This window comes from Pseudomonas sp. lyk4-TYG-107, from assembly GCF_030209055.1.
GTDB lineage: Bacteria > Pseudomonadota > Gammaproteobacteria > Pseudomonadales > Pseudomonadaceae > Aquipseudomonas > Aquipseudomonas putida_A.
The window spans coordinates 1-56,775 of sequence record NZ_JARVST010000015.1 but is presented as its reverse complement, the minus strand read 5'-3'; the positions used below and the strand labels follow the sequence as shown (position 1 = coordinate 56,775).

Annotated in this window: 51 protein-coding genes (1 of these 51 only partly in view); 33 read left to right on the top strand and 18 right to left on the bottom strand. The window is 61.1% G+C overall.

The window, feature by feature from the left end; translation table 11 throughout:
• The 5 genes from QRN61_RS14090 to QRN61_RS14070 form a co-directional block, all read left to right on the top strand.
• On the top strand, positions 1 to 7,268 hold part of the coding region annotated (locus QRN61_RS14090; protein WP_502942610.1) for a non-ribosomal peptide synthetase (this coding region is incomplete at its 5' end). Its footprint begins 5,415 nt before the window's first position; 7,268 of 12,683 annotated nt are visible.
• 66 nt (positions 7,269 to 7,334) lie between these two features.
• The gene (gene macA / locus QRN61_RS14085; protein WP_027613123.1) at positions 7,335 to 8,483 is read left to right on the top strand and encodes a macrolide transporter subunit MacA; all 1,149 of its coding nucleotides are present in this window, start codon (positions 7,335 to 7,337) and stop codon (positions 8,481 to 8,483) included.
• A gap of 2 nt (positions 8,484 to 8,485) precedes the next feature.
• Entirely contained in the window at positions 8,486 to 10,441 is a 1,956-nt protein-coding gene (locus tag QRN61_RS14080) for a MacB family efflux pump subunit (protein ID WP_285374045.1), read from the top strand.
• A gap of 744 nt (positions 10,442 to 11,185) precedes the next feature.
• On the top strand, positions 11,186 to 11,557 hold the full coding sequence (locus tag QRN61_RS14075; protein WP_183785163.1) for a DUF6124 family protein: 372 nt from the start codon (positions 11,186 to 11,188) through the stop codon (positions 11,555 to 11,557).
• 140 nt (positions 11,558 to 11,697) lie between these two features.
• Entirely contained in the window at positions 11,698 to 12,057 is a 360-nt protein-coding gene (locus QRN61_RS14070; RefSeq protein WP_285374044.1) for a DUF6124 family protein, read from the top strand.
• 60 nt (positions 12,058 to 12,117) lie between these two features.
• Here QRN61_RS14070 and QRN61_RS14065 read toward each other — a convergent pair whose 3' ends face one another.
• Positions 12,118 to 12,876, bottom strand: coding sequence for a helix-turn-helix transcriptional regulator (locus QRN61_RS14065; protein WP_285374043.1), 759 nt, complete (start codon positions 12,874 to 12,876; stop codon positions 12,118 to 12,120).
• Between the two features lie 614 nt (positions 12,877 to 13,490).
• Here QRN61_RS14065 and ycaC point away from each other — a divergent pair.
• The 12 genes from ycaC to QRN61_RS14005 all read left to right on the top strand — a co-directional run bounded on the left by ycaC (position 13,491) and on the right by QRN61_RS14005 (position 27,452).
• The gene (gene ycaC / locus QRN61_RS14060) at positions 13,491 to 14,123 is read left to right on the top strand and encodes an isochorismate family cysteine hydrolase YcaC (RefSeq protein WP_007966399.1); all 633 of its coding nucleotides are present in this window, start codon (positions 13,491 to 13,493) and stop codon (positions 14,121 to 14,123) included.
• 201 nt (positions 14,124 to 14,324) lie between these two features.
• The gene (locus QRN61_RS14055) at positions 14,325 to 15,260 is read left to right on the top strand and encodes a Gfo/Idh/MocA family protein (protein WP_285374042.1); all 936 of its coding nucleotides are present in this window, start codon (positions 14,325 to 14,327) and stop codon (positions 15,258 to 15,260) included.
• A gap of 215 nt (positions 15,261 to 15,475) precedes the next feature.
• The gene (locus QRN61_RS14050; protein ID WP_225138724.1) at positions 15,476 to 16,528 is read left to right on the top strand and encodes an isopenicillin N synthase family dioxygenase; all 1,053 of its coding nucleotides are present in this window, start codon (positions 15,476 to 15,478) and stop codon (positions 16,526 to 16,528) included.
• Between the two features lie 27 nt (positions 16,529 to 16,555).
• Positions 16,556 to 17,365: a MetQ/NlpA family ABC transporter substrate-binding protein gene (locus QRN61_RS14045; RefSeq protein WP_097087879.1), complete on the top strand. Its 810-nt coding sequence runs from the start codon at positions 16,556 to 16,558 to the stop codon at positions 17,363 to 17,365.
• Entirely contained in the window at positions 17,362 to 18,162 is an 801-nt protein-coding gene (locus tag QRN61_RS14040; RefSeq protein WP_285374041.1) for a methionine ABC transporter ATP-binding protein, read from the top strand. Before QRN61_RS14045 ends, QRN61_RS14040 begins: the two co-directional genes overlap by 4 nt.
• Positions 18,159 to 18,830, top strand: coding sequence for a methionine ABC transporter permease (locus QRN61_RS14035; RefSeq protein WP_350310352.1), 672 nt, complete (start codon positions 18,159 to 18,161; stop codon positions 18,828 to 18,830). The genes QRN61_RS14040 and QRN61_RS14035 overlap by 4 nt, the downstream gene beginning before the upstream one ends.
• A gap of 8 nt (positions 18,831 to 18,838) precedes the next feature.
• Positions 18,839 to 20,389 carry a sugar ABC transporter ATP-binding protein gene (locus tag QRN61_RS14030; RefSeq protein ID WP_285374040.1) on the top strand — a complete coding sequence of 517 codons (1,551 nt, stop codon included), beginning with the start codon at positions 18,839 to 18,841 and terminating at the stop codon, positions 20,387 to 20,389.
• Positions 20,382 to 21,407, top strand: a complete 1,026-nt coding sequence (locus QRN61_RS14025; protein WP_285374039.1) for an ABC transporter permease — start codon at positions 20,382 to 20,384, stop codon at positions 21,405 to 21,407. Before QRN61_RS14030 ends, QRN61_RS14025 begins: the two co-directional genes overlap by 8 nt.
• A gap of 31 nt (positions 21,408 to 21,438) precedes the next feature.
• Complete coding sequence (locus QRN61_RS14020; RefSeq protein WP_007966380.1) at positions 21,439 to 22,494, top strand: substrate-binding domain-containing protein; 1,056 nt, start codon at positions 21,439 to 21,441, stop codon at positions 22,492 to 22,494.
• A 68-nt stretch (positions 22,495 to 22,562) separates the two neighbouring features.
• Positions 22,563 to 23,228: a molybdopterin-dependent oxidoreductase gene (locus tag QRN61_RS14015; protein WP_285374038.1), complete on the top strand. Its 666-nt coding sequence runs from the start codon at positions 22,563 to 22,565 to the stop codon at positions 23,226 to 23,228.
• Between the two features lie 430 nt (positions 23,229 to 23,658).
• Entirely contained in the window at positions 23,659 to 26,046 is a 2,388-nt protein-coding gene (locus QRN61_RS14010; protein WP_285374037.1) for a TonB-dependent receptor plug domain-containing protein, read from the top strand.
• Positions 26,047 to 26,087: 41 nt separating this feature from the next.
• Complete coding sequence (locus tag QRN61_RS14005; protein WP_285374036.1) at positions 26,088 to 27,452, top strand: APC family permease; 1,365 nt, start codon at positions 26,088 to 26,090, stop codon at positions 27,450 to 27,452.
• Here QRN61_RS14005 and QRN61_RS14000 read toward each other — a convergent pair.
• Both QRN61_RS14000 and QRN61_RS13995 read right to left on the bottom strand, forming a co-directional pair.
• Entirely contained in the window at positions 27,449 to 27,910 is a 462-nt protein-coding gene (locus QRN61_RS14000; RefSeq protein WP_285374035.1) for a DUF3574 domain-containing protein, read from the bottom strand. The two genes, QRN61_RS14005 and QRN61_RS14000, sit on opposite strands and share 4 nt — an antisense overlap.
• A gap of 748 nt (positions 27,911 to 28,658) precedes the next feature.
• Positions 28,659 to 29,570, bottom strand: a complete 912-nt coding sequence (locus QRN61_RS13995) for an AraC family transcriptional regulator (RefSeq protein WP_115990043.1) — start codon at positions 29,568 to 29,570, stop codon at positions 28,659 to 28,661.
• 103 nt (positions 29,571 to 29,673) lie between these two features.
• Between QRN61_RS13995 and QRN61_RS13990 the strand changes: the two genes are divergently transcribed.
• The 5 genes from QRN61_RS13990 (at position 29,674) to QRN61_RS13970 (ending at position 34,122) form a co-directional block, all read left to right on the top strand.
• Positions 29,674 to 30,219 (top strand): carboxymuconolactone decarboxylase family protein, encoded by a 546-nt coding sequence (locus tag QRN61_RS13990; protein WP_285374034.1) that lies wholly within the window; start codon positions 29,674 to 29,676, stop codon positions 30,217 to 30,219.
• A gap of 64 nt (positions 30,220 to 30,283) precedes the next feature.
• Positions 30,284 to 31,354 carry an acyl-CoA dehydrogenase family protein gene (locus QRN61_RS13985; RefSeq protein ID WP_285374033.1) on the top strand — a complete coding sequence of 357 codons (1,071 nt, stop codon included), beginning with the start codon at positions 30,284 to 30,286 and terminating at the stop codon, positions 31,352 to 31,354.
• Positions 31,351 to 32,193 (top strand): ABC transporter ATP-binding protein, encoded by an 843-nt coding sequence (locus tag QRN61_RS13980; protein WP_285374032.1) that lies wholly within the window; start codon positions 31,351 to 31,353, stop codon positions 32,191 to 32,193. Before QRN61_RS13985 ends, QRN61_RS13980 begins: the two co-directional genes overlap by 4 nt.
• Complete coding sequence (locus QRN61_RS13975; RefSeq protein WP_285374031.1) at positions 32,159 to 33,358, top strand: ABC transporter substrate-binding protein; 1,200 nt, start codon at positions 32,159 to 32,161, stop codon at positions 33,356 to 33,358. The genes QRN61_RS13980 and QRN61_RS13975 overlap by 35 nt, the downstream gene beginning before the upstream one ends.
• Positions 33,358 to 34,122, top strand: coding sequence for an ABC transporter permease (locus tag QRN61_RS13970; RefSeq protein WP_285374030.1), 765 nt, complete (start codon positions 33,358 to 33,360; stop codon positions 34,120 to 34,122). The genes QRN61_RS13975 and QRN61_RS13970 overlap by 1 nt, the downstream gene beginning before the upstream one ends.
• Before the next feature lie 340 nt (positions 34,123 to 34,462).
• Here QRN61_RS13970 and QRN61_RS13965 read toward each other — a convergent pair whose 3' ends face one another.
• Positions 34,463 to 36,844 carry a DUF3772 domain-containing protein gene (locus tag QRN61_RS13965; protein ID WP_285374029.1) on the bottom strand — a complete coding sequence of 794 codons (2,382 nt, stop codon included), beginning with the start codon at positions 36,842 to 36,844 and terminating at the stop codon, positions 34,463 to 34,465.
• Positions 36,845 to 37,006: 162 nt separating this feature from the next.
• Here QRN61_RS13965 and QRN61_RS13960 point away from each other — a divergent pair, with 162 nt between their 5' ends.
• Positions 37,007 to 38,368 carry a hypothetical protein gene (locus QRN61_RS13960; protein ID WP_285374028.1) on the top strand — a complete coding sequence of 454 codons (1,362 nt, stop codon included), beginning with the start codon at positions 37,007 to 37,009 and terminating at the stop codon, positions 38,366 to 38,368.
• A 79-nt stretch (positions 38,369 to 38,447) separates the two neighbouring features.
• Here the strand turns inward: QRN61_RS13960 and QRN61_RS13955 are convergent, their stop codons facing one another.
• From QRN61_RS13955 to QRN61_RS13945, 3 genes are all read right to left on the bottom strand, one after another.
• Positions 38,448 to 38,897, bottom strand: a complete 450-nt coding sequence (locus tag QRN61_RS13955; protein WP_285374027.1) for a GNAT family N-acetyltransferase — start codon at positions 38,895 to 38,897, stop codon at positions 38,448 to 38,450.
• Positions 38,898 to 39,004: 107 nt separating this feature from the next.
• On the bottom strand, positions 39,005 to 39,730 hold the full coding sequence (locus QRN61_RS13950) for an alpha/beta fold hydrolase (protein WP_285374026.1): 726 nt from the start codon (positions 39,728 to 39,730) through the stop codon (positions 39,005 to 39,007).
• Between the two features lie 100 nt (positions 39,731 to 39,830).
• On the bottom strand, positions 39,831 to 40,754 hold the full coding sequence (locus QRN61_RS13945) for a LysR family transcriptional regulator (RefSeq protein WP_285374025.1): 924 nt from the start codon (positions 40,752 to 40,754) through the stop codon (positions 39,831 to 39,833).
• Positions 40,755 to 41,025: 271 nt separating this feature from the next.
• On the opposite strand from QRN61_RS13945, the gene QRN61_RS13940 reads away from it, so the two are divergent.
• Entirely contained in the window at positions 41,026 to 41,622 is a 597-nt protein-coding gene (locus tag QRN61_RS13940) for a DJ-1/PfpI family protein (RefSeq protein WP_096797689.1), read from the top strand.
• A 31-nt stretch (positions 41,623 to 41,653) separates the two neighbouring features.
• On the opposite strand, the gene QRN61_RS13935 is transcribed toward QRN61_RS13940, so the two are convergent.
• Positions 41,654 to 41,812: a DUF2986 domain-containing protein gene (locus tag QRN61_RS13935; protein ID WP_081730283.1), complete on the bottom strand. Its 159-nt coding sequence runs from the start codon at positions 41,810 to 41,812 to the stop codon at positions 41,654 to 41,656.
• A 48-nt stretch (positions 41,813 to 41,860) separates the two neighbouring features.
• Positions 41,861 to 42,193 carry a low molecular weight protein tyrosine phosphatase family protein gene (locus QRN61_RS13930; protein ID WP_096797690.1) on the bottom strand — a complete coding sequence of 111 codons (333 nt, stop codon included), beginning with the start codon at positions 42,191 to 42,193 and terminating at the stop codon, positions 41,861 to 41,863.
• Between the two features lie 279 nt (positions 42,194 to 42,472).
• Between QRN61_RS13930 and QRN61_RS13925 the strand changes: the two genes are divergently transcribed.
• Both QRN61_RS13925 and QRN61_RS13920 read left to right on the top strand, forming a co-directional pair.
• On the top strand, positions 42,473 to 43,168 hold the full coding sequence (locus QRN61_RS13925) for a tRNA (adenine(22)-N(1))-methyltransferase (protein ID WP_285374024.1): 696 nt from the start codon (positions 42,473 to 42,475) through the stop codon (positions 43,166 to 43,168).
• Between the two features lie 72 nt (positions 43,169 to 43,240).
• A complete protein-coding gene (locus QRN61_RS13920; RefSeq protein WP_285374023.1) occupies positions 43,241 to 43,720 on the top strand; it encodes a MerR family transcriptional regulator in 480 nt (159 codons plus the stop codon).
• Positions 43,721 to 43,735: 15 nt separating this feature from the next.
• Here QRN61_RS13920 and QRN61_RS13915 read toward each other — a convergent pair whose 3' ends face one another.
• Together QRN61_RS13915 and QRN61_RS13910 are read right to left on the bottom strand one after the other, a co-directional pair.
• Positions 43,736 to 44,740 (bottom strand): acetoacetate decarboxylase (ADC), encoded by a 1,005-nt coding sequence (locus tag QRN61_RS13915; protein ID WP_285374022.1) that lies wholly within the window; start codon positions 44,738 to 44,740, stop codon positions 43,736 to 43,738.
• 37 nt (positions 44,741 to 44,777) lie between these two features.
• A complete protein-coding gene (locus QRN61_RS13910; RefSeq protein ID WP_115990601.1) occupies positions 44,778 to 45,515 on the bottom strand; it encodes a type 1 glutamine amidotransferase domain-containing protein in 738 nt (245 codons plus the stop codon).
• A gap of 248 nt (positions 45,516 to 45,763) precedes the next feature.
• On the opposite strand from QRN61_RS13910, the gene QRN61_RS13905 reads away from it, so the two are divergent.
• Together QRN61_RS13905 and QRN61_RS13900 are read left to right on the top strand one after the other, a co-directional pair.
• Positions 45,764 to 46,843 carry a saccharopine dehydrogenase family protein gene (locus QRN61_RS13905; protein ID WP_049827952.1) on the top strand — a complete coding sequence of 360 codons (1,080 nt, stop codon included), beginning with the start codon at positions 45,764 to 45,766 and terminating at the stop codon, positions 46,841 to 46,843.
• A gap of 73 nt (positions 46,844 to 46,916) precedes the next feature.
• Complete coding sequence (locus tag QRN61_RS13900) at positions 46,917 to 48,149, top strand: NADH:flavin oxidoreductase/NADH oxidase family protein (protein WP_285374021.1); 1,233 nt, start codon at positions 46,917 to 46,919, stop codon at positions 48,147 to 48,149.
• 65 nt (positions 48,150 to 48,214) lie between these two features.
• Here QRN61_RS13900 and QRN61_RS13895 read toward each other — a convergent pair whose 3' ends face one another.
• Together QRN61_RS13895 and QRN61_RS13890 are read right to left on the bottom strand one after the other, a co-directional pair.
• Positions 48,215 to 48,775: a fasciclin domain-containing protein gene (locus QRN61_RS13895; RefSeq protein WP_285374020.1), complete on the bottom strand. Its 561-nt coding sequence runs from the start codon at positions 48,773 to 48,775 to the stop codon at positions 48,215 to 48,217.
• Positions 48,776 to 48,894: 119 nt separating this feature from the next.
• The gene (locus QRN61_RS13890) at positions 48,895 to 49,317 is read right to left on the bottom strand and encodes an SgcJ/EcaC family oxidoreductase (RefSeq protein WP_097087835.1); all 423 of its coding nucleotides are present in this window, start codon (positions 49,315 to 49,317) and stop codon (positions 48,895 to 48,897) included.
• Positions 49,318 to 49,370: 53 nt separating this feature from the next.
• Here QRN61_RS13890 and QRN61_RS13885 point away from each other — a divergent pair, with 53 nt between their 5' ends.
• Both QRN61_RS13885 and QRN61_RS13880 read left to right on the top strand, forming a co-directional pair.
• Entirely contained in the window at positions 49,371 to 49,664 is a 294-nt protein-coding gene (locus tag QRN61_RS13885; RefSeq protein ID WP_097087833.1) for a hypothetical protein, read from the top strand.
• Positions 49,665 to 49,830: 166 nt separating this feature from the next.
• Positions 49,831 to 50,265, top strand: a complete 435-nt coding sequence (locus QRN61_RS13880; RefSeq protein ID WP_285374019.1) for a GFA family protein — start codon at positions 49,831 to 49,833, stop codon at positions 50,263 to 50,265.
• Positions 50,266 to 50,284: 19 nt separating this feature from the next.
• Here the strand turns inward: QRN61_RS13880 and QRN61_RS13875 are convergent, their stop codons facing one another.
• Positions 50,285 to 50,422, bottom strand: coding sequence for a DUF1993 family protein (locus QRN61_RS13875; protein ID WP_276615404.1), 138 nt, complete (start codon positions 50,420 to 50,422; stop codon positions 50,285 to 50,287).
• Positions 50,415 to 50,807, bottom strand: a complete 393-nt coding sequence (locus QRN61_RS13870; RefSeq protein ID WP_041074696.1) for a MerR family transcriptional regulator — start codon at positions 50,805 to 50,807, stop codon at positions 50,415 to 50,417. The genes QRN61_RS13875 and QRN61_RS13870 overlap by 8 nt, the downstream gene beginning before the upstream one ends.
• A gap of 74 nt (positions 50,808 to 50,881) precedes the next feature.
• Between QRN61_RS13870 and QRN61_RS13865 the strand changes: the two genes are divergently transcribed.
• Positions 50,882 to 51,961, top strand: a complete 1,080-nt coding sequence (locus QRN61_RS13865; RefSeq protein WP_285374018.1) for an SDR family oxidoreductase — start codon at positions 50,882 to 50,884, stop codon at positions 51,959 to 51,961.
• Positions 51,962 to 52,106: 145 nt separating this feature from the next.
• Here the strand turns inward: QRN61_RS13865 and QRN61_RS13860 are convergent, their stop codons facing one another.
• Positions 52,107 to 53,228, bottom strand: a complete 1,122-nt coding sequence (locus tag QRN61_RS13860) for an SMP-30/gluconolactonase/LRE family protein (RefSeq protein ID WP_285374017.1) — start codon at positions 53,226 to 53,228, stop codon at positions 52,107 to 52,109.
• A 115-nt stretch (positions 53,229 to 53,343) separates the two neighbouring features.
• On the bottom strand, positions 53,344 to 54,378 hold the full coding sequence (locus tag QRN61_RS13855; protein WP_285374016.1) for an NAD(P)/FAD-dependent oxidoreductase: 1,035 nt from the start codon (positions 54,376 to 54,378) through the stop codon (positions 53,344 to 53,346).
• 136 nt (positions 54,379 to 54,514) lie between these two features.
• On the opposite strand from QRN61_RS13855, the gene QRN61_RS13850 reads away from it, so the two are divergent.
• A complete protein-coding gene (locus tag QRN61_RS13850; RefSeq protein ID WP_285374015.1) occupies positions 54,515 to 55,630 on the top strand; it encodes a saccharopine dehydrogenase family protein in 1,116 nt (371 codons plus the stop codon).
• 2 nt (positions 55,631 to 55,632) lie between these two features.
• Complete coding sequence (locus QRN61_RS13845; RefSeq protein ID WP_247843113.1) at positions 55,633 to 56,121, top strand: DUF2269 family protein; 489 nt, start codon at positions 55,633 to 55,635, stop codon at positions 56,119 to 56,121.
• A gap of 8 nt (positions 56,122 to 56,129) precedes the next feature.
• On the opposite strand, the gene QRN61_RS13840 is transcribed toward QRN61_RS13845, so the two are convergent.
• Positions 56,130 to 56,582, bottom strand: coding sequence for a thiol-disulfide oxidoreductase DCC family protein (locus QRN61_RS13840; RefSeq protein WP_247843112.1), 453 nt, complete (start codon positions 56,580 to 56,582; stop codon positions 56,130 to 56,132).
• Positions 56,583 to 56,775: the final 193 nt, after the last annotated feature.

The following is a 56,775-nucleotide window of genomic DNA, read 5'->3' as shown; positions in this document are numbered from 1 at the left end:
GCGTGACTCTGTTCATGACCCTGATGAGTGCCTGGTCGCTGTTGCTGAGTCGTCTGTCCGGGCAGTCCGACGTGGTGATCGGCTCGCCGGTGGCCAACCGCACCCGGGCCGAGATCGAAGGCCTGATCGGCATGTTCGTCAACACCCTGGCCCTGCGCATCGACACCTCGGGCGAACCGAACGTGGCCACGCTGCTGGCACGGGTCAAGGCGCGCACGCTGGAGGCGCAGGCGCATCAGGATCTGCCGTTCGAGCAAGTGGTGGAAATCACCCGGCCGGCGCGCAGTCTGGCGCACAGCCCGTTGTTCCAGAGCACGCTGAGCTGGGACAGCAACGTCGGGCCGAACCTGGCGTTGGGCGATCTGCGCCTCGAAGGTGTGGCCGCGCCGGGCCAGGTGGCCAAGTTCGACCTGACCCTGACCCTGGGTGAGGTCAACGGGGTGATTCGCGGATCGCTGGAGTACGCCACGGCGTTGTTCGATCAAGCGACCGTCGAGCGTTATGTCGGCTACCTGCAGCGCCTGCTGGCGGCGATGGTCAGCGATGAGCAGACGGTGTTGGAGCGGGTGGCGTTACTCACCGAGCCAGAGCGTCAGCGCTTGCTCTACGAGTTCAACGCCACCGCACGCGAATACCCGCAGACGTTGACCGTGCACGGGATTTTCCAGCAGCAGGCAGCGGCGCATCCCAAGGCGGTGGCGGCGGTGCATGGCGAGCATTCGCTGAGCTACTTTGAACTGAACGCCCAGGCCAACCGTCTGGCGCATCACTTGATCAGCCAGGGCGTGCAGCCGGGCGATCACGTGGCGATCCTGTTGCCGCGTTCGCTGGAGCTGCTGGTGGCGCAACTGGCGATTGCCAAGTGCGCGGCGGCCTATGTGCCGCTGGATATCAATGCGCCGAGCGAGCGGCAGGCGTTCATGGTCGAAGACTGTCACGCGGCGGCGTTGCTGACCCTCAGCAGTGAAGTCATCGACTACGCTGCGCCACGCATCGACCTCGACCGCTTGACCCTCAGCGGCCAACCGACGCACAACCCGAATCTGGCGCAGTCCTCGGAGTCGCTGGCGTACATCATGTACACCTCCGGCTCCACCGGCACGCCGAAAGGCGTGATGGTGCCGCACCGCGCCATCGGCCGCCTGGTGCTGAACAACGGCTACGCCGATTTCAATGCGCAGGACCGCGTGGTGTTCGCCTCCAACCCGGCGTTCGACGCCAGCACCATGGACATCTGGGGACCGCTGCTCAACGGCGGGCGTGTGGTGGTGATCGATCACCAGACCCTGCTTGATCCGAACGCGTTCGGCCATGAATTGAGCGCCTCCGGGGCGACTGTGCTGTTCGTCACCACTGCGCTGTTCAACCAGTACGTGCAGTTGATTCCGCAGGCGCTGAAAGGCCTGCGCATTCTGCTGTGTGGCGGTGAACGGGGCGATCCGGCAGCGTTCCGTCGACTGCTGGCCGAGGCGCCAGAGTTGCGCATCGTGCATTGCTACGGCCCGACCGAAACCACCACTTACGCCACGACGTTTGAAGTGCGTGAAGTGGCGGAAAACGCCGAGAGCGTGCCGATTGGCGCGCCGATCTCCAACACTCAGGTGTACGTGCTCGACGCGCATCAGCAACCGGTGCCGATGGGCGTGACCGGCGAGTTGTACATCGGCGGGCAGGGCGTGGCGCTGGGTTATCTGAATCGCCCGGATCTGACCGCCGAGAAGTTTCTGTGTGATCCGTTCAGCGAGCAGCCGGGCGCGCTGCTGTATCGCACGGGCGACCTCGCGCGCTGGCTGGCCCCGGGGCAGCTCGATTGCATCGGGCGCAATGACGATCAGGTGAAAATTCGCGGTTTCCGTATCGAACTGGGCGAAATCGAAAACCGCCTGCTCAACTGCCAGGGGATCAAGGAAGCGGTGGTGCTGGCGCGCCGCGATGGTCAGGACATCTCCCGTCTGGTGGCGTACTACACCGCCCACGCCGGGCGCCTGGACAGCGCCGATCTGCACGCGCAGTTGCTGGCGCGACTGCCGGAATACATGGTGCCGAGCGCGTGGGTACAACTGGATGTACTGCCGTTGAACAACAACGGCAAGGTTGACCGCAAGGCGCTGCCGGCGCCGACCCAGGCAGCGATGCTCAGTCGGGTGTATGTCGCGCCGATCTCGGCGCTGGAACAACATTTGGCGCGGATCTGGGCTGGCTTGTTGCAGCTCGAACAGGTCGGTCGTCACGACAACTTCTTCGAACTGGGCGGGCATTCGTTGCTGGCGATGCGCATGCTGTCGCAGGTGCGCCAGCAGTTGGGCGTCGAGCTGACACTGGCCGAGTTGTTCGCCAACCCCGAGCTGGCTGCTGTCGCCGAGGTGCTGAGCCGGGCGGGGCGCAGCACCTTGCCGGAGATTTTGCCGGCACCCCGTGATCAGCTATTACCGCTGTCTTTCGCTCAGCAACGCCTGTGGTTCCTGGCGCAGATGGATGGCGGCAACAGCGCCTACAACATCCCGGTCGGTCTGCGCCTGCGTGGTCGGCTGGATGAAGACGCGCTGCAACGGGCACTGGCACGCATCGTCGCGCGTCACGAAACCCTGCGCAGCCGCTTCAGCCAGATCGACGATCAGCCGCAGGTGTTGATCCTGCCGGCCGAGATCGGTCTGTTGCTGGCGGTAGAAGACTTGCGTCAGCACCCACAGGCTGACAACGCCTTGCGTGGCCTGATCGAGGAACAGGCCTGCGCCTCCTTCAATCTGCAGCACGATGCGCTGCTGCGCGGACGTCTGGTGCGTCTGGCCGACGACCATCATGTGCTGTTGCTGACGCTGCACCACATCATCGCCGATGGCTGGTCGATGGGCGTGCTGACCCGTGAGCTGGCCGCGTTGTATCAAGCGTTCAGCCGTGGCGAAGACGATCCGCTGCCGCCGCTGGCGCTGCAATACACCGACTACGCAGTGTGGCAACGGCGCTGGCTCAGCGGCGAGGTGCTGCAGCGCCAGAGCGATTACTGGCAGCAGACCCTGACCGGCGCGCCGGCCTTGCTGACCCTGCCCACCGACCGTCCGCGTCCGCCACAGCAGGACTATTCCGGCAGCCGCGTCGACATGCTGCTTGATCAACACTTGAGCGCCGGTTTGAAAGCCTTGTGTCAGCGTCGCGCGGTGACGCCGTACATGGTGATCATGAGCGCCTGGGCGATGTTGCTCAGTCGTTTGTCCGGGCAGAACGACGTGGTGATTGGCTCGCCAGTGGCCAACCGCACCCGCGCCGAGATCGAAGGCCTGATCGGCATGTTCGTCAACACCCTGGCGCTGCGCATCGACACCTCGGGCGAACCGAGCGGCGAGGCGCTGCTGGCGCGGGTCAAGGCGCGGACTCTGGACGCTCAGGCGCATCAGGATCTGCCGTTCGAGCAAGTGGTGGACATCAGCAAACCGGTCCGCAGCCTGTCGCACAGCGCGTTGTTCCAGACCATGCTCAGTTGGGACAACAACGACGATCCGAGCCTGACCCTCGGCGACCTGACCCTGGAAGGGGTGGCCGGCGACAGCCATTTTGTGAAATTCGATCTGTCGCTGAGTCTTGGCGATTCGCACGACGGCATTCGCGGTTCGTTGCGCTACGCCACGGCGTTGTTCGATGAGTCGACGGTGCAGCGTTTCGTCGGCTACTTCCAGCGGCTGCTGGCGGCGTTGGTCAACGACGATCAGGCCGTGCTTGCGCGAGTGCCGTTGCTCGCACCGCAGGAGCAGCAGCGTTTGCTGGTCGATTTCAATGCCAGCGCCGTTGATTGTCCGCTGGAGCAGCCGTTGCATGGCTTGTTCGAAGCGCAGGTGCGGCGCAAACCGGACGCCATCGCGCTGCAATCCGCGCAGGGAACCCTGACTTACCGCGAGCTCAATCAGCGTGCTAACCGTTTGGCCCAGCATCTGCGCGAACTCGGTGTGCAGCCGGATGCGCGGGTGGCGATCTGCGTCGAGCGCGGGCTGGATTTGGTGGTCGGTCTGCTCGGCATCCTCAAGGCTGGCGGCGCCTATGTGCCGCTGGATCCGGGGTATCCGGCGGAGCGTCTGGCCTACATGCTCAAGGACAGCACGCCTGTGGCGGTGCTGGTGCAAACGGCGACTCGCGGGTTGTTCGATGAAGGTGCCGCGGCGTTGATCGACCTGGATCACGACAGTTGGCAACATTTGCCGGATCACGATTCGCCAGTGCCGGGCCTCAGTGCCTCGAATCTTGCGTACATGATCTACACCTCGGGCTCTACCGGGTTGCCGAAAGGCGTGATGATCGAACACCGCAGCGCCTGCAATATGGTGCATTGGGGGTCGCAGATTTCGCCCCCGACCGAACACGGTGCGTTGCTGCAAAAAGCGCCGTTCAGCTTCGACAGTTCGGTGTGGGAGATTTTCTGGCCGCTGTGTTCGGGGATGCGTCTGGTACTGGCGCGACCGGACGGCAATCGCGATTCGGCGTATGTGGTGCAGACCATTCGTGAGCAGCAGGTGACGGTGGTCAAGTTCGTCCCGGCGCTGTTGCAGCAGTTCATCGAACAGGATGGCGTCGAACAGTGCACCAGCCTGACCGATGTGCTCAACGGCGGTGGTGAACTCAGTGCAGCGCTGGCGCGCCAAGTGCGCGATCGCCTGCCGTGGGTGCGGTTGCACAACGTTTACGGCCCGACTGAAACCACGGTGGACAGCACGGGCTGGACGCTGGAACCGCACATGCCAGTGCCGGAAAACGTGGTGCCGATCGGCAAGGCTCTGAGTAACACGCGTTTGTACGTGCTCGATGCGTACGGTCAACCGGTGCCGCAAGGCGTCAGCGGCGAGTTGCACATTGGCGGCGTCGGCGTGGCGCGTGGTTATCACGGACTGCCGGAGATGCAGGCCGAGCGCTTCATCGACAGCCCGTTTGTTGCGGGTGATCGCCTGTACCGTACGGGGGATCTGGCGCGCTACAACAATCATGGGGAACTGGAATTCCTCGGCCGCAATGACTTCCAGATCAAGCTGCGTGGCTTGCGACTGGAGCCGGGGGAAATCGAGGCGCGGCTGATCGAACATCCGGCGGTTCGCCAAGCGGTGGTGATGGTGCGCGATGAGCGTCTGGTGGCCTGGTACAGCTTGCGCGCCGGCATCGACGCGCCATCGCTGGAAACCTTGCGCGGCCATGTGCTGGAGCGTTTGCCCGAGTACATGGTGCCGGGCGCGTTCGTATTGCTCGACGCTTTGCCGCTGACACCGAACGACAAGATCGACCGCAAGGCCCTGCCGGAACCGGGTGCAGACGCGGTGATCAACCGCCCATACGTGGCGCCACAGGGTGAAGTCGAAACCGCGCTGGCGCAGATCTGGAGCGAGGTGCTTGGCGTCGAACAGGTCGGTCGTCACGACAACTTCTTTGAACTGGGCGGGCATTCGTTGCTGGCGGTGAAGCTGGTCAATCTGCTGCAACGGGCCGGGCTGCAACTGTCGCTGGCCGAGCTGTTCCAGCATCCGAGCATCGAGTCTGCCGCCGCGCTGCTCAGTCAGGGCGAGGCGCCCGGTCAGCCTGACGGGCTGGTCGTGGTGCGTGCCGGGGCGCACGGTACGCCGCTGTTTCTGATGCATGAATTCAGCGGCAGGGACGTATATTTCCCGACGCTGGCCCAGCACATCGGTGGCGAGTTCCCGATTTACGGCCTGCCCGGTGTGCCGCTGGGGCAAGCGCAATTGCGCACGCTTGAGTGCATGGCGCAGCGCATGGTCCGGATCATCCGCGCGGTACAGCCTCACGGGCCGTATCGGCTGGCGGGCTGGTCGTTCGGCGGGGTGCTGGCGCATGAGGTCGCCCAGCAATTGCTCGGTCTCGATGAACCGGTGGAATTCATCGGCATGCTCGACAGCTATGCGCCAAACCCGCTCGCCCAGGACAAGGCAATGTGGAGCGGCGAGGGCCTCGACAAGCGCCAGTTACTTGGCCATTGCCGAGGGCGTTCGCTGATGCTGGGTGCCGAAAGCGAGGCGGCGCTGGCGGCGGTGCAAGTGCTGGAAGCACAAGTCGAACAACTGGATTTCCCCGAGCTGTTCAAGCGCTGTCAGGCGCAGCAACTGACCGATCCGGAACTGGCCACGGTCAGCGCGGCGGACGCCTGGCATTACTTTGATCGCGAAGCGGCGCATCGTCTGGCGCTGGCGCATTACCGGGTCAGCCCCGCGAGCCAGCCGATCCACTTGTTCCGTGCCCAAGAGTTGATGGACGGCCAGTCGATGCCGAGCCCGGCGCGCGGCTGGGAAGAGCGCTTCGACATTGGCTTGCTGCGTTGCATCGACATCCCCGGCGATCACCGGACCATGATGAAGCACCCGCACATCCAAGCGCTTGGCCAGGCCATTACCCAGGCGCTGGAAACCCTGGTGACGCCGGAACCGGCGCTGTATCAACCGCTGCTGACGATTCAGACCGGGCAGCCGGGGTATGCGCCGATTTTCTGCATGCCGGGGGCGGGTGACAGCGTCACCGGGTTCATTCACCTGACCGAGGCGATAGGCCCGGAATGGCCGATCATCGGTCTGCAACCGCGCGGGCTGGACGGCGTCAGTGTGCCGCACAGCGCGGTCGAAGCCGCTGCCGCGTTCTACCTGCAAGCCATCGAGCAGATCCACCCGCAAGGGTCGCTGCACCTGATCGGCCATTCGTTCGGCGGCTGGGTCGCGCATGCCATGGCCGCGCAGTTGCAGGCCGCCGGGCGCGAGGTGGCTTCGCTGACGTTGATCGACAGCGAGGCACCGGGCGGTGACGGCACGGCGGGCAAACCGTACACGGCCACTGCCGCGCTGCAACGGCTGATTGACACCCTGCAATTGTCCTGTGGCAAGTCGCTGGGCATCGATCCTGCGACCTTCGCCAACGCCGACGACACCACGCAACTGCGTCTGCTGCACGCAGGCATGGTGCGCGCCGGGGTGTTGTCGGAGCGCGCGGCGCCGGATGCGATGCACGGCCCGGTACGCACCTTCGCCAGCGCCTTGCGCACGGTCTATCAACCATGTCTGGCCTACAGCGGGCCGGTGCGGCTGGTGCTGGTTGATGACCCGACGCTGGACGAGTGGGGCAATCAGCGCGAACAGGCGGCGGTGCTTGCAGGCTGGCAGCGACAGGTCAGCGATCTGGCGGTGTGGTACGGGCCGGGCAACCACTTCACGATTCTCAAGGCGCCCAACGTCTTCAGTTTCGCCGCATGGTGGCATGACGGTCTGTCGCTGGCGGTCGGCGAAGTGCTGTCCTGAGTATGGTTGTTCTATCAAGACCCGGCCGCCGGCCGGGTTCATCCCTGAACGGACTTGTGGTTATTTATGGAAAAGTCGAAGTTGCGCAAAGTCGGTATGGGGTTGGCATTGGCGGCGGTGGCCGGGTTGGTGCTGTACACGGTGCAGGCACCGGCCGAAGCGCCGAAATACCAGACCGCCCCGGTCGAACGCTCGGATATCGAAAACACCGTGCTCGCCACCGGTTTGCTGGAAGGCGTCAAGCAAGTGGATGTCGGCGCTCAGGTGTCGGGGCAGTTGAAGTCGCTCAAGGTCAAGGTTGGCGACAAGGTGAAGAAGGGCCAATGGCTGGCCGAGATCGATCCGCTGGTGCTGCAGAACACCCTGCGTCAGGCGCAGGTCGATGAGGAAAACCTGCAGGCGCAAAAGCGCGCCACGCAGGCCCAGCTCAAACAGACCAAAGCGATTTACCAGCGCTATCAGAACCTGCAGGAAGACGCGTCGATCTCGCGTCAGGATTTCGAAACCGCGCAATCGGACTACGAGGTGCAGCAGGCCAATCTGCTGTCGCTGGACGCGCAGATCAAAAGTGCGCACATCCAGATCGACACCGCCAAGGTCAATCTCGCGTACACGCGGATCGTCGCGCCGATCGATGGCGACGTGGTCGGCATCGTCACCCAGGAAGGCCAGACCGTGATCGCCAACCAGTTGGCGCCGATCCTGCTGAAACTGGCGGATCTGGACACCATGACCATCAAGGCCCAGGTGTCGGAGGCCGACGTGATTCATATCGCGCCGGGGCAGCAGGTGTATTTCACTATTCTCGGCGAGGACAAACGCTATTACGGCAAGCTGCGCGGCACTGAGCCGGCGCCGCAGAACTTCCTCGAAACGCCGCCGGCCGGCACCCCGAAACAGAACACTGCAGTGTTTTACAACGCGTTGTTCGAGGTGCCCAATCCCGACCATCGCTTGCGCATCTCGATGACCGCGCAGGTGCGTATCGTCCTCGATACCGCGCAATCGGTGCTGACCGTACCGGTGGCCGCGCTCGGGCCACGCAACGCCGATGGCAGCTTTCCGGTGCGGGTGCTCGATTCCAAGGGCCAAGCGCAGTCGCGCAACGTCCAGACCGGGATCAACAACAACGTCAAAGTGCAGATCAATCAGGGCCTCAGCGAAGGCGAGCGGGTGGTGATCGGTGATCCGTTGCCCGCCGTGGCGGGGGCTTGAGCATGACGCAGCCGTTACTGCAACTGACCGGCATCACCCGCAGTTTTACCGCCGGCGACCGTGAATTTCTCGCACTGAAGAACATCAACCTGACGATCAGTGCCGGGGAAATGGTGGCGATCATCGGCGCCTCCGGCTCCGGCAAATCAACCCTGATGAACATCCTCGGCTGCCTCGATTACGCCACCGCCGGCAGCTACAAGATCAACGGCCAAGAGACCCGCGACCTTGACGATCAGGCGCTGGCCGAACTGCGCCGCGATTACTTCGGTTTCATCTTCCAGCGCTATCACTTGCTGCCGCACCTGAGCGCGATGCACAACGTCGAGATGCCAGCGATCTACGCCGGCATCCCCGCGCCGCAACGCCACGCCCGCGCCCGCGAGTTGTTGGCGCGACTGGGTCTCGACGGGCACCTGACCCACCGGCCGAGCCAGCTCTCCGGTGGTCAGCAGCAACGGGTGAGTATCGCCCGGGCCTTGATGAATGGCGGGGAAGTGATTCTCGCCGACGAACCCACCGGCGCCCTCGACACCGCCAGCGGCAAGGAAGTGATGCGCATCCTGCTGGAGCTGCACGCGGCCGGGCACACGGTGATTCTGGTGACCCACGACCCGAAAGTCGCGGCCAATGCCGAGCGCATCATCGAAGTCAGCGACGGAGAAATCCTCAGCGACCGGCGCAACCAGCGCGACACCGGGCAACTGTCGGACGAAGACGTGCCACCAAAACCCCCGGCGACCCGCCGCCTGGTGGCCAGCCTCGGGCTGTTCAAGGAAGCCTTCAACATGGCCTGGGTGGCGCTGATTTCGCACCGCATGCGCACCTTGCTGACCATGCTCGGGATTGTCATCGGCATCACCTCGGTGGTGTCGATTTCGGCGATCGGTGAGGGCGCGAAAAATTACGTGCTCAAGGACATTTCGGCGATTGGCAGCAATACCATCGATATCTATTCCGGCAGCAGTTTCGGCGACAAGCGCGCCGCCTCGATCGAGACACTGGTGCCGGCGGATGTCACCGCGCTGAATCAACTGTATTACGTCGACAGCGCCACCCCGGTGGTCGGTCGCAGCATGCTTCTGCGTTATCGCAACATCGACCTCGACGCGCAGATCAATGGCGTCAGTGATCAGTATTTCCAGGTTCGCGGAATCAAACTGGAGGCGGGCATCACCTTCAGCGAGAGCGATGCGCGGCGCCAGGCGCAGGTGGTGGTGATCGACTACAACACCCGGCATCGGTTGTTCGGCGAGGGTGTCGATCCGCTGGGCCAGGTGATCCTGATCGGCAACCTGCCGTGCACCGTGATCGGCGTGGCCGCCGAGAACAAGAACCTGTTTGCCTCGGGCAAAACCCTCAACGTCTGGGTGCCCTACGAAACCGCCGCCGGGCGTATCCTGGGCCAACGCTTTCTCGACAGCATCAGCGTACGGATCAAGGACGGCCAGTCGAGCAAAGTCGTGGAAAATCACGTCACCCAATTGATGCTGCAACGCCACGGCATCAAGGACTTCTACACCAACAACCTCGACAGCGTGATGCAGACCGTGCAGAAAACCAGCCGTTCGCTGGCCTTGCTGCTGTCGCTGATCGCGGTGATTTCGCTGGTGGTCGGCGGCATCGGCGTGATGAACATAATGCTGGTGTCGGTCACCGAGCGTACGCGCGAGATCGGCATTCGCATGGCGGTCGGCGCACGCCAGTCGGACATTCGTCAGCAGTTTCTGGTGGAGGCGGTGATGGTCTGCCTGCTCGGCGGGGCCATCGGCATTTCCCTGTCGTATGCCATCGGCCATCTGTTTTCGCTGTTCATCAAGGAATGGGAGATGGTGTTCTCCATGGCCTCGGTGCTGACGGCGGTGATCTGCTCGACGTTGATTGGCATCGTCTTCGGCTTCGTCCCCGCGCGTAATGCATCGCGCCTGGACCCGATCGAGGCGCTGGCGCGGGACTGATTGCCGAAGCTGATTGGCCGGGCTCGTGCACTGAAGTGCACAAATCGAAAGGGACGGGTCATGAACCCGTCCCTGTTTTTCGCTTTCCAACTGTGGGAGCGGGCTTGCCAGCGATGACGGCCTACCCGCCGACCAACCTCCCACCTGAATGCACGCACTCCAACTGTGGGAGCGAGCCTGCTCGCGAAAGCGGCCTCACAGTCGACCAGTCCCTGACTGAATGCACTCGGTCAAATGGTGGGAGCTGGCTTGCCAGCGATGGCGGCCTACCCGCCAACCAACCTCCCACCTGAATGCACGCATTCCAACTGTGGGAGCGAGCCCGCTCGCGAAAGCGGCATAACAGACAAAATCAAAACAACAGAGCAAACCCCGCAAATAAACATAACCCCGCAACCGCGTTTAAAGTACACGAACCGTTACGCCATAACGGCTACAACGCCTTGCGCCGTTACCTACGCGTACGCCAGAATCCGCCGGCTTACACGGCTATGGGGCGGGCTATATCGTTTCCCTGTCACTGAAAATCAGTGATCGGGTTTGGTAGCCCGTTTCTAAGTGTGATGGCGACACCGTGTGCAGTCCCTTTTCAGGGGCTCGATTTTATGGTGGCCATGCGTGGGGCTCCTTCGGGAGCGCCGGGTTTTCCTGCTTAGACCGGTCTACCAACCCGCGTATGGCCGCCACCCTCGTTTGGTAGCGAGAGTGATGGCTCCTTACTTTTGCTAAGCAGGAGCTTCATCCATGTTCAAAGCCACACCCAACCCCCCGGACACCTCAATCCCGTACGACCCAGCCCTCGACCCGCAGAAGATAAAAGCGGCCACCGACCGCGCCATCAACTTCTACCTCAACCCCGGCGCACTGAAGATCTCGATCCCTTTAACACCCTCAAGCAAATCCAACAGAATCTTCCTCATCGACCCCACCGTGGACGAGGAAACCTTGCTCGTCGAAGCCTGCGAATCTTTAGCCGCCGCCAGTGACATGGCCCGAGATATCGGCGACACCGTCGACAACTCGCAGCGCCGGGCGATGCTGATGCTGCATCAGGTAATCATGCTCAGTGAACTGATGGTCAACCGGATACTCGATGGCCGCCGCGTGCCGAACTAACTGCCCGGTCCCCGTGTAGGAGCTGCCGCAGGCTGCGATCTTTTGATTTTGTTTTTAAGATCAAGATCAAAAGATCGCAGCCTGCGGCAGCTCCTACAGTGAGTAATCCTTTCAAAGTGCCCCGATCGGAGTTCCAACTGATGCCCGAACCCAAGCCCAACCCGCCGGCCACAGAGTCGGTATCACCCTACGAATCCCTCAACTCCAGAAAGCTCCACGAAGCCGCCGAACGCGCCCTCGACCATTACCTCGCGCCCGCGAACATCATGGCAACGCCGTACACCCCCAGCAGCATGTTCCTGGTCAACCCACAAACCGACACCGAATCCCTGCTGGCCAACGCCTGCGAATCCCTGGCCTCGGCCACCGTCATGCTTGGTGATTTCGCCGGAACGCTGGAAGGGCCGGGTCGCAATACGGTGTTGGGCATTGCGCAAGTGGTGATGCTGGGGGAGTTGGCGGTGAATCAAGCGCTGGATAGAGTTGTGCCGAAGGATTAGGCCCCCAATGTAAAAAACCGCCGCCCGGGGAGGGCGGCGGTTTTTTGTTCGGTTGCGGACTCAGGCTGCGCTGGTGGCGTGGCTGGTGTCCTCTGGCGAATACATCCAGCGCATCAACGAATGCCGGCCGCTGATCCCCAGTTTGATCGCCGCGCGCTTGAGATAGCTTTCCACCGTGTTGACCTTCAGTTGCAACTGTTCGGCCAGCTCCGGCGCGGTACGTCCGGCGAGCAACCCGATGCACACTTCGGTTTCGCGATTGGACAGGCTCAGGCCCAGTTGCTGTAAACGCTCGTTGAAGCGCTGCCGCAGGTTTTCCAGGCCCTGTTGCGCGCCGTCCGCGCCGGGCGACGGGTCTTCTGTGTTGGCCTGCTGGGGTTGCAGGGCGTGAATGTGTTTTTCCAGCATCGGCAACAGCACCGGAGAAATGTCCTGCAACAAACTCTGCTCCTGAGCCGAGAACCGTTGCGACTGGTCGTTGCGATACACCGAAATCACGTAGCGGTAGCCGTCCTTGCGCCGGGTCAGGTGCAATTGTGAGGCGTCGGCGCTGGCCCCGGCTGGCGGCTCCATTGGCTCGCTCGAGCGTGCGGCAATCTGTTCGCAGAATACCGTTTCAGCCTGCTGGGCCGAGTCTTTGCCGGTTTCCAGTGGGTGGCGATGGGCGGGGCGGCCCACCGGCTCGACGCGCATCTGGCGAATGTGTGTGGCGTCCACCGCCAGTTGAGTCTGGATCAGGTCATGCAGCATCCGCGGAAAGTGCCGGCTGCCGGTGCTCGCAATGACTTTACCGATGTGGGGAAACAGGTGTGAATTCATAAACATCATCCATGAGTTGCAGGTGAAACAGTCCCATTCCTGAGCTGCGTCGAGCATGTTCCCTGGTCGGCGCAAATGTCAGGATGTGGATCCTATCCTAGTACAACGTTTGAAAGACGGTTTAATGAAGGTGTTATTAGCTCATAACTTCATCCACAGGGTTATGCGGTGAACCCAGGGTTGTCGGCTTGTCGAGATCATTGTGGGAGCGGTGAACTCAGGAATGACGGCCTGCCGAGATCCAGTGTGGGAGCGGGCTTGCTCGCGAAAGCGGTGTGTCAGCCATTTGAGATGTTGCCTGGAATGAACCCTTCGCGGGCAAGCCCGCTCCCACAGAGTTATGGGGCACCGCCTACCCGCAAGGCCTCAACTTGATTGGCGCAACGGTGGAGAGGGTCCTGAACCGGGCACCGTACAGTTTGATGATCGCCAAACCAATTCCCGAGGCGGATTGAGTTGGAGGCTGGCAAGCCTGTGTTGTGTCGCCAGGATTGTCCGTTATGAGTTGACAGTGAAACGCTTTTCAACCGATTTATCCGTTCAGGCGGTATCCGTAATCTGTGCCCATGTTCAACGCAACGCCCACTACCTCAACCAAGAAAAGGGATTCAAACATGAGCACTGCAACCTACAACCGCCTGAACAAAGACGACGCCGTAGTCCTGCTGGTCGACCACCAGACCGGTCTGATTTCTCTGGTTCAGGACTTCTCGCCGAACGAGTTCAAGAACAACGTCCTGGCGCTTGCCGACCTAGCGAAATTCTTCAACCTGCCGACCATTCTCACCACCAGTTTCGAACAAGGCCCCAACGGCCCGCTGGTCCCGGAACTGAAAGAAATGTTCCCGGACGCGCCGTACATCGCCCGCCCAGGCCAGATCAACGCCTGGGACAACGAAGACTTCGTCAAGGCGATTAAGGCCACCGGCCGCAAACAGATCATCATCGCCGGTGTCGTGACCGACGTCTGCGTCGCATTCCCGACCCTGTCGGCACTGGCCGAAGGCTTTGACGTATTCGTCGTCACCGACGCCTCCGGCACCTTCAACACCACCGTCCAGCAAGCCGCGTGGAGCCGCATGACCCAGGCCGGCGCACAAATGATGAACTGGTTCTCGGTCGCCTGTGAGCTGCACCGCGACTGGCGCAACGACATCGAAGGGCTGGGCAATCTGCTGTCGCAGCGGATTCCGAACTACCGGAACCTGATGAACAGTTACTCGGCGTTGACCGCGCAGCAGAAGTGATTGCAGCGTTGTGAACGTGAAAGCCTGCCCTGAAAAGCAGGCTTTCTTTGTTTGCGCCGCGGCATCAACGTTACTACCCGGCGCGATGAACCGAGCGCTGGCTTCTGCGGTTTTTTGATCAGACTCAGCTGGGTTTTCCGTGACGTTTACGGCTAATCTGCGCACTCGCTGACGACAACAAGACAAAAACAGGAGTCACTGATGCAACCGATCCGTCTCGGTCTGGTGGGCTACGGCAAGATTGCCCAGGATCAACATGTGCCGGCGATCAACGCCAATCCCGGATTTCGTCTGGTGGCGGTCGCCACGCAAGGTAAACCCTGTGCCGGGGTGGAGAACTTTAACTCGTTGAGCGAGTTGCTGGAGAACGGCCCCGAGGTGGATGCGATTGCGTTTTGTACGCCGCCGCAAGGTCGGTTCGCACTGGTGCAGCAGGCGCTGGCCGCCGGCAAACATGTGTTGGTGGAAAAACCGCCGTGCGCCACGCTGGGTGAGGCGCTGGCCCTGGTCAGTCAAGCGCAGCAACAGGGTGTCAGTGCGTTGTTCGCCTGGCATTCGCGCTACGCCCCAGGTATCGAAGCCGCCCGCGACTGGCTCGCCGGCCGCACGCTGCAAAGCGTGCAGATCGACTGGAAGGAAGACGTGCGCAAGTGGCATCCCGGTCAGACGTGGATCTGGCAACCCGGTGGTCTGGGCGTTTTCGATCCGGGCATCAATGCCTTGTCGATTGTCACCCGTTTGCTGGCGCAGCCATTGTTTGTCGAAGCCGCCGAACTGCGTGTACCGGACAACTGCCAGTCGCCGATTGCCGCGTCGATCAAGATGTCCGACGCGAACCGACTCGACGTGCAGGCCGAGTTCGATTTCGACCACGGTCACGACGAACTCTGGAGCATCGAGATTCGCTGTGCCGAAGGAGTGCTGCGCCTGGACAACGGCGGGGCGTTGCTGAGCATCGACGGCGTGCGCCAAGTGGTGTCGGAAGAGGGCGAGTACACCGCGGTGTATCGACACTTCCGGCAACTGATTGGCGATCGGGCCAGCGACGTCGATCTGCAGCCGCTGCGGCTGGTGGCTGACAGTTTCTTTATCGGCAGCCGGGTGGCAGTCGAACCGTTTTATGACCCGGCACGTTGATCAGTTGAAGCGGGAGAGCTGTCGCGTGATGACAGCGAACTTGAGCGTCAGGCCTAAGCTAATGCAAAAAGGGTATTTGTTCGTGGTTTTTAAGATCGTTTAGTTTTGTCTCACGACGAATCAAACGCATCAAACCGATAGACCCCCGATTGCCATGACGGCACACGCTGAATCGATCAAAGGCTCTTCAGGTTTGGTTCACACGGGAGTGAATCATGCCGCATACCCTCGATATCACCACGCTGCCGACGCTGGACCTTTCGTTGTTCGAAGGCACCGCGCAACAGCGTTATGAATTTCTTGAAAACCTGCGTCACGCCGCGCGTGACGTCGGCTTTTTCTATCTCACCGGCCATGGCATCGACAGCGACCTGCTCAAGCAGGTGCAGGATCATGCCCGGCAGTTCTTCGCCTTGTCCGAGCACGAAAAGACCGCCGTCGGCATGATCAATTCGCCGCATTTTCGCGGTTACAACCGTGCCGCTTCCGAGATCACTCGTGGTCAACCCGATTGGCGTGAACAGTTCGATCTCGGCGCCGAGCGCGAAGCGTTGCCGCTGGACGCGGACAGTCCGTTGTGGGCTCGGTTGCAGGGCCCCAACCAATGGCCGGCGGCGCTGCCAGAACTAAAACCGCTGCTGCTCGAATGGCAACAGGCGATGACGCGCATGGCGTTGCGTCTGCTGCGTGCCTTTGCCCAGGCGCTGTCGCTGCGGGCGGACGCGTTCGATCAGTTGTACGGCGACAAGCCCAACGAACACATCAAGTTGATGCGCTATCCAGGCCAGGCCGCCAGCGCGAGCCAGCAGGGCGTCGGCGCGCACAAGGATTCCGGGTTCCTCAGCTTTCTCCTGCAAGATCAGCAGGCCGGTCTGCAAGTGGAGGTCGAGGAAGGGCGCTGGATCGATGCGCTGCCCCGCGACAACACGCTGGTGGTGAACATCGGCGAACTGCTGGAGCTGGCCACCAACGGTTATCTTCGCGCCACGGTACACCGCGTGGTTTCGCCGCCCGCAGGCAGCGAACGCTTGTCCATCGCCTTCTTCCTCGGCGCGCAACTCGATGCCGTGGTGCCGCTGTATCCGTTGCCCACCGCGCTGCTGCGCGAAGCGCGTGGCCCGGCGAGTGATCCGCTCAATCCGTTGTTTCGCGATGTCGGCTGGAACTACCTCAAGGGTCGGTTGCGTTCGCACCCCGACGTCGCCCGGCGCTTCTATGCCGACGCGCTGATGCCCGCCGCACCGGCTCGTAAAACCGCCAACGCCTGATTCATCACTCGCTCAAGGACTACGCACATGTTGAAAAAAGCAGGTTTGACCCTGGCCGTGCTCGGCGCGCTGGTGACTTCGTTCGGCGCGCAGGCACTGGAGCCGTTGCGCGTGGCTGCCGACCCGGTGCCCCACGCGCAGATTCTCGCGTACATCCAGACAATCGATCCGCAACTCAAGCTCAAGGTCATCGAGATTCCCAACGGCGTGAACTCCAACGAGCTGTTGGTGCATGGCGATGTCGATGCCAATTACTTCCAGCATCTGCCGTATCTGAAATCCCAGGAGCAAGCGCTGGGGCAAAAACTCGCGGTGGCCGCCACGGTGCATATCGAGCCGCTGGGCATCTATTCGCGCCGGCACAAAAGCTTCGCCGAGGTGCCGGAAAAAGGCACCGTCGCCGTGCCCAACAACGTCACCAACCTGAGCCGTGCGCTGTACCTGTTGCAGGACAACGGCCTGATCAAACTCAAGCCCGGCTTCAAGGATCCGGCGGCCGATCAGGCCACGCCCAAGGACATTGCCGAGAACCCGAAACAGCTGAAGATCCTCGAAATCGAATCGCCGCAAATTCCTCGGGCCCTGGACGACGTCGACCTTGCGGTGATCAACGGCAACTACGCGCTGGAAGCCGGACTGGTGCCGGCCCAGGATGCGCTGGGGCTGGAAAAGGCCGAGCACAATCCGTACGCCAACATTCTGGTGACCACGCCGACACTGCAGAACGATCCGCGCATTGCGCAACTGGCCAAAGACCTGACCTCGCCGCAAGTGGCGAAATACATCACCGATAACTTCAAGGGTTCGGTGATTCCGGTGGAGGATGGCAAGCCATGATCGTCGTCGAGCAGTTGAGCAAGACCTACCCGTCGGCGCCGGCACCAGCACTGGATCAGGTGTCGCTGAGTATTCCCGACGGCGCGATCTACGGCGTTCTCGGGCGTAGCGGGGCGGGCAAGTCGACCCTGTTGCGTTGTCTCAATCTGCTCGAACGCCCGGACAGCGGGCAAATTCTCATCGACGGCGTGGACCTGCTGACCTTGTCGCCCAGCGACCTGCGCCGCCAGCGGCAGCGCATCGGCATGATTTTCCAGGGCTTCAATCTGCTGCACTCGCGTACCGTCTTCGACAACATCGCCGTGCCGCTGGAAATCGCCAACGTCGGCAAACCGTGGCGCCATGTGCGGGTGCGCGAACTGCTGGAACTGGTCGGTTTGACGGACAAGGCGCAAGCCTTTCCCTCGCAGTTGTCCGGTGGGCAAAAACAACGGGTGGGGATCGCCCGCGCGCTGGCTGCCGAGCCTGCGTATCTGCTGTCGGACGAAGCTACCAGCGCGCTGGACCCGGAAACCACCGCGTCGATTCTTGACCTGCTGCGCGATATCAACCGGCAATTGGGCGTGACCATCGTGCTGATCACCCATGAGCTGGAGGTGGTCAAGTCGATCTGCGATCACGCGGCGTTGATGGCGGACGGGCGTCTGGTCGAGTCCGGCCCGGTGCCGCGATTGCTCGCCGATGCGCAATCGAGTCTCGGCACTTCGTTGCGTCCGACCTGCGGCCTGCCGCTGGGCCACGACATTCCCGGTCTCAGCTTCCTCAAGCAATACGGCGTGCGGGCGGCCCAGTCATGAACCGCGCGATCAACTGGGATGAAATCCTGCAACTGGTGTTCAACGCCACCGGCGAAACCCTGTACATGGTCTTGCTTGCCGGGCTGTTCACGCTACTGATCGGTTTGCCGCTCGGGGTGTTGCTGTTTGTCAGTCGGCGCGACGGACTGTGGCCGCTGCCACGGCTCAATGCCGCGCTGGGTTCGCTGGTCAATCTGGGGCGCTCGCTGCCGTTTGTGGTGATGTTGATTGCGCTGATTCCGCTGACGCGTCTGCTGGTCGGCACCACCCTCGGCAGCACCGCGGCGGTGGTGCCGATCACCATTGGCGCGTTTCCGTTTTTTGCGCGGATCGTCGAGAACGCGCTGGATGAAGTCGACAAGGGCCGGATCGAAGCGATCCTCGCCATGGGCGGTGATATCCGCCATGTGATTTTCAAAGTGCTGCTGCCCGAAGCGCTGCCGGCACTACTGGCGGGGATCACTCTGACGCTGGTGATGCTGATCGGTTTCTCCTCGATGGCCGGGGTGATCGGCGGTGGCGGCCTTGGCGATCTGGCGATCCGTTATGGCTATCAGCGTTTCAACAATGAAGTGATGGTCGCCACCGTGGTGGTGCTGGTCATTCTGGTGCAGGGCGTGCAGAGCCTGGGCGACCGGCTGGTACGTTCGCTGGCCCATCGACGTTAAGGAATTTTATGAGTGTCGTCGTGGCCCGCGCGCCGCTGATTCAGGTGCGTGAACTAAGCAAAACCTTCGGCTCGAACCGCGCACTGGATCGCGTCAGCCTGCAGATTCATCCCGCCGAAGTGGTGGCGTTGCTCGGTGCCAACGGTGCCGGCAAATCGACGCTGGTGAAAATTCTCGCCGGCAGCCAGCGCGCCGATGGCGGCGAGATTTACATCGACGGTCAGCCCCGGCAATTCAGCTCGCCGCTGTCGGCACGTCGGGTCGGGATTATCGCGGTGCATCAGCAGATCAACGAGGGCATTGCGCCCGGTTTGAGCGTGGCGGAGAACCTGCTGCTCGATGAACTGTGCCGGCCCGACGCGGACTTCTGGCTCAATCGCCAACGCTTGCTGGAGCGCGCTGCGAGCATCGCCGCCGGGCTGGGTCTGGTGTTGCCGCTGGAGCAACCGATTGAACACCTTGGCCAGGCCGAACGGCAGTTGGTGGTGCTGGCGCGGGCCTTTGCCTTGCAGCCGCGTCTGCTGATTCTCGATGAGCCAACGGCGGCGTTGTCGGATGCCGAAGCGCAGCGTCTGTTTGATCTGATCGATATCTTGCGCAGCCGCGGCGTGGCGATTCTGTACATCTCCCATCGCTTGTCCGATCTGCAACGGGTGGCGGACCGCGCCATTGTCCTGCGCGATGGTCGACCGGCCGGAGAGTTCAGCGCGCGGCAGTTGCCCGAGGCGGTGCAGGCGATGCTCGGGCAGGCGCTGGACGGGCATGTCTACACGCCCGGCAGCGTGGGCCGAAAAGTCCTTGGTGTGCGCGGTTTGCAGGTTTTGCCGCGCTCCAGGCGCTTCGATTTCGACCTGCACCAAGGCGAAGTGGTGGTACTGACCGGGCTGCTCGGCGCTGGCAAAAGCGAGATCGCCGAAGTGCTGTTCGGCTTGCGCAAAGCCGTGGCTGGCAGCCTGCAACTGGACGGCATGGACTGGCTGCCGGGTTCGCCAAGGGCGGCGATTCACAGCGGTGTGTTTCTCGCGGCGGAGGATCGCGCCAGTCAGTCGCTGGTGGCGGATTTCTCCCTACGCCGGACCCTGACGCTGCCGTTTCTGGAGCGCTTCACCCGTGCCGGTTTCATTCGCAACCGCGCCGAAGCCGCAGCGGTCGAGGCGCAAGTCGCGGCGCTGGGGATCAAGACCGCCGGCATCGAGGTGCCGATGAGTGCGCTGTCCGGCGGTAATCAACAGAAGGTCGTGCTTGGCCGCTGGCTGCTCGGAGAAGGGCGGGTGTTGATCCTCGACGAGCCGTTTCAGGGGGTCGACGTGCGCGCCCGCCGCGAGATCGGCCAACTGCTGCGCGACAGTGCCGGTGGCCGCGCGACCCTGGTGATTTGCGCCGATGTCGACGAAGCCCTGGAAATCGCCGACCGTATTCTGTTGGTGCGCGATCACGCGGTAGTCGCCGAATACCCGCGCGCCGGTCTTGAGCGCGCGACCCTGGTCGCTGCGCTGGCCGGCAGCGACGCTAGCGAAAATCCCTTTCATGCCACGCCAAGGAGCAGAGCGAGTGCCTGATTCGAGTTCATTGTTGTCGTCCGCTACGGCACCCGCCGAGCGCCTGCTGCAAGCGCTGATCCGCTACGGCCTGTTGTGGCTGCTGGCGCTGATCGTGGTGTTTTTCAGTGTCGCGGAGCCGGCGTTTTTGCGCGTCGGCAATCTGTTCAGCATCTTGCAGTCGGTGTCGATCGTCGCGCTGCTGGCCCTTGGCGTGACGCTGACCATGGCCGTCGGCGGACTTGATCTGTCGATTGGTGCGGTGGCGGCGATGAGCCTGATGATCGCCAGTTACGTGATGGTGGTGCTCGGTTGGGGCGCGGTGCCGGCGGTGCTGATCAGTCTGGCCGGTGGCGCACTGGTCGGGCTGCTCAATGGCTGGCTGATCGTCAAGCTGCGGGTGCCGGACATTCTCGCGACGCTGGGCAGCATGTTTCTGGTGATCGGCGTGCAACTGATTCCCACGGGTGGGCGCTCGATTGCGGTGGGCATGACCTTGCCCAGTGGCGTGGAAACCGAAGGCACCTTCAGTGCGGCGTTTCTCGCCCTAGGCCGCGGGCGCTTGTGGGAGGTGGTGCCGGTTCCGGTGTTGATCACGGCGCTGGTGGCGCTGGCGGTGTGGCTGTTTCTCGAGCGCACGCGCATCGGCCGATTGTTTTATGCGATTGGCGGCAACGAGCAGGCGGCGCGGCTGGCGGGAGCGCCGGTACAGCGCTTCAAGTTGCTCGCTTACGTGCTGTCGGCATTGCTCGCTTCGCTTGGCGGATTGCTGTTGGCGGCGCGGCTGAGCCGGGGTGATGTCAGCTCCGGCAACGGTCTGGTGCTCGACGCCCTCGGCGCGGCGCTGATCGGTTTTGCCGTGTTCGGGGCGAAGAAGCCCAATGCCTTCGGCACGTTGGTCGGCGCACTGTTGGTGGCGTCGCTGCTCAATGGCCTGACCATGCTCAACGCGCCGTACTACGCGCAGGATTTCGTCAAGGGACTGGTGCTGGTGCTGGCCCTGATGTTCACCTTCGGCCTCGCGCATCGGGCGCGCTGAGCCGGTTCATTTGTCGCTGCAAGGAAGATGTATGCACGGTTCAATCAAGCAGTTCGCACGCCATTGCCTCGCCGGCGCGGTGCTCTCGGCATTGGCTTTGAGTGCTCAGGCCAAGGCATTGCCAGGTGCTCCGGCGCCGTTCGATAAAGGTCAGGTGCAGATCGCGCTGGTCGGCTATCTGTTTTCCGGGGACTTTCCCGAGGCGTACCTGCGCGGCGTGGAGAAACAGACCGAGGCGCTGGGGGCCAATCTGCGGGTGTTCGATGCGCGCCAGCAAGCGGCGAGTCAGGGCGAGATGATCGATCAGGCAATCGACCTCGGCGTCGACGGGATCATCGTGCAACTGGGCCTGGCGGAAACCCTCAAGGGACCGATTGACCGGGCGATCGCCAAAGGCATCAAGGTGGTGGCGTTCGACGTCGATCTGAACAGCCCGCAAGTGACTCAGGTCGAGCAGGATCACCATGCACTGGCGCGACTGGCGCTGGATCAGGCGGTGAAGGACAACGGCACGCGGTTCGATGCCGGTTACGTGTACATCAGCGGCTTCACGCCGATGGAGCGCCGCGACGAGATCTGGAGTCAGGTGAAAAAGGCCAATCCGGGCATCATCGAGAAGGCGCGGTTCGGCACGCTCAACCCGCCGATTGCCAACTCGGTGGCGGATCAGGCCAGCGCGGTGTTGCGCGCCAATCCGGATATCAGCGTGATCTTCGCGCCGTTCGACGAGTTTGCCAAAGGCGCGAAGATCGCCGTCGACGAGGCCGGGCTGGGGCGCAAGGTGAAGATCTACAGCGCCGACATCTCCACCGCCGACATCCAGATCATGAAAGAACCTGACAGCGCCTGGGCGGCGACCGCCGCGGTCAATCCGCAAGTGGCGGGAGCGATCAGCGTGCGCAGTCTGGCGATGTTGATTGCCGGCGAAAATCCGGGACATCAGGTGTTGGTACCACCGACCCTGATCACCCGTCAGCAGTTGCTCGATCTGGACGTGAAAAACGTTCGCGACCTGGCGCAGAAACTCCCGGCGTTCGGCGATACCGCCAATGTGGCGCGGGCCGAGTGGATTCCTGTGGCGAACTGAATGCAGCCGTTATCACCGGGTGATGCGCTGTATGCGCGGCAGGCATCCTGACGCGCTTGGGAGTGAACATGCACAACAAAGCCATGCGTTTGCGCAACAGCCGCGCACCTAAGGCTGATCCGGCGCTCGGTCAACGTTTGCCGCCGGGGCAGGTGTTGACCGAGCGGTTCCCGATTCTCCACGAAGGCACGGTGCCGGAGTATGAATTGGCAACGTGGTCATTGCGCCTGTTCGGCAAGGTCGGGCGTGTCGTCGAGTTGAGTTTTGCTGACCTGCAAAGGTTGCCGCAGCGCGAGTTGCAATGTGACATTCATTGCGTGACACGCTGGTCGAAGTTCGACATGCAGTGGAGCGGGGTACATCTGCAGGATCTGCTGAGCGAGCTCGATCTCCAGCCCGCTTCACGTTTTGTCATGGCCCACGCCGATCACGATTACCAGACCAACCTGTTGCTAGACGACCTGCTGCACCCGGACAGCCTGCTGGCCACCCATTACGCCGGCCAACCCTTGACCGCCCAGCACGGCTGGCCGCTGCGGCTGGTGGTCGCCGGGCGCTACTTCTGGAAAAGCGCCAAATGGTTGCGCGGTCTGGAGTTTGTCGCCGAAGAACAACCCGGTTTCTGGGAGCGCAACGGCTTTCACCTGCACGCCGATCCGTTTGCGGAACAACGCTTCAGTGCTGACGCTTTGGACATTGCCGAAGATGCCTGGCTGGAAAAGGATTTCGACTAATACAAACACCCTGTGGGAGCTGGCTTGCCAGCGATGACGTCCATTCAGTCCCTGTTTCTGTTGAATGACACACCGCTATCGCTGGCAAGCCAGCTCCCACAGGGATCTTTTTTGCAGTTGTAATCGTTGTTTGTTAGTTGCATCAACTGTTTGTCCAGCAACACTTGTGTTGGACTAAATACAGTTAATCAGCCCGATCTAACCTAAGTGTTATTGGTTCTTTTACGGCAGGCCTTCGGCCCGTCTAGCATCGGTGTTCAAGGGGAAATAACTAACTTTGGGGATTCTGCGCTTAACCAACTCAATACGTTTAACCAGCCTTCACCACCTTCCTGATTTCTAAAACTACAGCAGACATTGCCGTGCATTGATTGCCGACCCCTTATTGTCGGCAACGGCCGGGTATTAGCTGCGATAAAGGAGCTGTCCCATGTATCAGCGTTCCCGTTCATTACTGGCCATCGCGGTAGTCGGTGCGATCTGGCAAGTTCCGGCGCAAGCCGAAGACACTTCCACCCGCGCTGACGATGACACACGGCTGGGTACCGTGCTGGTTACCGGCACCCGTGGCACCGCGCGTACGATGCTCGATTCTCCAGTGCCGGTGGACGTGTTGACTGCCGCTGATCTCAAGTCCACCGGTGCGGCCGACGGTGAACTGGGCCAGGCGCTGCAGACGTTGCTGCCATCGTTCAGTATGCCGCGTCAGTCCAACTCCGGTGGCGCCGACCACGTGCGCGCCGCACAGCTGCGCGGCATGAGCCCGGATCAGGTGCTGGTGTTGGTCAACGGCAAGCGTCGTCACACTTCAGCGGTGGTCAACGACTCGTCGAAAATCGGTCGCGGTACGGCGCCGGTGGACTTCAACTCGATCCCCATCAGCGCGATCAAACGCATCGAAGTGCTGCGCGACGGTGCCGGGGCGCAGTACGGTTCCGACGCGATTGCCGGGGTGATCAACATCATCCTCGACGACGCGCCCGAGGGCGGCGAAGTGTCCACCAGCTACGGCGCGTTTCACACCCATCAGGACGCCATCGGCAGAACCACCACCGACGGCCAGAACAGCGTGACCACGGCCAAGATCGGCACGCGCCTGGGCGAAGAGGGCGGGTTCATTCGTGGCGGCACCGAGTACAAAAATCGCAACCCGACCAACCGCGCCGGTTTCGACGGTTTTGCCGATACCCCGGACCAGCGCAACTACGTGATGGGCGACGGCCTGGCGCGGGACGTCAACCTGTGGTTCAACAGCGAGCTGCCGCTGGCCGGCGGCAAAGCTTACAGCTTCGGCACTTACAACCAGCGCCACACCACCGGCGCCGAATTCTATCGCTACCCCTACGAGCAGCCGCAGTTCTATCCCAATGGCTACCTGCCGCAGTCGCTGGGCGACAACAAGGACGTCTCTGCCACCGCCGGTTTCAAAGGCATGATCGGCGAAGACTGGGACTTCGACAGCAGCGTTACCCATGGCCGTAACCGCTTCGACGGCTCCACCCGCCGCACCCTTAACGTCAGCCTCGGCGAGGACTCGCCGACGAAATTCGACACCGGCGATTACGAGCTGCGCCAGACCACCACCAACCTCGATTTCAGCCGCGAACTGCGCCTCGGTGGACGCTCGTTCGTGCTGGCGTTGGGCGGTGAATACCGCTACGAAAACTACCTGACCTACGCCGGTGACGAGTCCTCTTACATTGGCTCCGGCGCTGATGGTGCCAACGGTCTGCGCCCCAGCGAAGAGTCGGACCTGGACCGCAATGTGTTCGCGACTTACGCCGAATTGTCGGGTGATCTCACCGACCGCTTCTTCGTCGACGCCGCCACGCGTTGGGAACATTACGACGATGCCGGCAGCAAACTCACCGGCAAGCTCAGCGGTCGCTACAAACTGACCGAGCAGTGGGCGCTGCGCGGTGCGGTGTCGAACAACTTCCGCGCGCCGTCGCTGGCGCAGAGCGGTTTCCAGAACACCACCAGCAACTTCGGCGAAGGCGGCACGCTCACCGATATTCGTGTGCTCTCGGTCAACGACCCGATCGCCCGCGCGCTGGGGGCCGAGAAGCTCGATCCGGAAACCTCGAAGAACTTCAGCCTCGGCCTGACCTTCCAGCTCAACGAACGCTTCGACGCTTCGCTCGATGTGTTCCGCATCGACGTCAAGGACCGCATCACCCTGTCGCAGCGCATCGGCAGCGACGCCATGGAGCAATACATCAACGACAACTTCGGCGTGGCCGGGGTGCATGACGTCAACTTTTTCACCAACGCCGCCGACACCAGCACCCACGGTGCCGAACTGGTGCTCAACTACCATCAGCCGCTATACGAAGGGCAACTGGGCCTGACCACCGCGTACACCTACAACCACACCAAAGTCACCAACACCAAAGGCACGCCGTCGCAACTGACGGCGCTGGGGATCGGCAACGATGCACTGGTCGGCGTTGAAGAAACCAACACCCTGACCGACGCTGCGCCCAAGGATCGTTTCGTGTTTTCCGCCAACTGGGCCAGCGAACACTGGGGCCTGCTCGGGCGTCTGACCCGTCAGGGCGAGACCACCCGGGTGTTCGATTTCGGCGACTCGCAACCGGAGCAGACCTATGGCGCGGTGTGGCAACTGGACGCCGAGGTGACCTACAAATTCACCCCGAAATTCAGCGTGGCCCTGGGCGGCAACAACCTCACCGACAACTACCCGGAGCGCTCCGGCTCGGCGATCAATTACGGCGGCAACTTGCCGTATGACGTGTTGTCGCCGATCGGCACCAACGGCGCTTACTACTACGCCAGCGCCACTTACGGCTTCTGAGCCGAACCGCCATGGACGGCGGATCTTCTGCGGGACACTCAATGAATCAGTCGAACGGCCCCAAGCGCCATCTGCCGGTGCTGCAGGCGTTGCTGATTACGCTGGGCATGGTGATCACCACCGACATCCTCAAGACCGCGCCGACCGTGGCGCTGAACGTCGGGCCTGCCTGGTTCTACTGGGTCTGGGTGCTCGGCGGCCTGGCGTCGATGGCCGGGGCGTTGTGCTTTGCCGAAATGGCCACGGCATTTCCACATCCTGGCGGCGACTATCACTTTCTGCGCACGGCCTATGGCGAGCGCATGGGTTTCCTGTTCGCCTGGTCGCGCTTTTCGGTGATGCATACCGGCTGGATCGCCTTGTCGGCGTTCATGTTTGCCGATTACGTCAATGCCGTGGTACCGCTCGGTCGGTACGGTTTGGGGATGTTTGCTGGCGGGGTGATCGCCGCGCTGGTGCTGCTCAATCTCACTGGCAAGCACATCGGTTTCATCACCCAGACCTTATTGGTGGGTTTGCTGGCGCTGGGCTTTCTGAGCATCGCCAGCGCCGGTGTGTGGCTGGCGTGGCAGGGGATTGAAGCGGCGCCAGCGAGCGTCTCGGTTGCGCCGGAAAACACCGGTATGGCCGGGTTTTCGGCGGCGATGATTTTCGTGTTTCTGGCGTTTGGTGGCTGGAGCGATGCGGCGACCTTGTCGGCGGAAGTGCGCGATGGACGACGCGGAATCTTCATCGCCATGCTCGGTGCGCTGACGCTGCTGATGGCGATTTATCTGGCGCTGAACTGGGCGTTTGTGCGAGGCCTGGGATTCGCCGGACTGGCGGCGAGCAATGCACCGGCGGTGGAACTGTTGAACCGTGCATTCGGTGCGCCGGGGGTGCTGCTGATTCTGCTGATGGTCGGCATCGCGGCCATCGCCACTATCAACTCGACCTTGCTGGTCGGCGCCCGCACCACCTATGCCGCGGCCCGCGATGTGCCGCAGTTGCGTCGCTTCGGCGAGTGGCACGAACGCGACGGTGTGCCGCGCAAGGCCTTGCTGGCGGAGGGCGCGGTGGCATTGTTGCTGGTGCTGTTCGGCAGTTTCACCCAGAGCGGCTTCAACACCATGGTCGAGTATCTGACCCCGGTGTACTGGCTGTTTCTGAGCTTCAGCAGTCTGGCGCTGATCATTCTGCGCCGGCGTTTCCCTGAGGTGCCGAGGCCGGTGAAGGTGCCGTTGTACCCGCTGTTGCCGCTGGTGTTTTTCGGGCTGTGCCTGTACATGCTCTATTCGAGCGTGACGGTGGTGGGGTGGGGCGCGTTTCTGGGGATTGGCGTGTTGCTGGTGGGCGCGCTGCTGCTAGCGGGATTGAGCCGCCTGGCGTCGACGCCTCGGCAAGCTCTGGGGCAGATCAGCGATTAGAACGATATGTCGGCCGGTTGCGACAGACGCAGCACCGACAGATCCCCGGTAATGCGTTTGTACGCCAGTCGAATTGCCTCGATGTTGCCGGCGTTCTGCGGATTGTTCTCGTGCAGGATCACGATCACTTTGGTACTCAGCCGCTCCGGCTCCTTCGCCCCATGATCACGCCACTGCCCATAGGCATCGAACACGGTGAAACCGTCGGGAAACCGCGACGTCACTTCCTTGTCGAGAAACTCACGCCAGCGCGCGGGGCTGACCGCGCCTTCCTTGCCATCCACGGTGCCCACCGAGAAGTACAGCTCGGTGCGGATCCACTGTGCCTGCGCCGGACGTGTGGCATCGCCTTGCAGGGTTGAACTGGCGGGGTCATGGGTGTGAACGGCGGCAGGCGGTGGGCTGGCACAACCGGCGACAGTGGCGAACAGTGCGGCCAGTAACAGGCGTCTTTGCATGAAGCATCCCTTTTTATGAGTTGAGTACAGGGGCGCAATTATAGAGGGCGAGGTTAATAGCGATAAAAGATTAAAAAATGGTTTTGTGGTTGATTAGTGGAATAAGGAACGAACCAAGCCAGGATGCCAAATGTACCGCCGCCTTCGCGGGCAAGCCCGGCTCCCACAGGTCTCGTGGCGTGCATAAATCCCGTGATCCACACATCTCCCCTGTGGGAGCCGGGCTTGCCCGCGAAAGCGCCGGTTCAGTCAATAAAGATGTTGGATGCACCAACGCCATCGTTGGCAAGCCAGCTCCCGCAAGTTTTTGCGGTGTACACAGATCCGCTGATCCACACCATCCACTGTGGGAGCCGGGCTTGCCCGCGAAAGCGCCGGTTCAGTCAATAAAGATGTTGGATGCACCAACGCCATCGCTGGCAAGCAAGCTCCCACAAGTTTTTGCGGTGTACACAGATCCGCTGATCGACACCATCCACTGTGGGAGCGGGCTTGCCCGCGAAAGCGCTGGTTCAGTCAATAAAGATGTTGGATGCACCAACGCCATCGCTGGCAAGCCAGCTCCCACAAGTTTTTGCGGTGTACACAGATCCGCTGATCTACACCATCCACTGTGGGAGCGGGCTTGCCCGCGAAAGCGGTGTATCAGTCGCTGGAGATTTTGCCTGTGCCGGCGCTTTCGCGAGCAAGCTCGCTCCCACAGTTTCTCTCGGTGCTTTCCAGCAGCGACGGCATATTAACGCGTCGCTCAGCGCCCCTCATGCTGCTTGCGATACGCCCCCGGTTGCACTCCCACCGACTTGGCGAACGCCCGGGTAAACGCAGCAATCGACTGATAGCCCACGGCCGCGCACACCTGTTCCACCGTGTGATTGGCCCGCAGCAACTGGCAGGCATGCCGAATGCGCAACGCCAGCAATACCTGCCCCGGCGATTGCCCGGCCAGTTCGTTGAAGCGTTTGAAAAACGCCGAGCGCGACAGGCCGATACTCGCCGCCATGCTCTCCAGCGACCACGGCAATTGCGGTTGTTCGATCAACTGGTCCAGCAACGGCGCGAACTGCGGATTGCGCGCCAAAGCCACGAGGCCGCCGAGGCTCTGGTTGTCGGCCATCTGTTGGCGCAACACATACAAAAACAGCAGATGACTCAAGCGTTCGAGCAGCGCCGAGGAGGGCGCCGGCAAGCGTTCGCACTCTTGCAGGATCAACTCGAACAAGGCTCGCGCCGCGCTCGAAGAAGGATCGCCCGCGCGCAGGATGATCCAGTCCGGCAGGCCTTCGATGATCAGCGACGACAGCCCGGACTTGAAATGAAAGAACCCGCAGACCAGCCCGACGCCATCCTGTGCCTGACTGTCGAGCGCGGTCATGGCCCTGCGCGGCAGTGTTTGGGCGAGGGCCGGCTCTTCGGCGCTGGAGAGGCGGTAGTTCAGATCGCGCAGCAGAAATACCGCATCTCCCGCGCTCAACACTATCGACTGCTCCTGCCCGTCAATGTGCAGCCAGCAGCGGCCCTGCACGATCAAGTGAAAACTGGCGCGCGCCAGTCCGTGCGTACTTGCATGCCAGCCACCGCAATAGCGCCCGACGTGAAACAGGCTGGCATCGAGTTCGAGACTTTCTAATAACCAATCAACCAGGGGGCTGGACGAAATCATCTAATGGAAACACTCAGGAGCAAGTAATCGCTACTTTAGAATATGGATCGAAATTTTTATAACCAACAGACTGGCCGGACACTCAACAGCAGGAGTCCACTCCATGTCGCGCGTCACTCTTCACACCGTGCAAAGCGCTCCCGAAGCCGCCAGACCGTTTCTGGAAAACGCTCAGAAGAACTCCGGATTCATTCCGAACCTGTTGGCCGTGCTGGCCAATGCCCCGGCCGCGCTGGAAACCTACGTTACGGTATCGGCGCTCAATGGCAAGTCCGAACTCAGCCTCGCCGAGCGCGAAGTGGTGCAACTGATTGCGGCCACCAACCATGGTTGCGATTTCTGTGTCGCAGGTCATACCGCCGTGGCGCTGAATAAGGCCAAACTGCCGCCGGAAGTGGTCAGTGCGCTGCGTGAAAAAGCCACTGTGCCCGTGGAAAAACTGGAAACCCTGGCCGCGTTTGCTCGCGAAGTGATTACCACCCGGGGCAAGGTCAGCGATCAGACTTTCAACCAGTTCAAGGCTGCCGGCTACACCGAAGGCAATGCGCTGGAAGTGATCCTCGGCATCAGCCTGGCGACCCTGTGCAACTTCGCCAACGTGTTCGCCGACACGCCGCTCAACCCCGAGCTGGCGCCGTATCGCGCGTAATCGGCCAGCGCTTCAGGCCGCATCGTCTATGGTTGATGCGGCTGCGTACAAGGAGAGAAACGACATGCTCAATCAGGCATTGACGCAATGGCTGGAACACAACGCCCAGGCCCTGGATGCGGGCGACGGCGATCCACAACAGGTGCTGACGCAACTGGCGCAGGCCGGCGTGCTACGGGTCGGCATCAGCCCGGCGCTGGGCGGCAGCGGTGGTCACGTCAGTGATGCCGTGGAAACCCTGGCTGCCGTCGCCAGCCATTCATTGGCGGCGGCGTTTGTGTTCTGGGGCCAACGGGCCTTCATCGAATATCTGTTGCACAGCCCCAACGCGGCGCTGAGGGAAAAACTGCTGCCGGCGTTGCTCCGCGGAGAGCTGGCCGGGGCTACCGGTTTGTCCAACGCGATGAAATACCTGTCGGGCATCGAGGCACTGCAAGTGCGTGCCGCCCACACCGCGGACGGCTGGACCCTGAACGGGCGCCTGCATTGGGTGACCAATCTGCGCCAAAGCGGTTTCGTGGTGGCGGCGGCGATCGAGCACGAGGAAGGTGGTTCGCCGTTCGTGCTGGCGATCGCCGATGACGCTGCCGGCGTACAACGTTCCGCCGATCTACAACTGATGGGGCTGCAATCGAGCAACACCGCAGCAATCGATTTCGCCCAAGTGGCGGTCGGACGCGAATGGCTGCTGCATGAAGATGCGCGCAAGTTTCTGCCAGCGGTGCGCCCGGCGTTCCTTGGCTTGCAGTGCGGCATGGCGATTGGTCTGGCGCGACGGGCGCTGGCCGAGGTCGAAGGGCATTTGCAGGACGGCCGTTCGATTCTGCTGGAGCCGTTGCAGGAACAACGCGAGCAACTGGCGCAGAGCGTCGATGCGCTCAAGCAGGGTCTGCACGACGGACGTTTCCTGACCCAGCCGGGCGCCTTGTTCCAGATCCGCATCGCGCTGGCCGAATCCGCCGCCAACGCCGTGCAACTGGAACTGCAATCCAGCGGCGGCAAGGCCTATCTGACGGAGCACGGCAGCGGTTTCGCCCGGCGCTGGCGCGAGTCGGCGTTCGTGCCGATTGTCACCCCGAGCCTGGTGCAATTGCGCGCTGAATTGCAGCGGCAGAAACGGGAAGCGACGGCATGATTGCGCCGGTGCTGGAAGCGCAGGGCATCCGCCTCGGCTACCCGCGAGAGCAGGGCTGGCACACCGTGCTGGAGCACTTCGACCTGCAATTGCAACCCGGCGAAGTGGTGACGATTCTCGGCCCCAGCGGTGTCGGCAAATCCAGTCTGCTGCGCGTGCTGGCCGGTTTGCAGACGCCGCAACAGGGTCGGGTGAGCCTGCTTGGCGAGCCACTGACCGGCGCACATCCACGGGTGGCGGTGGCGTTTCAGGACCCGAGCCTGTTGCCATGGCTGACTTTGGAAAAGAACGTCGCCTTCGGTCTCGATTTCGCTCGCCAGCCGCACCTCACGGCCGAGCAGCGCAAGGCGCGGATCGACCACGCCATCGCGGCGGTCGGCCTCGAACATGCGCGTCAGCAGCACCCGGCGCAGCTGTCCGGCGGCATGGCCCAGCGCACCGCGTTGGCGCGGTGTCTGGCGCGGCAGCCGCAGGTGCTGTTGCTTGATGAACCGTTCGGCGCGCTGGATGAAATCACCCGCGCCGACATGCAGCAGTTGCTCCTGCAACTGATTGCCGAACACCACACCGCTGCCGTGTTGATCACCCACGACATCGACGAAGCCCTGCTGCTTTCCGAGCGGATTCTGCTACTGGGTAACAGCCCGGCGCACATCCTCGGCGAGTGGCGCATCGACCTGCCTCAGCCGCGTGCCGAGCTGGTCGAGGAACTGGGCGCGCTGCGCATCGACATCCTCAAAACCCTTCGGCGGGCGAGCCGCAACCCCCTCATTCAACCTGTGCCCGCTACGTCGGAGATTGACCATGTGCCTGGACGACTTCACTCACACACGTCGTGACTTCCTCAAACTCAGCGCGCTGCTGACCGCTGGCGGCGCGTTGCCGTTGCTCAACAGCCTGAACGCGCGCGCCGCTGCCGAGCCGAACGCGCCAGTGCGCATCGGTTATCTGCCGATCACCGACGCCACGCCGTTGCTGGTGGCGCACAACAACGGCCTGTTCGAAGCCGAAGGGATTCAGGCCGAACGCCCGGTGCTGCTGCGCAGTTGGGCACAGGTGATCGAGGCGTTCATTTCCGGGCAGGTCAACGTGATTCACCTGTTGTCGCCGATGACCGTGTGGGCGCGTTACGGCAGCAAGGTGCCGGCCAAGGTTGTGGCGTGGAACCACGTCGGCGGCTCGGGCCTGACCGTGGCGCCGGGCATCACCGAGGTCAAGCAACTGGGCGGGCAATCGGTGGCGATTCCTTTCTGGTATTCGATTCATAACGTGGTGGTGCAGCAGCTGTTCCGCGATCACGGGTTGGTGCCGGTGAGCAAATCCGCGAGTGCTGTGCTGGCGCCGAATGAAGTCAATCTGCTGGTGCTGCCGCCGTCGGACATGCCGCCAGCCCTGGCGAGCAAACGCATTGCCGGCTACATCGTCGCCGAGCCGTTCAATGCGCTGGCCGAGGAACTCAAGGTTGGCCGCGTGCAACGCTTTACCGGCGACGTCTGGCGCAATCACGCTTGCTGCGTGGTGTTCATGCACGAACAGGATCTGAACAACCGTCCCGAGTGGTCGCAGAAAGTGGTCAACGCCATCGTAAAAGCGCAGGTCTGGACCCGCCACAACCGCGCCGAGGCCGCCAAGCTGCTGTCCAAGGACGGCGCCAATCGCTATACGCCGCACGCGCAACCGGTGCTCGACCGGGTGCTGTCGCCGGCCACCAGCGACCGCGAGCAATATCTGGCCAGCGGCGCGATTCAGCACAGCCATTGGGACGAGCAGCGCATCGACTTTCAGCCGTACCCGTTTCCCAGCTACACCGAGGAACTGGTCAAGCGCCTGAAGGACACGCTGATCGAGGGCGACAAGGGGTTCCTCGCCAACCTCGATCCGCAGCAAACCGCCCGGGATCTGGTAGACGACCGCTTCGTGCGCAATGCCATTGCTACAGTCGGCGGGATGAAGGCATTCGGATTACCGGAAAGCTTCGAACGCAGCGAGGAGTTCAGCCTCTGATGCGTCAGCGATCTTCTTCGACCGTTCATGGTTTGTTGGGTGTGGCGGGGCTGTTGGGCCTGTTGCTGCTGTGGTGGCTGGGCGTTCACGTGTTCGGCGGCAACGACAGCCTGGCACTGCGTTTTTCACCTGAGGCGACCCTGGCGAGCCTCGGCGAACTGCTGCTGCGCCCGGAGCTGTACGAGCATGTGCTGGTCAGCCTGAAGCGGATTCTGGTCGGTCTGCTGCTGGCGCTGTTGATCGGCGTGCCGCTGGGCTTGATGATCGGCAGCTACCGGCATCTGGAAGCAGCGACCACGCCGGCGTTTCAGTTTCTGCGGATGATTTCGCCGCTGTCGTGGATGCCGGTGGTGGTGATGCTGCTGGGCGTTGGCGATCAGCCGATCTACTTCCTGCTGACCTTCGCCGCCGTGTGGCCGATCCTGCTCAACACCGTGGCCGGCGTGCGCCAGCTCGACCCGCGCTGGCTGCAACTCAGCCGCAGCCTCAGCGCCACCCGCTGGGAAACCCTGCGCAAGGTGATCCTGCCCGGCGTGCTCGGCCATGTGCTGACCGGGGTGCGGCTGTCGATCGGCATCTTGTGGATCGTGCTGGTGCCGTGCGAGATGCTCGGCGTCAGCGCCGGGTTGGGCTACTTCATCCTCGATACGCGTGATCGTCTGGCGTATTCGGAACTGATGGCGATGGTGCTGCTGATCGGCGTACTGGGCTTTGCCCTGGATGCGTTCGCGCGCTGGCTGCATCGACGCTGGGCGCCGGCATGAGCCTCTTCCCGCCACCATCACGTTGACTGACACACCGCCATCGCTGGCAAGCCAGCTCCCACAATGATCTCGGCCAGTCGCCAACTCCGCGCCCACCGCAGAACCCTGTAGGAGTGAGCCTGCTCGCGAAGGGGGCGTGTCAGTCACCCCCGCTGTGACTGAACCACCGCCATCGCGAGCAGGCTCACTCCTACAATGCTTTAGGCCAGCCGGCACATTTGCGTTAACCGCAAACCCCTGTGGGAGCTGGCTTGCCAGCGATGGGGCCGTGTCAGCCGCCATCACTTCAGACTGACCAACCGCCGTCGCTGGCAAGTCACCTTCCACAGGGGGTGGTCTGCTACGGCGTGGCGGCGGGTTTCGCCAGCGCAATCCCCGCATCCCCCAGTCGCTTGAGTATCTCGAACAGCAGATCACTCTTGGTCCCGCCGACGATCCGCGGGCTGCCGACGTAGCCGGTCACCGTCAAGGTGATGCCATCGGGCGAGAGTTTGCTGAAGCGCACGTACGACGCCGGTTTGTCGAGGATGTTTTCGTTTTCGCGGTAGGTATTGAGCAGCAGTTCCTTGACCTGTTCGGGGTCGATGTCCAGCGGGAACATCAGCTCCAGGCTCGCCACCCCCTGGGCGCTGCCGCCGAGGGTGACGTTGCGCAGGTTCTGCGAGATCAGTTGCGAGTTGGGCACGATCACGATGGAGCGGTCGCTGAGCTGGATTTCCGTGGCGCGCACGTTGATCCGGCGGATGTCGCCCTCGACGCCGCTGATGCTGATCAGGTCGCCGACCTTCACCGGGCGTTCGGTGAGCAGGATCAGCCCGGAGACGAAGTTCTTGACGATCTCCTGCAAACCGAAACCGATCCCCACCGAGAGCGCACTGACGATCCACGCCAGATTGGTCCAGCGCACGCCCAGCGACGACAGCGTCAGGAGGATGACCGTGGCATAACCGATGTTGGAAAACAGCGTGCTCAACGACGCGCACATGCCCGGATCCATGTCGGTCTTGGGCAGGAATTCGTTGTCGAGCCAGCGGCGCAGGGCACGGATCAGGTAGATGCCGATCAGCAGCGCCAGCACGGCATTGATCAGATGCGCCGGAACGATGTTCAGCTTGCGCAACCCGGCGCCACCGAGAATGCCCATGACATTGGTGGTCAGTTGCCCGAACGTGGTGCCGATGCCACCGACGAAGAGGGTGATCACCGCCAGCAACAGCAGCCCGGCGCGGCTGGCACCGGACAGCACAATCGAAATCTGCTCCAGCCGCCGGTCGCCCATGCCCAGGGTCTGCTTGATGGTCTTGCCGGCCGAGTAGCGCGGCGAGAACAGGTATTCGCAGGCATCCTTGACCACCTGCACCAGTAAATAGAACCCGGCCAGCACGATATAGGCCCAGACCAACTCATAGGTGACGAAGCGGGCCAGCGACACATAGCCGGTGAGCAGAGCCAGCGCCGACACGCACATGCACACCGTGGCGATGCTGTAGATCGCCCCGGCAAACGTGCTGCCGGCCTCCGGTTCATTGGCGGTGAGCAACGCTTTGCGCACTTTGCCGACGCGCAACAGCAGCGGCACCAGAATCACGATCACCACGATGGCAATCACCCCACGCTGGGTGATCACGATCTGGCTGCTCATGCCGGTGGCGTTGCTGACCTGCACCAGAGTCACCAGCACCAGCAGGGTGGCGGCGAGAATCCTTGGATAGGGCCGCAACGCCAGCGCCACCGAGTCGGCCATCGCCGGCAGCCGCCACGATGGATGCTGAGTCGACAGCAGCGCGCGGCTCAGCGCGGTGATCAGGACGCAGGCGTAAACGGCTTTTTCGAACTCCTCGGAAAAAGTCTGCAGCATGGGCGTCAGTGGTTCGTGGCGGGTGCAGGCGTAGAACAGCAGATGCAGGGCGATGGCCGTGGTGCCAAGGGTCGCCAGCGCCGAGGCGAATGCCAGCGCGCTGCGGCGCAGACGCCCCTCCGGCATGCGATGGATGCACAACCAGGTCAGCCCGCGCTCGGCGAGTCGGCGGCCGAGCGTCCAGAAAGCCAGCGCCAGCAGCACCAGCACACAGGTGAAAAAGCGCTGGCCGGGCGCCCAGACCGTGGCCCAGGTGAGTTTCACCTGATTGATGAAAAAATTCAGGCGCTGACGATCATCCGGCTCTGGCGACACCAATGGCGACCAGAAGTCCGGGCTCAGGATGCTGTCGGTGCGCAGCGTCAGTTCGCTTTCGAGCAGTGTGCGGCGGATGCCGGCGATTTGCGTGATCAGCTCGGCGGCGCTTTGTTTGAGCGCGGCAAGGCTCTTGAGCGTGGCATCGACCTTGTTTTTTTGCTCGTTGAGCTGCGCCCGTTGCGCGGCGATTTCCGCCTGTTCGGCGGCAATCTGCGTATCCGGCGCCGCGCCGAGCACCCCCAGTTGCACCGCCAGTTGTGCCTGCTGCGGCAACAACGACGCCGACAACCGATCGACATCCAGAATGAACGTCTGCACCCGGTCTTGCGGGCCTTCGAGCTGGTTGTAGTTGTTGGCGGCGGAAATCTGCTGCTTCAGCCCGTCGAGGCGCAGTTGCAGGGCTTGCAGATCACTTTGCGAGACCTCCACCAGCGGCGCCGCAGCGGTCGCCGAGGGCGCCGGCAAATCCGCCGCCCACACCACCGAACTGCCCGGAGCGAGCAGGAGCAGCGCGACAAAAAACAATGAGTTCAATGTGTTGCGCATGAGAGGGGCCGGTTCTCGTTGATCACACAATCTATGAGGTTAGGTGATCGAACCGGGCACGGCGGAAAATTTCGGGGGAGCAGGGCATGCGTTTCAAAAAAAATCGGCGACAGGCATGCTATGGCTCACGCCAATGTTCGGACGTCAGGGATAGTCAGCTCCATGTGGAAAGTTTTGTTGCAAAGACTCACCGGAAAAACATCCACCACTGCAAAAACCGAACGCTCAGTAGATCCAGTAGATCCAGTAGATCCAGTGGATCCACCAGAAGTATTGCCAGTGCGTGACTGGAAGTGGCTGGTCATGTCCTGGGATGGATTCCACCGGGAGGCCGGTCTACGGCAAATCCGCTCGTCGCAGTCGATCGAGCGGCTGGCGTCCATTATCGTGCGGCTCAACGACTGGGTGCCGCAGGTACGCGCGGCGGCCAGAGACGCTTTCGCAGACTACCTGACCCCCGAGTATGGCCCTTGGCTGATCGCCAAAACTCCCGCCATCCTTGCCCTGGAGCAGCGCCGACGCGAAGACCATGGCGTTACCATCCAAAAGCTTGAAGCGCTGCTGGCAACACCTGAGTGCCTCGCGCAAACCACGGCGGCCTTCGAAACCAGCCGTGGCGCCTGTACGCGGTTATTTTTCAGGGTACTCGCTCAGACAAAGCGCGCAGATGAGCTGGAGGCGTTTCTTGTCGCGAGCCTTCATCATGCAGATTTCAGTGTGCGTCGGGCTGCGCTCGGCAGGGCAATGGCGCTGCCTCTGGCATCGGCTCAGAAGGCCATCGCCTATGGACTCGCCAGCAACAGCAGCATTCTCCGGCGCCTGTCGTTTCTGCAAGCCATTGAGTTGCAAACGGATCGCACACGACTGATCGAAGACTTTCTGACCGACCCATCGTCTGCAGCAAGATCGACTGCACTCTGGGCCGCCAGAAAGTATGGCGTCGACCCGTTGCAGTTACTTCAAGCGCAACTGGCAGGCGAGATTCCCGCTACCAAAGCCCGTTGGCTTGGCGTACTCGGGTTGGCGCAGTCGCTTGGCATGGCCATCCCGCAAGGGTGGATGAACGCGGCCCTCAGCCAAAACAGTGGCGAGGTTCGGGCACTGGTCCTGAGCCTCGAAGGAGAGGGCAGGCCTGATTTACTGATCGCGGCGATCGCGGACCCGTCACGCCCGGTGTTCGAGGCCGGGGTACGCGGCCTGCGCCCGCAGCCATGGAAAGTCATCGAGTCAGCATTCAGCGCTCAGCTCGAGACCCTCTGGCCAGCGCTGACCGCCTCTCGACGTCAGGCGTTGCTTGAGCTGATGCCCAAATGGACGCAGGCCGGGTATCTGTTGCAGCAGCTGTCTCGCACACCTGCTGAACCTTCCGTGCTTGAGCAGTTGCGTGCATGGGTCTATGGCCAGACTTACTCGATTACCGACCGAGAAACTTCGGTAAGCGAGCGTGCCCGAGTTGTCGCGAAACTGACTGCGCTTGAGAAGGACGGGGTATTGCCGACAGGGTCGGTTGCCAGGCTGACATGAAGGTGATGTCAGGCAGGCATGAGTGCCCGAACCCGGATAGGTTGAATCGGGGAAGGTCTGCTACGCGGTTGGATCCGGATCACGGCTGCTGTCTGTCATGGCCTGTCCACGACATTTCGATATGCGTGTCCGTCGCCCCAGTCCTGCGAAAGCCCAGCCGTTCATAGAGCTTCTGCGCCAGAGTGTTCGTGCGAAAAGCGCCCAATTGCAACGGCACTTGACGGGCAGCGGCTTGCAGCTGAAGGTTCTTCAGAATGCGCGAGCCAATGCCCTTGCCTTGGTACTCGGGCGAAATAGCGATGTTCTGAACATGGATTCGATCTTCTTTGTCCAGTATCTGCACATAGCCAACAATCCGGCCGTCTTGTTCAATAACCGAAGTGGCTGCGCCTGCGAATTCCGCTGCGAAATTGTCCCGTTGCCAGTTCTCATCCCAGCCCCATATTTTTTCGATGTGTTCGCGGAAGACTGCTCGATGCAAGTCGAAGAGGGCTGGCTGGTCGCTATCGGTGGCGGGGCGTAGCGTCATGCGGGTCTCTGATTTGTGCTTTTGACTTTTGCTGAGGCTAGCGGCTGCAACAATAAACGGCAATTCGGATCGATATGCCGCGCAGCATCTGACTGGCCCAAATACACTCAAAGCGCCACCCGCTGCAGAAACTTCCTGACCTCCAGCGAATACGCCCCCGGATGCGAAAACCTGAACATATGCCCGGTCCTCGGCATGACGACTTCCTGCGCGCCTTTTATGCCATTCAGCAGAATCCCTGCAGCCTCTTTGCCGATCAGCCTGTCTTCCTCGGGCGTGAGGATCAGCGTCGGCACGTCGATCTTTGCCAGCAGGGCGGTGTAGTCGACGGTCTCGATTGAGCGCACGCGGCTGACGTAGGCCTTGTGTGGGGTTTGCTTGATGAAGAAGGCGCGGCTGTTGGCGGTTGACCAAGGGATTTCGCCTTCCTTGTCGAACGACGAAGCCAGTTGCGCGGCGTGGAAGCGCAGGGTGGTCTGTCGATAAAACGGCCCGGGGAAGAACGGCGCCAGCGCGGCCAGCGTTTTCAGCAGGGGCGAGGTGATCGGGTTTTTGGCGAAACCGCCGGACAGCACCAGGCCCTTGAGGCCTTTTGGCTGGCGCGTTGCAACCGCGATCGAGGCGACCGCGCCGTAGGAGTCGCCCACCAGCACGTAGCATTCGAGATCTTTCACTTGATCAACGATGAAGTTGGCGAGCGTTTCCAGATCAGCGACGTCGTCCGGTAAGCGCAACGTACGCATGGCGCGGTGCTGCAAGTGGCTGAGTTGGTTGAGCTGCCACGGCGCACCGGCGAAGCAAGGGACCATGACCAGCGTGGGCTCGGTTTGCATGAGAATTCCAGGGATGTTGAACGGATGTCCGCACTCTAGGAGCACCGAGGCGCGCGATCCAATGGCATTGGTGCAGCCTCTCGATGCACGAGGTCGATCATCAGTCGCCGATCAGCATTCTGGTCATCCATTCAACCGCCGGCTCGTTGGCGCGCCCGCGTGCGCGGACGACAAAGACCTCCCAGGTGGGCAGCGTCAGGGGCAATTCGAACAGGCTCAGTTGTGCGGTTTCCTGCATCTGCAAGGCGACACGTTCGGCGACCACGGCAATCGATTCCGATGCGCCAACCATGAATGGCACTGCGAGAAAACTCGGGCAGGTGATGCTGACCTTGCGGCTGCGACCGAGCTGTTCCAGCGCGTCATCGACAGCACCCCGCGCGTCGCCCCGGGGCGAAATCAGAACGTGCGGCAGGCGCGTGAAGTCATCCAGTTCCATATGCAAATGTTTGCCGCGCTTGACCAGTGCCGGGTGCCCTTTGCGGGCGATGCCGACAAAACGCTCCTTGTGCGCGAGCTGGCAATCAAAGCGTTGCGGCACTTGCGCAAACGAACCCGAACCCAACACCAGGTCGATCTCGCCGGCGTCCAGCAGGCGCATCGCCGATTCGCCGTCCACCGGCCCGAGTTTCAGCACCACCTCCGGCGCCGCAACCTGAATTTTCGCCAGCGTCGGGGTGATGACGGTCAACACGGCGTGATCGGTGGCCGCCACCGCCAGTGTCGCCTGCAGACGCGCCGGATCGAACGGCCCCCGTGGGCTGGCGAGCAGCCGCACCGATTCGAGCACCGCCGCCACTCTGGGCATCAGCTCGATGGCCAGCGGCGTCGGTGCCATGCCGCGAGGGTTGCGAATGAACAACTGATCATCAAACGCCGTGCGCAAACGCGACAGGGCATGGCTGGTGGCCGACTGCGACAGATGCAGATGCTGCGCCGCACGACCGACGTGCCTTTGCGCCCAAAGTGCCTCAAGAACCACCAGAAGATTGAGGTCGAAACGCGTGAGATCCAGCGGCTTCATGGGGTGTTGGCCTTTTCATCATTCGATGTTCGCCACTTTCCTACAGCCACTGGCTGAAAGCTACAGCCCGATCGTTCCTGGCAGGCATGCAGGCGTGGTCGCCTGAGAAGGTATAGGGCGAGACGACGCGGTTGTTCAGCCGTCCTTTCCGTGGCGCGTAGCCGGTGTATCAAATGCCCGTCGATGTCGCCTGCAATGTACCCATGACAATTTTTTGATTGTGATGAGCGCCAGATTTTACGATGAGTCATCGCCCATTTAGAGACTCACCATGCACATCGCCATCCTGACCTTTGAAGGCTTCAACGAACTGGATTCGCTTATCGCGTTCAGCATTCTCAACCGGGTCAAACAGCCCGATTGGCGCGTGTCGATCGCCAGCCCGACGGAAAAAGTGCGCTCGATGAATGGCCTGGTAATCGAGGCTCAGGTGTCATTGGAGGAAGCGAGCGACGCGGACGCGGTGTTGGTGGGCAGCGGAAGTCTGACCCGGGATATCGTGGCGGATACCGAGCTGATGGCGCGGCTACGGCTCGATCCGCAGCGCCAGCTCTTGGGCGCCCAGTGCTCGGGCACGCTGATCCTGGCAAAGCTCGGCCTGCTCAATGACGTCCCAGCCTGTACCGATCTGATCACCAAGCCCTGGGTGGAGGAGGCCGGTGTGGCGGTGCTCAATCAGCCGTTCATGGCCAAGGGCAATGTCGCCACCGCTGGCGGATGCCTGTCTTCACAATATATGGCGGCCTGGTTCATCGCCCGCCTGGCCGGTGTGGAGGCCACCCGCAACGCGTTTCATTATGTGACGCCCGTTGGCGAGAAAGAGCTCTACATCGATCGGGCGATCGCGAACATCGAGGCGTATCTGTAAAGCACGTTTAATCGACGCCTGAAGCAGCGAATCAGCTCTCGCGGGTTTCAACCGGTTCGGCCGCCGCTTCGGCAGCCAGTTTCGCGCGGTCGGCCTTGCTGATGTACTTGGGCTTTTTCGGCGCGAGTTTGGCGCTGGCCTTTTTGGCCTTTTCCTTGAACAACTGCTGCAGTTTCTTTTGGCGGTTCATGTTTCTACTCAATTTGAAAGTACGGTGATGAGGATGGCAGCCTGAGCACTAAGCCCGAGGCTCGAGATAAGGCTTCACGGCGTCCTCAAGAATGTCCACCAGCTCGGGATCCATGAAGCGATAGTCATCTGGAATATCCAGCGTGTGGATCGGCTTGTGCTCAAGTAATCGGGCGTATTCGGCTTGCAGGCGATTGAGGTGCTTGCGTTCCATGACAAAGATGACATCGGCCCAGCGGATATCCGCCGGGCCGATGGGTTTGCGTGCATTGGGACTGGTGCCTGCCGAGCGGGCCTCGAACCCGGGCCGACGGCGCCAGATCGCTTCCGCCGTCGGACTGCGCCATTGGTTGCGGCTGCACACGAACAGGAGATTGGTCACACTTGATCCAGCAATTGGCGGGTGGTGCGGATGGGATAGCTCATGCCCAGTTGGCGCGCCCTGGCCAGTTTGTCAGCAGCCGCCGAGTTGTGGTTATGGTAAGCGTGAATCGACGCAGTGGCTAGGTGGTTGAGCCGTTGAAGCCTTGTCTCTGCAGCCACTGGTCACACCAACGCAGTAAGGCGCTTGCCCGGATTTGAAATACCCACCATTGCCCGCTAGAGTCGCGCCCCTTGTCCGGCCAGCAGCGCCGGCGATGGCTGGGGAAGAGGGCGGCAGTTGAACGAACACACATTGTCCATGCGACTGGAGCGGGTGGCGGCGCATGTACCGGCCGGCGCGCGTTTGGCGGATATCGGCTCGGATCACGGCTATCTGCCGGTGGCCCTGATGCGCCGTGGCGCCATCGTTGCGGCGGTGGCCGGCGAGGTGGCGCTGACGCCGTTCCATGCCGCGGTGCGCACGGTGCGCGACAACGATCTGCAGCAGCACATCAGCGTGCGTCTGGCCAGTGGTCTGGCGGCGATCGAGCCTGATGACGGAATCACCGCGATCAGCCTCTGCGGCATGGGCGGCGAGACGATTCGCGACATTCTAGACAGCGGCAAGGCGCGCCTGCGCGGGCACGAACGACTGATCCTGCAACCCAACGGCGGCGAGCAGCCCCTGCGCCAATGGCTGATGGACAACGGCTACCGCATCCTCGATGAGGAAGTGCTGCAGGAAAACCGTTTCTTCTACGAAATCATCGTCGCCGAGCGCGGCGGGCCGGTGCGCTACAACGCCGAACAGCTGTACTTTGGCCCGTTGCTGATGCAGACGCTCAGCCCGGCATTCATCGCCAAATGGCAGCGCTTGTTAAGGCAGAAACAGAAAACCCTCAACAGTCTCAAACAGGCGCGCCAGGCTGTGCCCGAGGAGAAGCTGGAAGAGGTTGCGCGGCAGGTACAGTGGATGACTGAGTTGCTGGTGTGATTTGCCGTGTTGGCTGTTGCACTCCTTCAGGTTTAAAGTCAGCTTAAAGGTTAACGTGCTGCGGAGTCGGACATGAGAATTGGTGAACTGGCAAAAATCAGCGGACTGGCGCCATCGCGTATCCGTTTTTACGAGGCGAGCGGGTTGATCACTTCGGTCGCGCGCAAAGCCAATGGCTATCGCGATTACGCCCCCGACACACAGTGGGTGTTGCATATCATCACCGGCGCGCAGGCGGCAGGTTTCTCCCTGGAGGAAATCCGTCAGTTGATGCCGATGAACGCGAGTGGCTGGCAGCATGACCAGTTGCTCAGTGGCTTGAAGCAAAAGGTCGAAGAAATCGAAGTCCTGCAGCAACGGCTGGCGCAGAACAAGGAACAACTACTGCTGGTCATCAAGGGGATCGAGGGCAAGCCTGCGGGGATGGCGTGTGCGGACAATGCGCAGAGGCTGATCCAACGGCTGTGCGAAGAAGGCGTGGCTTCTGCGCCCGACAAGCAGCCAGCAGCTGCGGCAAGAAAAGCAAACGCCCGTCAGGCATCCAGAGCCTGACGGGCGTTACCGCTTTCAGCGATTGCCAACCAGCGTGGCAAGCGGTTTTGGCGCATAGAGCGCACTCTGGAACTCAGGGACATATTCGTACTTGAGCATTTTCCCCAGCTTCAAGTCGCGCAAGTAGTTCGACAGGCTGCCATCGCCCAGTGTCAGCATGGCGGCATCCGCGTCCCGGCTGGAACCGTGGCTGAGTTGGCGCGAAACCGCGTAGCCATAGGCCAGTTGGCCCTGGTGATCGAGGTTGGTGAAACTGCTGGTGACGATATCCTCATTGCGCGACAGTTTGTCGAGCTTCTTCGCGGTGAAGGACACGTCCGGTTTGCCGGTCTGGCTGTCGCTGATCTCGTAGATCACGGATTGCCCGTTTTCTTTGCGATCAATCCCGGTCAGCCACTTCGGCAGGTTGTATCCGACCACTCCGCGCACCCGCGCCAGCTCGGTATTGACCGGCAACTTGAGCACATAACCCCAGAAATCTTCTGACATCGACTGGCCAATCAACGTGAGCGGGCCCAGGTTGGCTTTGCCGGGTTTGTTGGTGATGATCGACACGGCAACTTCGTTATAGGCGTCGTTATCGCAATGCTCGTAGGTGTACGCAGTGAATGCGATCAAGCCACGTCCTGGCCAGACTTGCAGCGGTTGCACGGTGGTCAGTATTTCGGGCGGCATCAACGCCCGGAGCCGGTCGAGGTCGGCGGTATAGATCGCCGTGACACGACTGTTCTGGTAGTAGAAGTTTGGGGAATAGGACTCGAAGCCAATGTCGACCTTGTGCTTTTCCAGTCCTTTGAACCAGCTTAAATCAACGCCCGGGACTTCGGCGGCAATCACCGACAACGGCGGATTGGAGCGAAAGCGGTCATAGAGGCCACCCTTGACGACGGGTACTGAATGGCCGGCAATGTCGATGGTGGTGGTCTCGGTCAGGTCGGGCATTTCAGGTGTCTCCGCCAACGTAGCGTTGGCAAAAGTGGTGATCAGCAATCCTGTTAAAACGGCGCTTGCGAGTTTCAATCGGACGTTCTCCGGTGGGTAGGCACTACAAAAAGATTTAGCGCGTTCGTTCGTCGGCGTTGAGCACCGCCATCACGGCTTCAGCTACGGCTTTGGGCGATTGAGGGTTCTGGCCGGTCACCAGTCTTCCATCGGTAATGGCAAATGAAGTGAACGGCAGCCAGCCCTTGCGGTAGTGCGCGCCCTGGCTCACCAAGCGGTCCTCAAGAAAGAATGGCACCTGATTTTTCATGCCCGAGAGCAGCTCTTCGCGGTCAGAGAAGCCGGTGATGTTTCGGTTCTTGATGATCAATTGGCCCTGGCTGTCCTTCAGATCCAGCAGACCCGCTACGCCATGGCACACGGCCGACACGATGCCGCCCTGGTTGTAGATGGTTTCGGCGACACGGCGCAGGTCAGGGTTGTCCGGAAAGTCCCACATGACGCCATGGCCCCCGGTGAAGTAGATGACGCCGAAGCGGGACGGATCGACCTCGGCGATCGGCAGCGTATTGGCCAGGCGCGCGCGGAACGCAGGGGACTGCAAGTGCTCCCGCGCAGCCTTGTCCATGTACAACCAGCCCAGACTGCGTTCGTCCAGAGGCACCGCGCCACCCTTGGGGCTGGCAAACACAGTGGTGTAGCCGGCGGCTTCCACCACATCGGTGAAGTGGGTCAGTTCGGTCAGCCACAACCCGGTGGTATCGGTTCGAGAGGGATAGCTGGCGTGATTGGTCATGATCACCAGGATCTGGCGATCCTTGATAGCCGCCGACTCAGCATTTGCAAACGTCATGAAAGCACCACCTATCAATAACAGGGCAGAGGAAACAAGGGTCTTGAGCATCTTCCGGGCTCCATCGAGCAAGCAGGTCAGCGCATGCTCACCTTAAACCTCGCTTTAAGGTCAACCCCGCTGCTGCGAATAATTTGTGCTGATGCCACCGGACTTTTGCTTGACCCTCAACCTGACTTTAACGCTAGCGTCTGAAGCTGATTGGGCAAGGCAATAATGCCGGTCATCAATCCACTCAGGAGCCAGGCATGAGTCAGCAAGACCAACCGGATACACCGATGAAATGGATGATTTATGGCGCCAACGGCTATACCGGCGAACTGATCGCTCGCGATGCCGTCAGGCGTGGACTCAGGCCGGTGTTGGCCGGACGTAGCCGCGACAAGGTCGAAGCGTTGGCCCGGGAGCTGGGTCTCGAAGCCCGAGTATTCGGTCTGGATGACCCTGCACGGTTGCTGGCGCAGATCAAGGGGCACGGATTGATTCTGCATTGCGCGGGGCCGTTTTCCGCAACCGCCGCGCCGATGATCGAAGCCTGCCTGCGAGCCGGCGCACACTATCTGGACATCACTGGCGAGATTGCCGTATTCGAACATGCGCAGTCCCTGAATGAGCGGGCGCGGGCAGCGGGGTCAGTCATCTGCCCCGGCGTCGGCTTTGATGTAGTCCCGACCGACTGCGTTGCCGCCGCCCTGAAAGACGCGCTGCCGGATGCGACGCATCTGGCGCTGGGCTTCGATTCACGTTCGAGCTTTTCACCCGGCACTGCCAAGACTTCAATCGAAGGCCTGGCGCAGGGTGGCAAGGTCCGACGTGACGGCAAGATTGTTTCCGTGCCGCTGGCCTATCGGGTACGGCGTATCGATTTCGGTGCCGGGGAGAAGCTGGCGATGACCATCCCCTGGGGCGATGTGTCCACCGCTTGGCACACCACCGGCATCGCCAATATCGAGGTGTTCATACCGGGTTCGGCGGGGATGATTCGCGGCGCCAGGCTCGCCAACTGGATTCGTCCGTTGCTGGGACTGTCGTTTGTGCAGCGGCTGCTCAAGGCGCGCATCGGCAAGACAGTGACCGGCCCGGATCAGGCAAAACGTGCTGACCAAGGCACCTATGTGTGGGGCGAGGCCCGCAATGCGCGCGGTGAAAGCAAAGTCGCCCGCGTGCACACCGCGAACGTTTACAGCCTGACGATCGACGCTGCGTTGGCGGTGGTTGGCTATCTGTTGCAGACACGTCCGCCCGGCGGTGCCTACACACCTGCGCGGTTGTTGGGCGCGGATCTGGTGACGCACTTGCCTGGGTCGAGCGAAATCAACATTGAATGACCTTGAAAAAGTCGTTGACCTTCAAGTTCACTTCAATCTTATGGTGGCCTCATCTCCAGTTGAGGACTGCCCCATGAATGTGTTCGACGCCCTGACCTTACCCAACGGTTCAACCATCAAGAACCGCATCGCCAAAGCCGCCATGGAAGAAAACATGGCGGACGCCGACCAGGCGCCCTCTGCAGAACTGATGCGTCTGTATCAGGCATGGGCCGACGGTGGTGCCGGGCTGATTATCACCGGCAACGTGATGGTCGACGGCCGCGCCATGACCGGGCCGGGCGGCGTGGTGCTGCAGGATGATCAGCAACTCGACAAGTTCAAGCGCTGGGCGCGGATCGGCCGTTCTGCCGGTGCGCAGTTCTGGTTGCAGATCAATCATCCGGGGCGCCAGATGCAGTCCAACCTCGGGCAGAAAACCTGGGCGCCATCAGCGGTGCCGCTGGAACTGGGCAAACTGTCCAAGCGTTTCGCCACGCCCCACGCCATGACCGCCAGTGTGATTGAGGACGTCATCCAGCGTTTTGCGAATACCGCACGCCTGGGTGAACAGGCGGGGTTCACCGGCGTGGAAATCCACGCCGCCCACGGCTATCTGTTGAGCCAGTTTCTCTCGCCTCTGACCAATCAACGGATGGACGAGTGGGGCGGCTCTCTGCAGAACCGTGCGCGGTTGTTGGTCGAGATCGTCAAGGCAGTCAGGGCAGTGGTTTCTGCAGAGTTTGCCGTAGCGGTCAAACTCAATTCCGCCGATTTCCAGCGCGGCGGATTCACCGCTGACGACGCGAAAAAGGTCGTCGAGCTGCTCAACGATCTGGGCGTGGATCTGGTGGAACTGTCCGGTGGCAGCTACGAAGTTCCGGCCATGCAAGGTGAGGCGCGCGATGGTCGAACTCTGGCTCGCGAGGCCTATTTCGTCGAATTTGCCCGGGACCTTCAGACCGTTGCCAAAATGCCAGTGATGGTCACCGGCGGCATCCGCCGTCATCCGGTTGCCGAAAGCGTTGTGCAAAGCGGCGTGGACATGGTCGGTATCGGCACGGCGCTGGCCATCGATCCGTACCTGCCGCGTGACTGGCTGCAGGGCAAGGACAACGCCCCGCAATTGCCGCCGATCACCTGGAAAAACAAGGCCATTGCGGCCTTGGCGAACATGGCGGTGGTGAAGTTTCAGCTGGGTAAACTCAGTCGGGCGAAAAAGCCTGATCCGGGGGTGTCACCGTTACGCGCGCTGATTTTGCAGCAGATCGCCATGGCGTTTCGCACTCGGCAATATCGGCGCTGGATGGAAAAGCGTTCGGCGTGAGTCGCAAGGCATTTCAATCATGACGTTGGCGGACGCTCTGACGAGAGCCCGCCAACGTTAGCCAGTCAATTCGGCATCAGCACCGTATCGACCACATGAATCACGCCATTGGATTGCATGACGTCCGCGATGGTAATGGCCGCCTTGCCGCCTTTGGCGTCCTGCACCCACAGCTTGCCGTCGTGCAACATCACGGTCAGCGATTCGCCCTGAACGGTTTTCAGCATCACTTTGCCGCCGTGCATTTTGGCGTCGCCCATCAACTGTTTAGCCGTGTGAGTGCCGGCGACGACGTGGTAAGTCAGGATCTTCGTCAGGTCCGCCTTGAGTTCAGGCTTGACCAATGTATCGACCGTGCCAGCGGGCAGTTTTGCGAAGGCTTCGTTGGTGGGGGCGAAGACGGTGAACGGGCCCTTGCTGTTGAGCGTATCCACCAGCCCGGCGGCCTTGACCGCAGCGACCAGGGTCGTGTGATCCTTGGAGTTGACTGCGTTTTCGACGATGGTCTTGGTCGGATACATGGCCGCGCCGCCAACCATCACGGTATCGGCAGCAAAGCTGGAGCCGGCTCCGAGGCAGAGCAGGGTAAAGCAAGCGACAGCAAGGCGTTTGATGAGCATGTGCATGGTGCGTCTCCTTGATTCTTCGACCCTTCGAATGAGGGTGTTGAATATACGGAGCAGGGGCTGAAACGGATGCAGCAGGCAGCGAAAAACCTTTTGCGGTGCGCTGAAACGGATTACCGCTAATCACGCAGGGTGGCTTCACCTGTGCGCGGGTTGGTCAGGGTCACATTCTCCAGCGCTCTGATGCGCCAAGCCTCGTTCTGCCTGATCAGCACCGCGAGAATCAGCGTATCCACCACATGCGCTCCTGCCGGATGCGCAGCACCGGCCGACAAACGACTCCAGAAGTGAATGATCGCCACCCCGTCAGCAACAGGGTCGATATCGATCAGTTCATTCTCAAGAGTGGAGTCACGATAGATCGTCTGGTGAATGGGCGCGTGCAGCGCAACGATCTGCTCGACGCCCCGAACGAAGTGGCCGAAACGATTGACGAACGTCGCTTGCGGATCGAACAGAGCTCCGAGTGCCGCCATGTCGTGAGCGTTCCAGGCTACCTGGAATGCGGCGGGAGCGTCTTCGGGTTTTTTTATCTGAGTCATGGCCGGGGCCTCGCAGATCGTTAGAATGCGCTTTTAAACATAAGAAGCTCAGTATGGATGTACAAGCGCTCGAAAGTAGCGACGTTTTATCGTTCACGTTGGATCAGGCACATCGCTGTTTCGAAATGGTCGTCAGCCTGAAGGACGGATGCCGATGCAAACTGACGGCGTGGAATATCGATGGCGCAGAGTTGCCCATCAGTCTCGGTGCTCTGCACATTCAAAATTCTCGCATCCTCGGAGAGCTGGAAGGGATCAGCTTTGTTGAAAACGTTCTATCTCTCGAGGGCGATTTTGGCGATATGTCTATCGAGGCGGACACGGTTTTGGTCGAAAAGCTGATTTAGGCTTTGAGCGCAAAAGGAGGGATCGCCATCTCGATAGACGATTCCATTCAAATCTCTGTCAACGCTTGGCGCAATACATTCTGTCTGTAACCTGAGGTTCTGCCGGCGCGCTTGTTTCTAAACCTGACGCCAGCGCCTGATCGATCGTTTTTCCAAGGAGGTCCCCATGACAACAGGGCAGTGTCTTTGCGCGGCAGTACGCTTTTCCCTCTCAGTGGAACCGCGCTTTTTCTATCGCTGCCACTGCTCACTGTGCCGCAAACAAACCGGTGTCGGGTTCAACCTCGCCACTCTGGTAAGCGCTCGGGACTTTCGTTGGGACGCAGGGCAGGACGCGATCAACAGTTGGGTCAAACCCAGCGGCTACAGAAACGACTTCTGCGCACAGTGCGGCTCGACCGTGCCCAACCCACTTCGCGAATCGCCTTACGTGTGGATTCCGCTCGGACTGCTCGATGAGGATCTGAGCATGGAATGCGTTGGCGATTTCTGTGTGGACGATGCCATGTCATGGGATACGCAGCGTTCAACGCGGAGTTATCACGGGGCGGTGGAGTCACTGGCGTTTCTTCTGCAAAAACTCCGGGTCAATCCTGATTGACCCGAAGCTCGCGCTGCAATTACTTCCTTAGATACGCAAACATGTGCTGCACATAATCCGCCTTGCCCAGCGGCACACCATTGTGGCGCAGGATGTTGTAGGCACAGCACACTTTGCGCAGGAGCCTCCCCACGGCATTTGCCGTAGGTTCAATGATTGGCAGCGTCGCTCAACTGTTGAAGCTCAAGTTGCCTGGCAGCACTCGCTTCGAGGGTCGCACGCTCTACATCCAGATACCGATGGATGCTTTGGAGGTTGGCAATTTTCTGTTTGATTTCGGCCATCTTCTTTTCAATCAGCTTCGCGCCGTCAGCACAGTCGATCAGCTTGTTGCGCTGCGCATCCAGAATCTCGCCTATTTCCCCCAGTGAAAATCCCATGCTTTGCGCGCGCTGGATAAAGTCCAGATCCTGCAGGGTTTGCTCGGTGTAGACACGATAGTTGTTGGTTTGCCGCAGCGGTGAGATCAGGCCGATCTGCTCGTAGTAACGCAACGTATGACGGCTGGCGCCGCTGCGAGCCTCGAGTTCGCCGATTTTCATGAAAACACCGCTTGACTGTAGAGTTGGGTCGATACTTTACGCTTGATTTCTCACCTTCAACAAGGAGCAGGGAAATGAGCGTGGAGTGCTTTGTCACGGGGGGAACCGGCTTCATCGGTCAACATTTGCTGGCGAACCTGAGTGCAAAAGGTCACACCCTCCGGGTGTTGATGCGCCGCCCGGAGCGGTTGGCTGCGTTGCGCGAGCAAGTTGATAGTTTAGGCGGGTGCGCGACACGGGTATTTGCCGTGGCTGGCGATCTGGAACAGGACAATCTCGGGCTGAGTCTGGTTGATCAGGAAGTGCTGAGGCGCGCCAGCGTCATATTCCATCTGGGCGCTCACTTCGCATGGGGGCTTTCGATGGAGCAGTCTCGTGCGGTGAATGTGGAGGGGGCAAAGCGTGTGGCGCTGTTGGCGGCTGAGCAAAAAAGCCGTTTAGTGATGATCGGCGGCTACATGCTGAACAATCATGAACATCTGCAACGCATCGGCATTGATCCTCGTCAGCCGGAGTTGACGAACTGGCCCGCCGTCTACCGACGTGTCGGTGGATACGAGGCAAGCAAGCTGGAGGCGCATTTTGCGACCCAGCAGGTCATGTCCGCCAAGGGTGGTGAGATGACCGTTGTCCACCCTGCGACGGTCTGTGGCCACAGCCGCACCGGGCATATCGTTGACGGTCAGCCGCTGGTGGCGCTGATACGCAACCTGGTGCAGGGCAAGATGACTGCAGTGCCCGGTACCGCCGAGCACTGGCTGCCACTGGTCACCGTGGATTATCTGGTCGAACTGGTGGCTGTTTGTGCTTTTGATCCTGCCATGATGGGCGAGGAACTGCTGGCGCTTGATGATCAAACGCCAAACTTGCGAGAACTCCTGGCACAGGTGGCTAAACCTTTGGGCTTGAAGTCTCCCAAACATCACATTTCACTCCGACTGCTGAAGTGGCTACTGAGTATTCCTCCGGTCGCGTGGTTTTTGAATACAAAACCCGAAGCCTTGGACTTTATCCAGACCACTCGTTTCAACACCGCGGCGGTCGAGCAGTTTGCCAACAGGCATGGAATAGCCAAACCGGATATACGTCAGGCTTTGCAGCACACGGCAACGTTCGTCAACGCGTTTTGCATAGCCAAGGGCCAGGCACTCTGACTTCTCCCTTGGGCGGCGCCGTCGATACAGGGCGGCATGCTATCGAACGACAATTCAGCGACAAGGATCGTCACCGCGCAGCCTCGGATGCGCGGCAGGATCTTGTTTCGATACTCACGGAACTATCGCTAGACCAACGTCGGTTTTACAACGCAAACGTAGTCCCGCGAGTATTCACAAACAATGAGTAGATCGAGTGACTACTGGCCATGAACAGTCGATTGCCTTCGCGCCCGCCGAAGCACAGGTTCGGGCAGCGCTCTGGCAGCGAAATGTGCCCGATGGCCTTGCCCTGCGAGTTGAAAACACGCACGCCGTCGAGTTTTTCCAGGTCGGCCTTGGGATCACCATTACCGCCCCAGCCGCACCACAGGTTGCCCGCTTCGTCGCACTTGATGCCGTCAATCGCGGCATAGTCCAAGCCTTCGATGTGCTTGCGGCGTTCACCCAGGGTGCCGTCGTCTTTCACCGTAATCGCCCAGATCAAGCGATTGGGCTTGGCGCGACCTTCGACGACATACAGGGTCTTTTCATCGGGAGAAAAGCACAGGCCGTTGGGGCCGTTGAGGTCGTCGATTACCCGAGTGACTTTTTGGCTCTCACCGTCGATGCGGTACACGGCGTGGGGTTGGGTCGGGGTGACTTTGTGGCCTTCGTAGTTGTTACCGGTCTGGAATGGCGGGTCGGTGAACCAGATCGAGCCATCACTTTTGCAGACAATGTCGTTGGGTGAGTTGAAGGGCTTGCCGTCGAAACTGTCGGCCAGCACGGTGATCGTGCCATTGTGTTCGGTGCGCGTGATGCGGCGCCCTTCGCTAGTGGTGGTGGAGCCTTCGCAAACGATCAGACGCCCATGTCGATCCCGGCACATGCCGTTGGAGAAGTTTGAGTGTTCGCGGTACACCGTGAAGGAGTCGGTGATTTCGTCCCAGCGCATGATGCGATTATTGGGGATGTCGCTGACCAACAGATACCGGCCATCACCGACCCACACCGGTCCTTCGGCCCAGCGCATGCCGGTGGCGAGCTTTTCAACACTGGCGTTGAAAACGCGTAGCTCCAGGAAACTGTCGTCGAGGATATGAATCAGTGGATCAGGGTAGCGCTGACTCAAGGGTTCGGCGGCATCGGAGAAGCGGGGCAGTGCGGCGCTGCCGACAGTGGCGAGCGTGGCGGAAACAGCGAGCGACTTTTTCAGGAAACTGCGGCGGGTATTGCCATTCGCTTGATCAAGGCTTTCAGGCTTGGCGGACAGGAATGAGTCCATGTAGCGATCTCCGTGGTTTTATTTTTGTTGAGGAGACGTAGTAATACCCTCTGATAAGACATCGTACAAGCTGACATGCCGCCGCCAGCGCTGCATTTTATCGCGGGTGAATCACTCAAACCGGTGACTGGAATCGATCCGGCCGACACGGCGCTAACGCGGTCGCAAAGCCTCCCCCGACGATCTCCTCGGCCACCAGTCGTCCTACGACTGCCGCCAGTGTCACGCCCGGATGCATGACGCAAACATAGGCACCGCTGAGGTTCGGCAGATAGCCAATGACTGGAATGCCATCGACAGGCATTGGCCTGAGGCCGACGCACGCCAGTTCCGGCTCTATAGATAGCACCCCGTGCAGTTCGTGCTGGATGACTTTGGCCGTTCTCTGTGCGATGGCTTGCGCGCTGTTTAGCGGTGCCTCATCTACATAGTCTTCTGCAGCGAGCAACGTACCGTCAGTGTCTTGCCTGATTTCCATTTCGGGGCTGGAGATGATCGTGTTCACTCGTTGGGGTTGGGTTTTGTAACGGATGAATATTGCGGGTGAGGCGTCGATGGGCAGGGTGACGTTCAGTTGATCCACCAACAGCGGGGTGGCGGTTCCGGCTGCCAGTACGACAACGTCGGCATCGTGCTTGCCCGTCGCAGTGATCACGCCGCTGACGATACCGTCCAGAATCTGCAAACCGAGCACTGGCGTCTGGGTAAGCAGAGTCGCTCCATGCGCCTGCGCACCTGCAATCAAGGCCCGCGTTACCTGCACGGCATCCAGCGCGCCTTCTTCGGCGGCAAAGAACGCCCGTTCTGGAGGATGTTTGAGGTTGGGTTCAAGCTCGAGAATCTGCGCGCTATATATAGAAGGCGCTTGAAACCGGCCATCGCCGTAAGACAGCGCACCGGTCCAGCGCACCTTCAGCCCCGGCAGCTCGGATTCGAGTCGGCGGTATTCTGCGATGGCCGCTGCGCGCAACGGCGCAATGGAATCCGGTCCGCCGTGCGAAGTGTTGATCCAGGCGAAGGAGCGGCCCGTCACACCGGACGCAATCTCACCGGCCTCGACCATTATGACGTGTGCACCTTTCGCGGCGAGATGATACGCAACTGACGCGCCGACGATTCCCGCGCCGATGACGATGATTCGTTTACTCATATCAACCTCCGTTGTCGAGGCGCTGACGTTACTACATCGCCGCCCTTTGACGCAGGCTTGCCTGGCCCGGTGATATCAGGGAAGCTGCGCCGAATCCGGTTACGGGTCAGTTGTTGAATTGTTCAGGGAAGCGTTGATGGCACTCAGGGTGTTGGTGGTTGGCGGGTATGGAAACTTTGGCAGTATCGTTTGTCGGCATCTGATCGACATGCCGGGCGTCGAACTGGCGATCTCGGGGCGCGATCCGCAGAAGCTGGAGCGCAAGGTTGCTGAGTTGGGGGCGAGCTGCGAGCGCTGGTGTGGTGATGCGATGGGCGCCGGTTTCACCGCTGCTCTGCGCGCAATGAATATTCAACTGGTGATTCACACGGGCGGCCCGTTCCAGGGGCAATCCTATGCGGTGGCCGAAAGCTGCATCGAGGCGGGCGTCAACTATTGCGATCTGGCGGACTGCCGGACGTTCGTCAATGGCATCGGCGTACTCGATGCACGGGCGAGAGAGGCCGGTGTCGTCATCCTCAGTGGTTGCAGTTCGGTGCCGACGCTGTCGTCGGCGATCATCGATGAGCAGCGCCATCACTTCAAACGCATCGACTCGATCGAGCACGGCATTTCCTCGTCAGCGAAAATGCCGGGGTTGTCGACAATCGAGGGCGTGCTGGCGTATGCGGGCAAACCGATCCGCCAACTGCGCAATGGTCAAGTGCATGAGGTGATGGGCTGGGAAGACCTGACCTTGCGCAAGCTGCAGAACCTGGGCACTCGTGCGCTGGCCAATGTTGATGTGCCGGACATGGACATCTTTGCCAGCCGGTTTGGTGCGCACACATTGAGTTTCAAGGCAGGCGCTGGCCTCAAGCTCGGCGGCGTAGCCAATTATCTGTTTGCGCTGGCGATGAGGAAAGGGCTGGTGCGTGACCACAGGGTGTGGGCGGCCCGGTTGCATCGCTGGGGGACATGGTTTGAGCGTTTCGGTGATGGCAAAAGTGCAATGTATATAGACGTGCAGGGTGTCGGTTTGAACGACCAGCCGTTGTCGATGACGGCGCAACTGACTGCGCTGAATGACAAGGGGCCGGAGATCCCTAGTTGTGCTGCCGTCGCTCTGGCCGCGAAGATCGCCCGAGGTTACTTGCCCGAACCGGGGGCTCGTCCATGTGTTGGTGAGATCAGCGTCGACGAATACATGGCAGCGATCAACGATCCGCAGAATCTTGGCCTGTCCGTGATTTTCTCTGACGGGATGCGTTGAGCATGCTTTATCTGAGCGTGAAGTACGTGCATGTCATCGCTGCGATTTTCCTCTTCGGCTTCGGCATGGGTTCCTATCTGTACCTGATCGCCGCCAGTCGCACGGCCAATCCGCAAGTGATTGCGCATGTGGCGAGAATGGTCGTGCGCTATGACGCCTGGATCACCACGCCGGCGGGCTTCATCCAGATCGCGACGGGTTATTGGCTGACAAGGTTTTCCGGGTTGCCCTTGACCACGGACTGGGTGCTGATGTCGCTGATCCTGTTCTTTATAGTGGGCTTGCTTTGGTTGCCGGTGCTGTTGCTACAGAAACGTTTGCTGGGGATGGCGGCGGACGCGGTGCAATGTGGCGCAAGGCTTGATGCTGATTACCGGGCTGTTTATCGGCAGTGGTTCTGGATGGGCGTTTGCGGGTTTCTCGGGATGTTCGTGATTGTCTTGATGATGGTGACGAAGATGACGCCGGGGCAGTGGCTGCAGTTGATGTAGCTGAGCATTCACATTGGCGACTTGAGAAAGCGTCGTTCGTGATCGGGGTCGGGTAACAGGCAGGTGTCGTACTTGCCGAAGATCTTATAGCGATTCAGTGCCACGCGGTCGTAGGTCCAGTCTCTAAGTGCTCGTGGGAAAACTCGCAGAAGCCTGACCAGCGACCAACGAGCCGGCAGTTGTGCAATCACTTCGAAGAACGCATCGGAGCGCACCCAGTAATGCTGGTCGCGGATCACCGCCATAGTGTCGAATTCGTCCACCGGGAGACCGGCCCATGCCAGCAGGGCCTGACCTTCCGGCGATTGCACTGCCGCCAGGCGCACTCGCTGTTTGTTGTCGTGGCGAATCAGAAAACGCGCCCAGCCGTTGCATAGCTTGCAGACGCCGTCGAACAGCACCACGGTCTCGCCTGGATTGAGCAGGGGCGCTGGGGTAGGGCGTATTCGGGAGCCGGGCAAGGGCCGGGGTCCAGGAAGTTGGGCTGTCATTGTGAGGCATCATCCGAAGGCGTTGTTTTAGGCGATGGACCGTATGCTGCGCATCTGTTGACGGTGCGTCTATATATAAGCAGGCTTTTTCGGTGCATTGATAGAAACCTGAAATTAACGGTTGACGGCAGATTCAGGAGGTCTATAATTCGCCCCACTTCCG

What these genes read in the sequence shown, in the direction of transcription:
- macA (WP_027613123.1), top strand. Translation starts at nt 7,335, where the DNA reads ATGGAAAAGTCGAAGTTGCGCAAAGTCGGTATGGGGTTGGCATTGGCG.
- QRN61_RS14080 (WP_285374045.1), top strand. Translation starts at nt 8,486, where the DNA reads ATGACGCAGCCGTTACTGCAACTGACCGGCATCACCCGCAGTTTTACC.
- QRN61_RS14075 (WP_183785163.1), top strand. Translation starts at nt 11,186, where the DNA reads ATGTTCAAAGCCACACCCAACCCCCCGGACACCTCAATCCCGTACGAC.
- QRN61_RS14070 (WP_285374044.1), top strand. Translation starts at nt 11,698, where the DNA reads ATGCCCGAACCCAAGCCCAACCCGCCGGCCACAGAGTCGGTATCACCC.
- QRN61_RS14065 (WP_285374043.1), bottom strand. Translation starts at nt 12,876, where the DNA reads ATGAATTCACACCTGTTTCCCCACATCGGTAAAGTCATTGCGAGCACC.
- ycaC (WP_007966399.1), top strand. Translation starts at nt 13,491, where the DNA reads ATGAGCACTGCAACCTACAACCGCCTGAACAAAGACGACGCCGTAGTC.
- QRN61_RS14055 (WP_285374042.1), top strand. Translation starts at nt 14,325, where the DNA reads ATGCAACCGATCCGTCTCGGTCTGGTGGGCTACGGCAAGATTGCCCAG.
- QRN61_RS14050 (WP_225138724.1), top strand. Translation starts at nt 15,476, where the DNA reads ATGCCGCATACCCTCGATATCACCACGCTGCCGACGCTGGACCTTTCG.
- QRN61_RS14045 (WP_097087879.1), top strand. Translation starts at nt 16,556, where the DNA reads ATGTTGAAAAAAGCAGGTTTGACCCTGGCCGTGCTCGGCGCGCTGGTG.
- QRN61_RS14040 (WP_285374041.1), top strand. Translation starts at nt 17,362, where the DNA reads ATGATCGTCGTCGAGCAGTTGAGCAAGACCTACCCGTCGGCGCCGGCA.
- QRN61_RS14035 (WP_350310352.1), top strand. Translation starts at nt 18,159, where the DNA reads ATGAACCGCGCGATCAACTGGGATGAAATCCTGCAACTGGTGTTCAAC.
- QRN61_RS14030 (WP_285374040.1), top strand. Translation starts at nt 18,839, where the DNA reads ATGAGTGTCGTCGTGGCCCGCGCGCCGCTGATTCAGGTGCGTGAACTA.
- QRN61_RS14020 (WP_007966380.1), top strand. Translation starts at nt 21,439, where the DNA reads ATGCACGGTTCAATCAAGCAGTTCGCACGCCATTGCCTCGCCGGCGCG.
- QRN61_RS14015 (WP_285374038.1), top strand. Translation starts at nt 22,563, where the DNA reads ATGCACAACAAAGCCATGCGTTTGCGCAACAGCCGCGCACCTAAGGCT.
- QRN61_RS14010 (WP_285374037.1), top strand. Translation starts at nt 23,659, where the DNA reads ATGTATCAGCGTTCCCGTTCATTACTGGCCATCGCGGTAGTCGGTGCG.
- QRN61_RS14005 (WP_285374036.1), top strand. Translation starts at nt 26,088, where the DNA reads ATGAATCAGTCGAACGGCCCCAAGCGCCATCTGCCGGTGCTGCAGGCG.
- QRN61_RS14000 (WP_285374035.1), bottom strand. Translation starts at nt 27,910, where the DNA reads ATGCAAAGACGCCTGTTACTGGCCGCACTGTTCGCCACTGTCGCCGGT.
- QRN61_RS13995 (WP_115990043.1), bottom strand. Translation starts at nt 29,570, where the DNA reads ATGATTTCGTCCAGCCCCCTGGTTGATTGGTTATTAGAAAGTCTCGAA.
- QRN61_RS13990 (WP_285374034.1), top strand. Translation starts at nt 29,674, where the DNA reads ATGTCGCGCGTCACTCTTCACACCGTGCAAAGCGCTCCCGAAGCCGCC.
- QRN61_RS13985 (WP_285374033.1), top strand. Translation starts at nt 30,284, where the DNA reads ATGCTCAATCAGGCATTGACGCAATGGCTGGAACACAACGCCCAGGCC.
- QRN61_RS13980 (WP_285374032.1), top strand. Translation starts at nt 31,351, where the DNA reads ATGATTGCGCCGGTGCTGGAAGCGCAGGGCATCCGCCTCGGCTACCCG.
- QRN61_RS13975 (WP_285374031.1), top strand. Translation starts at nt 32,159, where the DNA reads ATGTGCCTGGACGACTTCACTCACACACGTCGTGACTTCCTCAAACTC.
- QRN61_RS13970 (WP_285374030.1), top strand. Translation starts at nt 33,358, where the DNA reads ATGCGTCAGCGATCTTCTTCGACCGTTCATGGTTTGTTGGGTGTGGCG.
- QRN61_RS13965 (WP_285374029.1), bottom strand. Translation starts at nt 36,844, where the DNA reads ATGCGCAACACATTGAACTCATTGTTTTTTGTCGCGCTGCTCCTGCTC.
- QRN61_RS13960 (WP_285374028.1), top strand. Translation starts at nt 37,007, where the DNA reads ATGTGGAAAGTTTTGTTGCAAAGACTCACCGGAAAAACATCCACCACT.
- QRN61_RS13955 (WP_285374027.1), bottom strand. Translation starts at nt 38,897, where the DNA reads ATGACGCTACGCCCCGCCACCGATAGCGACCAGCCAGCCCTCTTCGAC.
- QRN61_RS13950 (WP_285374026.1), bottom strand. Translation starts at nt 39,730, where the DNA reads ATGCAAACCGAGCCCACGCTGGTCATGGTCCCTTGCTTCGCCGGTGCG.
- QRN61_RS13945 (WP_285374025.1), bottom strand. Translation starts at nt 40,754, where the DNA reads ATGAAGCCGCTGGATCTCACGCGTTTCGACCTCAATCTTCTGGTGGTT.
- QRN61_RS13940 (WP_096797689.1), top strand. Translation starts at nt 41,026, where the DNA reads ATGCACATCGCCATCCTGACCTTTGAAGGCTTCAACGAACTGGATTCG.
- QRN61_RS13935 (WP_081730283.1), bottom strand. Translation starts at nt 41,812, where the DNA reads ATGAACCGCCAAAAGAAACTGCAGCAGTTGTTCAAGGAAAAGGCCAAA.
- QRN61_RS13920 (WP_285374023.1), top strand. Translation starts at nt 43,241, where the DNA reads ATGAGAATTGGTGAACTGGCAAAAATCAGCGGACTGGCGCCATCGCGT.
- QRN61_RS13910 (WP_115990601.1), bottom strand. Translation starts at nt 45,515, where the DNA reads ATGACGTTTGCAAATGCTGAGTCGGCGGCTATCAAGGATCGCCAGATC.
- QRN61_RS13905 (WP_049827952.1), top strand. Translation starts at nt 45,764, where the DNA reads ATGAGTCAGCAAGACCAACCGGATACACCGATGAAATGGATGATTTAT.
- QRN61_RS13900 (WP_285374021.1), top strand. Translation starts at nt 46,917, where the DNA reads ATGAATGTGTTCGACGCCCTGACCTTACCCAACGGTTCAACCATCAAG.
- QRN61_RS13895 (WP_285374020.1), bottom strand. Translation starts at nt 48,775, where the DNA reads ATGCACATGCTCATCAAACGCCTTGCTGTCGCTTGCTTTACCCTGCTC.
- QRN61_RS13890 (WP_097087835.1), bottom strand. Translation starts at nt 49,317, where the DNA reads ATGACTCAGATAAAAAAACCCGAAGACGCTCCCGCCGCATTCCAGGTA.
- QRN61_RS13885 (WP_097087833.1), top strand. Translation starts at nt 49,371, where the DNA reads ATGGATGTACAAGCGCTCGAAAGTAGCGACGTTTTATCGTTCACGTTG.
- QRN61_RS13880 (WP_285374019.1), top strand. Translation starts at nt 49,831, where the DNA reads ATGACAACAGGGCAGTGTCTTTGCGCGGCAGTACGCTTTTCCCTCTCA.
- QRN61_RS13870 (WP_041074696.1), bottom strand. Translation starts at nt 50,807, where the DNA reads ATGAAAATCGGCGAACTCGAGGCTCGCAGCGGCGCCAGCCGTCATACG.
- QRN61_RS13865 (WP_285374018.1), top strand. Translation starts at nt 50,882, where the DNA reads ATGAGCGTGGAGTGCTTTGTCACGGGGGGAACCGGCTTCATCGGTCAA.
- QRN61_RS13860 (WP_285374017.1), bottom strand. Translation starts at nt 53,228, where the DNA reads ATGGACTCATTCCTGTCCGCCAAGCCTGAAAGCCTTGATCAAGCGAAT.
- QRN61_RS13855 (WP_285374016.1), bottom strand. Translation starts at nt 54,378, where the DNA reads ATGAGTAAACGAATCATCGTCATCGGCGCGGGAATCGTCGGCGCGTCA.
- QRN61_RS13850 (WP_285374015.1), top strand. Translation starts at nt 54,515, where the DNA reads ATGGCACTCAGGGTGTTGGTGGTTGGCGGGTATGGAAACTTTGGCAGT.
- QRN61_RS13845 (WP_247843113.1), top strand. Translation starts at nt 55,633, where the DNA reads ATGCTTTATCTGAGCGTGAAGTACGTGCATGTCATCGCTGCGATTTTC.